Source organism: Streptomyces sp. sk2.1, from assembly GCF_008120935.1.
In the GTDB taxonomy this organism is placed as follows: Bacteria; Actinomycetota; Actinomycetes; order Streptomycetales; family Streptomycetaceae; genus Streptomyces.
Map to the genome: position 1 here is coordinate 2,696 of NZ_RDBO01000040.1, position 47,735 is coordinate 50,430.

Genomic DNA, 47,735 nt, shown 5'->3' on the forward strand with positions numbered 1-47,735 from the left:
CCGCAGGACGAGCCGCCGCCGCAGGAGGAACCGCCGCCGCACGAGGAGCCACCTCCGCTCCCGCAGGACGAACTCCCGTTGTTGCCGCCGGCCCACCAGCTGTCCCCGCCCGAACGGCGCCGCCCGTCGCGCCCCCGCGCACCCGGCCGGACCGCCGCCCTCGGCTTCTTCCTCCCCTTCACCACGATCGAGACGACCGTCCCGACCAGAGCGATCACGATGACTATTTCGACGAATTCCTTCACCGACCTCACGCCTTTCTTCCCCCGAAGCGAGGTCCCCCCGCTTCCGCACGCTCGCGCGCGTTCTTCGCTTCCTGCGTGACCGGGGGATTCCCCCGCCCCCGAACGGCCAAAGCAGACTTGAGCAACTCCAGAGCTTGCGCGCAGGATGGCCGCCATGACACAGGGACGACCGCTGCTCAACCGCCGCCTCGCGGAGTTCGGTACGACGATCTTCGCGGAGATGTCGGCGCTCGCCGTACGGACCGGTTCCATCAACCTCGGCCAGGGCTTCCCCGACACCGACGGCCCGGAGGAGGTCCGGGAGGCCGCGGTCCGGGCCCTGCGCGACGGGCGCGGCAACCAGTACCCGCCCGGCCCCGGCGTCCCCGAGCTGCGCACCGCGATCGCCGACCACCAGCAGCGGCGCTACGGCCTGGTCCACGACCCGGACACCGAGGTCCTGGTCACCGCCGGTGCCACCGAGGCCATCGCCGCCTCCCTGCTGGCCCTGCTGGAACCCGGGGACGAGGTCATCGCCCTGGAGCCGTACTACGACTCGTACGCCGCCTGCATCGCCATGGCGGGCGCCGTCCGCGTCCCCGTGACCCTGCGCCCCGAGCCGTCCACCCGCACCTACCGGCTCGACCTCGACGAGCTGCGCGCCGCCGTCACCCCCCGCACCCGGCTGATCCTGCTCAACACCCCGCACAACCCCACCGGCACCGTCCTCACCCGCGAGGAACTCGGCACGATCGCCGCACTCGCCATCGAGCGCGACCTCCTCGTCGTCACCGACGAGGTCTACGAACACCTGGTCTTCGAGGGCGAACACCTCCCGCTCGCCTCGTTCCCCGGCATGCGCGAGCGCACCGTCACCATCGGCTCGGCCGGCAAGACCTATTCGTTCACCGGCTGGAAGGTCGGCTGGATCACCGCGAGCCCCGAGCTGGTGAGTGCGGTCCGTTCGGCGAAGCAGTTCCTGACGTACGTGTCGGCCGGCCCGTTCCAGTACGCGGTCGCCGAGGCCCTGCGCCTGCCCGACAGCTACTACGACGCGCTGCGCGCCGAGTTGCGCGCCGGGCGGGACCTGCTGAGCGACGGGCTCACCGAGGCGGGCTTCGAGGTGTACCGCCCGGCCGGGACGTACTTCGTCACCACCGACATCCGCCCGCTCGGCGAGAGCGACGGCTTCGCCTTCTGCCGGGCGCTGCCCGAGCGCTGCGGGGTCGTCGCCATCCCGAACGCGGTCTTCTACGACCACCGGGAGCAGGGCGCGCCGTTCGTGCGGTTCGCCTTCTGCAAGCGGAAGGGTGTGCTGGAAGAGGCGGTGGACCGCCTCAAGCAGCTGTAGCGGCCCCACGACGTACGAGGCCCGCCCCCGGGATTCACCGCGGGGCGGGCCTCCTCGTCACCGGCCGCGCACGGCGGCCCGGCGGGACCGGATCACAAGGGGTCGCACTTGGTGTCGCGGTAGCCCCGCCAGTCGTGGCGGCTGACGCACGCGCCTTCCAGCATGTTGTCGCCGTACTTGTAGGTGTACGTCGCGCCGGTGTCGCAGCCGTTTTCGTCCGCGTCCGTGCGATGCACATGTGTTTCCCTCGTCCCAGGGCTGTGGAGGGCCGGTCGGCGGGTTCCCCCGTACAGCCTTCGGTTTCCCCCGGTACCGCCGGCCGACCGTGACCGGGTGCGGGGTGCCGAAGGGTTCCGCCCCCGCGCCGATCACGGGTCCCACCCTGCGGGGCGGACCGTGTACCGACCTTGCAGAGACCTGGAATCCCCTGGTCGGGAGCGGGTTTCCGAGCACCGGGAAGAGATCCGGGAACGCGAGGAGCCCGGCCGGGCGGTGGTCGCGGGGACCGCCGTCCGGGCCGGGCTCTCGTGGGCCGGTTCGGGCTCAGGCGTCGGGAGCGGCCTGCTCCGTGCCGTCCGCCTTCTCCTCGGCCGGCGCCAGACCGAGCCGGTCCTTGAGCCACTTGTCGAACTCGATCGAGGCGCGCACCCAGCTGACCGTCGACGAGACGAAGTGCTCCAGGCTGACGCCCGTACCGATGAGCATCTGCGCCTCGCCGATCAGGCGGACCGAGACCTCGGTGTCCTCGGCGCCCTCCTCGGGCTCGTGGGTGTGCGTGTAGACCTTGGGCCACAGGGTGCGGCGGTTCCAGTCGTCGATCGCGTCGAGCAGGACCGGGCGCTGGTCCGCGGCGTGCGGGAAGTCGTAGAACGTACGGACCGAGAAGACCTGCTGCTCGTCCTCGCCGCGGAACATGAAGTACGTGCGGAAGTCCTCCCACGGCGCCGCGAGGTCGCCCTCGTCGTCGACGACGTACTTCAGCTCCATCTGGTCCAGGAGCTGCTTGACGAGGTCCTGGTCGGGGACGACGGGGCCCTCCGGTCCTGCGGCCTGCGGTTCGGGCTGGCCCCCGAAATTAGGAATCGAGGACGGATCGATAGACATCGCTGGGTACTCCTGTGGATCGCTCGCGGTTTCCTGCCGACGACCCTAGCCGCGTTTCGCCGCCAGGGGGGTCCAGGGTCTGCCTATGCCTTCCATGCCTTTCGGGGAATCATCTGCGCATCGCTCGCCCGCGCCCGTGACCAGGCGGCGGCGGCAAGGACCGCGCAGAGCACCCCGAGGAGTCCGGCCGCGCCGATGGTGTTCGCCGACGAGCCGGTCAGCTCCGTCGCGACACCCCCGAGGGCGACGCCGACCCCCTGCATGGCGGTCACCCCCGACCTGGCCAGCCCCAGCGCCTGGCCGCGCTGGTCGACCGGTGTCAGGAGGACGAAGGTGGCCCCGGCGGTGATCTGGTAGGCGGAGCACACCCCGGCCACCATCAGCAGGAACATGGCCGCGCCGACGCCGGGATCGAGCCAGTAGGCGACCAGCGGCAGATTCGCACCGATCGCCAGCGGCCCGAGCAGCCGACGCCGCGACTCGTCGCCGACCCGCCCCAGCAGGGCCGCCCCCAGCACCATTCCCGCCGGATGCGAGGCGAGCAGGAGTCCCACCGAGTACGCGCCGCCGCCGGCCTCCTCCGCGAACGGGGCGGCCAGCCCCTCCGGCAGGACGACGAACCCCGCGAGCCACCCCAGCGCGATCAGCGACCGGAGCCTGCGGTCCGCCCAGATCAGCCCCGCCGCGCCCCCGACCTGTGCGCCGAGCCGCTTCCTGCGGGCATCCGCACTCGCCGCGGGACGGGCCTTCACGCCGAACCTGACCAGCATCGCCGAGAGGAGGAAGGTCAACGCGTTCACGCCCAGCGAGAGGTTGCTGCCCAGCCACGCGGCCAGCAGACCTCCGCCGGCGAAGCCGACCAGCTGTCCGGTCTGGTGGGTGATCTGCATGACCCGCTGGCCGCGTTCGTACCGCTCGGCGCCGAGCACGGTGGGCAGCAGCGCGCCCTGGGCGGCGCCGAAGGGCGCCTCGGCCAGCTGCGCCAGCACCAGCAGCCCCGCGAGCAGCGGCAGGGGCATCCCGGGCAGAGCCATCAGCCCGACCAGCACCATCCGCACGAGGTCGCAGCTGATCATGACCGTACGCCGGGGGAACCGGTCCGCCAGGCCGGACAGGAGCACCCCGGACAGCAGCGCGGGCAAGGTCGTCAGCGCATACGTCGCCGCGGTCCACCCTGGCGAGTCGGTGCGCTCGAACACGAGCAACGACAGGGCCACGCGCGCCAGCTGATCACCCAGGATCGACTGGGCATAAGCAGCCCAAAGAGTACGGAATTCGCCAAGGTGAAAGAGATTGTCAGATCTGGGTTTTTTGGGACCCGAATTTATCTCATCGCCCATCCGCTCGTTCATGCGGGCACGCTACCGACTGCCGAATTCGGCCCCCAAGCGTGCCTGCGAGCAGGCCATGACGGACGCCGCGAGGTGTCCTGATTATTCGCACGACACCGGGTGGAAGCCGCCCGCGCCCGAACAGAAGTCCCTTATCAGGGGCCGGGGATGCGGCGGGGAACGGGGGCGGGCCGGGAGATCCCACCCATCGGRGCGGAGCAAGGCGTTTGGCTCAATATCGCTGTTGGGCAATGGATCACCGATGACGGTGAACGTTTTCGTCTTTCTCCCGACATCACCTCAATTCCTCGCCTCCTGCCCGACAGGGAAGTGGCGGCGGACCCACGGAGGACTGACGGCGCGAACGACGGGGCCCCGGCCCGGGAACCGTGCGGTCCTCGGGCCGGGGCCCCGTCATCGGCGGGCCGGGCGCCCTCCTACGCGGTCGCGCCCGACGCCCCGCCCGAGGTCGCGGGCCCGACGAGCAGGTCGTCCCCGACCCGGTCCACCCGGACGGTGTCCCCGTCCCTGACCTCGCCCGCGAGGATCTCCTTCGCCAGCCGGTCGCCGATGGACGTCTGGATGAGGCGGCGCAGCGGCCGTGCCCCGTACGCCGGGTCGTTGCCCTCCTCGGCCAGCCAGGCCAGGGCCTCGGGCGTGACGTCGAGGGTGAGCCGGCGGTCGGCCAGCCGCTTGGCGAGCCGGTCGATCTGGAGCCGTGCGATGTGCGCCAGCTCGTCGCCGGACAGCGCGGAGAAGACCACCAGGTCGTCGAGCCGGTTGAGGAACTCCGGCTTGAACGAGCCCCGCACGACCTCCAGGACCTGCGCCTTCTTCTCCTCGGGCTTGGTCAGGGGGTCGACCAGGAACTGGCTGCCGAGGTTGGAGGTCAGGATCAGGATGGTGTTGCGGAAGTCCACCGTCCGGCCCTGTCCGTCGGTGAGCCGGCCGTCGTCGAGGACCTGGAGCAGGATGTCGAAGACCTCGGGGTGGGCCTTCTCGACCTCGTCCAGCAGCACGACGCTGTACGGGCGTCGGCGGACCGCCTCGGTGAGCTGGCCGCCCTCCTCGTAGCCGACGTACCCGGGCGGGGCGCCGACGAGCCGCGCCACGCTGTGCTTCTCGCCGTACTCGCTCATGTCGATGCGGACCATGGCCCGCTCGTCGTCGAACAGGAAGTCGGCGAGCGCCTTCGCCAGCTCCGTCTTGCCGACCCCGGTCGGGCCGAGGAAGAGGAACGATCCGGTGGGCCGGTCGGGGTCGGCGATCCCGGCACGGGTGCGGCGCACCGCGTCCGAAACCGCCCGCACCGCCTCCGCCTGTCCGATGAGCCGCCTGCCGAGTTCGTCCTCCATGCGCAGCAGCTTCTGGGTCTCGCCCTCCAGCAGGCGTCCGGCCGGGATGCCGGTCCAGGAGCCGACGACGTCGGCGATGTCGTCCGGGCCGACCTCCTCCTTGACCATGGTGTCCTTCGCGGCCTCCTGCTCGGCCTCGGACGCCTCCGCGAGCTCCCGCTCCAGGCCGGGGATCTCCCCGTAGAGCAGCTTGGACGCGGTGTCGAAGTCGCCGTCGCGCTGGGCGCGCTCGGCCTGGCCGTGCAGCCCGTCGAGGCGTTCCTTCAGCTCACCGACGCGGTTGAGGCCCTGCTTCTCCTTCTCCCAGCGGGCGTTGAGGCCGCGCAGTTCCTCCTCCTTGTCGGCGAGGTCGCGGCGGAGCCGCTCCAGGCGCTCCCTGGAGCCCGGGTCGGTCTCGTTCTTGAGCGCCAGCTCCTCCATGTGGAGGCGGTCGACGGCGCGCTGGAGCTCGTCGATCTCGACGGGCGAGGAGTCGATCTCCATGCGCAGCCGGGACGCCGCCTCGTCGACCAGGTCGATGGCCTTGTCGGGCAGGAAGCGGGAGGTGATGTAGCGGTCGGACAGGGTCGCGGCGGCCACCAGCGCGGAGTCCGCGATGGAGACCTTGTGGTGCGCCTCGTACCGGCCCTTGAGCCCGCGCAGGATCGCGATGGTGTCCTCGACGCTCGGCTCGGCCACCAGCACCTGCTGGAAACGGCGCTCCAGGGCGGGGTCCTTCTCGATGCGCTCGCGGTACTCGTCGAGCGTCGTCGCACCGACCATGCGCAGCTCGCCGCGGGCCAGCATCGGCTTGAGCATGTTGCCGGCGTCCATGGCGGAGTCGCCCCCGGCGCCCGCGCCCACGACGGTGTGCAGCTCGTCGATGAAGGTGATGATCTGCCCGTCGCTCTCCTTGATCTCGGAGAGGACGGTCTTCAGCCGCTCCTCGAACTCGCCGCGGTACTTGGCGCCCGCGACCATCGCGCCGAGGTCGAGCGAGACGAGCCGCTTGTTCTTCAGGGACTCGGGGACGTCGCCCTTGACGATGCGCTGGGCGAGTCCCTCGACGACGGCGGTCTTGCCGACGCCGGGCTCACCGATGAGCACCGGGTTGTTCTTGGTGCGGCGGGACAGGACCTGGACGACCCGGCGGATCTCCTGGTCGCGGCCGATGACCGGGTCGAGCTTGCCCTCGCGCGCGGCCGCCGTGAAGTCCGTGCCGAACTTCTCCAGCGCCTTGTACTGGCCCTCCGGGTCGGGTGTGGTCACCCGGCGTCCTCCCCTGCTCTTCTCGAATGCGTCCAGCAGCCTCTTCGCACTGGCGCCCTGCCCACCGAGGATCTCACCGGCGCGACCGCCCTCGGCGGCGATGCCGATCAGCAGGTGCTCGGTGGAGAGGTAGTCGTCGCCGAGCTCCTTCGCGCGCCGCGCGGCGTCCGCGATGACGGCGAGCAGCTCGCGGTTGGGCTGCGGCGGGGCGACCGTCGAGCCCGTGACGCTGGGCTCCGCGCCCAGGAGTCGTTCGGCCTCGGTGCGTACGACGATCTGGTCGGCCTCGACGGCGGCGAGCAGATCGGTGATGTTCTCGTTGTCCTCGCCCGCGAGCAGCGCGAGCAGCAGGTGCCCGGGGGTCAGATCGGGGTGCCCGTCCTTCACGGCCCTGTTGGTGGCCGCGTTGATGGCGTCCCGGCTCTTGTTGGTCAGCTCGGCGTCCACGTGCGCTTTCTCCTCCTTGCGGTGACTGCCCTCTCCACAACACTGACTTAGTCAACGTGCACAAAGTTGAGTCTACCCCACTCAAGACAATGTTGAGTCCACTCCGCTCAACTTGCCGCACCCTCCCGTGCCGCACGCCCGCCCCGCACGCGCTCCGGCCCGACATGTCGAGTGAACCGGCCGCCCCGCCCCTCCGCCACCGCAGCGAAGACCGCCACCCGAACCGGGCGGGGCGGGCCCCGGACAGGGCCGGAACAGGCCGGAACGGGTCTGGACGGGTCTGGACGGGGTCGGAACGGGGGTGGGGCCGGTGCCGTGAGCGCACTGCCTACGCTGTCCCCATGGCAGTCGACGTGACGAACCCCGGCCCCGAATACCTCGCCTTCTGGCGCGCGCGGCACGTGTGCACCCTGACCACGCCCCGCCCCGACGGCACTCCGCACGTGGTGCCGGTGGGCGTGACGTACGACCCGGAGACCCGGCTGGCGCGGGTCATCACCGGCAGGAACACCCGCAAGGCCGCCAACGTCCTGGCCGCCGGCCCGGAGGGGGCACGGGTCGCCGTCTGCCAGATCGACGGGCGCCACTGGGCGACGCTGGAGGGGCGTGCGACGGTGCGCACGGAACCGGAGGCGGTGGCCGACGCCGTACGCCGCTACACGGAACGCTACGGGCGCACGCCGCGGCCGAACCCGGACCGGATCGTCATAGAGATCGCCGTGGACCGGGCGCTCGGCAGGGCCTGACCGTCCGGCCGGCCGACCCGGGACGCCCCGGGGGGAACCGGCCGGGAAAAGCACAACGGCGCCATCGTGTTCAGGTCACGATGGCGCCGTTGTGTGGGGGAGTGACTGAGCGACATGGAACGACGGGGGATCGCTCAGGCACTGCGGGGGGTGGCGGAAATAGTCTCTGGCTCGAACAGCTGGTGGTCCCGCCGGTCGAGGTTGACGAAGATCATGTCGTACCGGATCGCGCAGCGAACGGGCTGCGGAGCTCCACGCGGCTTGCGGAGGCACCGGTAGGCGCGTACTTCGTCGTCTTCTTCACGTGCAACAACGATGGGGTCGCCGAACAGAGTGACCATCAGCGAGTCGCCACGGCGGGGAAGGGCGGTGACGAGATCGATGAAATGCCAGCCTGATCGGTAGGCCGTAGCCATCTCACGCCGGAAGGTCCGGTCGTCCGGCGGGATGGTCATGCGCTTGTGCGGGCCGTGGCGGAGCCGGTACCGGTGGGCGAGACCCAGCCGATGTCGGCGGGCGAGACCCAGCCGATGTCACCCTCGGCCGAAGCCTGGACGACCCACCCGATGTCGGACGACTTGGCGGGCGCGACCGGCCAACCGATGTCACCGGTGGCCCCGGCCTGAACGCTCCAGCCGATGTCACCACCGGCGACAGCATCCTCGCTCCAGCCAATGTCGCCGCCGCCCAGCAGCCCGACACCCAGGGCCGCGACGAATGAGACGGCAAGCGCCGAGCGAAGCATTCGCTTATACATAGTCGGCTTCGTCCTCACTTGTGGATTCTTCTCCCCCGCACCTAAGACGATGTCCCACCTGGGCACGCGAACACCACTGCGTAGATGCATCATGTTCCTGCATGTGCAAGAACCTGGGGGGTGACGATATGACCATAAGCGACACAAATCCGACACATTCTCATGGGATCACGGAGCTGTGTGAGGCAGGAGGACGTCTTTACGCCAGCGCATTGCGCATGGGACGCATCGCCCGCATCGAGGTGGAACCGGCGCCCTGCCTGATGGAGTTCGCGCTGCTGCATCCCGACCCCGACGACCCGGCCTGGCTCCGGCCCGTTCCGCCGTCCACCGCCCTCGCGCAACATCTGCACCCCATCGAGCGCGAGATCCTGGAACGCCGCCGGCACTCGGTCGAGCTGACGGAATCGTTCGAACCGTTCATGGACATCAGCACGCTGGGGCCGCCGACCACGCACGCCATCACCGTGCTGGAGGGCGTGAACCGGATCAACGCCGCCCTCGATCTCGCCACCGCAGAGTGCCGCACCGAAGTGCTCACCGTCCAGCCCGGTGGAGGCCGCAGCGAGGACCGTCTCAGCAAGTCGCTGGAGCGCGGCCTGTCCGTCGTCCACCGCGGCATCGGCATCCGCACCCTCTACCAGCACACCGCGCGCCACAGCCCCAGCACGCTCGCGTACGCGGAACGCATGGCCGACGACAACATGGAGATACGCACCCTCGAAGAGCTCATCGGCCGTCTGATCGTGTTCGACCGGACCGTAGCCTTCATCCCGGCCAGCGACGACGACCAGGTCGCCCTGGAACTCCGTCATCCCGGGCTGGTCGAGTACCTGGCCAACGTGTTCGAGCAGCTGTGGACCAGAGCGGCTCCCCTGCGCGAGGAGGTCAAGTACGAGCCGACCTCCCTGGGCATCAGCGGGGTGCAGCGCTCCATCGCCCAACTCCTCGTGGAGGGGCACGTGGACGACTCCATCGCCCGCCGCCTCGGCATGAACGTCCGCACCTGCCGGGCCCACGTCGCCAAACTCGCCGCCGCCCTCGGCAGCAACAGCCGGGCCCAGCTCGGCTATCTGATAGCCCGGTCGGGAATCCTGGAGGAAGAGGGACAGGGCTGACCGGGCCGCGCCCGCGGCCCGGCGGAGAACGCCCGGGACGACGGACCGGARCGGGCGACGGGAAAGGCCGCCCCGCGGGCCCGCACGCCGCCCGCTGCGGCCCCGGCGGCCCCGCGGGCCCCGGTGTCGCCCGATCCGGCCCTGTGCGCCCGCCGGTCGCCCGCTTCCCGCGCCTCCCGCCCCGGGAGGCGGCGGTTCCCGCCCGACGCGTCCCACGGGCCCCTCACGCCCTCTTCGCGCCCCCGCCCCACTCCGTCAGCAGCCTCTCGCGCTCGGCGCGCCCGGGGGTGCCGTCCCGGTGGTCGCGCCCCCAGGCGAACAGGGCGGCGGGGGTGGCCCGGCCGTCGGCGAAGGCTTCGAGGAGGGCGCTCGACAGGTCGAACTCCTCGGCGCCGTAGGAGAGGGCGGCCGAGAAGGCGGTCAACTCCACCTTCCCCTCCGGTGTTTCGAAGTGCACGAACATCGCGGGGCCGTCGTCGACCCCGCCGAACGCCGATGTGGTCACGATGTCCAGAAGGATTCCGGCCGTCTTTCCCACCGTGGAACGCACGGGTGCGGCAAGGACCTCGATGTCCCGGACGTCCTCCCACGCCCACTGGCCGCTCTGCTCCTCGCCGATCCCCGTCAGCCCCTCCTCGGTGACCAGGACACCGGCGTTGGGCTCGTTCGGCGGGGCACCTATGTGGACCGTCGATCCGGTGATCCAGAAGAGGCCGACCATGGACATGCGTGACTCCCGACTCTGCCGCCGGTCGGCCCGGACCCGGCACCGGTGGCGGTGGCAATGGCAATGGCGGTAGCGGTGGCGGTGGTGGACGAAACGGGGCGCCGACGGCCCCCTGCCCATTGTGGCGAGGCCCGATCGGATCAGTGATCCGATTTCGGCCGAACATCCCGACAACACGCACCGGCCGCCCGTACCACCGCCGGGACCACTCCGGAGGGGCCGGAAACGCCGAAGGGGCGGGAAACGCCGGAGGGGCCGGAAACGTCGAAGGGGCGGGAAACGAACCGTGGTTCGTTCCCCGCCCCTCCGGCGGTCGGGACCGGCCCGGCGCCCGGCGTGCGGCGCCGCCCGGTCCCCCGGTTCAGTCCTTGGACCGCTTCGGCCGCCAGACCACCAGTGCGCTGGTCTGCTGCACGTCCTGGTACGGCACCAGGTCGCGCCGGTACGAGGCGTGCACCTGCGCCTCGCGCTGCTGCATCGCCTGCGCCGCGCCGTCCACGGCCGCCGAGAGCTCGGCGACGCGCTGCTGGAGCGCGGCGACCTGGTTCTCCAGCTCGATGATGCGCTTGATGCCGGCGAGGTTGATGCCCTCGTCCTGCGACAACTGCTGCACGGTGCGCAGCAGCTCGATGTCACGGGCCGAGTAGCGCCTGCCGCGCCCGGCCGTGCGGTCCGGCGAGACCAGGCCGAGCCGGTCGTACTGGCGCAGTGTCTGCGGATGGAGACCTGAGAGCTGGGCCGCGATCGAGATCACGTACACCGGTGTCTCATCGGTCAGTTCGTACGGATTGCGTCGTCGGCCGTCCACCTCAAGCTCCCTTCGCCGCCTGGAACAGTGCCGCCCGCGGGTCGTGGCCCGCGGTCGCCTTGCGGTAGGCCTCCAGGGCTTCCCTGGCCTCGTCGCCGAGGTCCTTGGGCACCGCCACCTCGACGGTGACCAGCAGGTCGCCCCGGGTGCCGTCCTTGCGCACGGCGCCCTTGCCCCGGGCACGCATCGTGCGCCCGTTGGGCGTGCCGGCCGGCAGCTTCAGCGTGACCGGGGGCCCGCCGAGCGTGGGGACCTTCACCTCGCCGCCGAGTGCCGCCTCCGTGAAGTCGACGGGCACGGTGACCGTGAGGTTGTCGTCCCTGCGGCCGAAGACCGGGTGGGCGTCGACGTGGACGACCACGTACAGGTCGCCGGCCGGGCCGCCCCGCTCGCCCGGTCCGCCCTTGCCGCGCAGCCGGATCCGCTGGCCGTCCGAGACGCCCGCCGGAATCCTGACCTGCATGGTCCGGGAGGACTTCGCCCGCCCGCTGCCCTTGCAGACGTCGCAGGGGTCCTGGGCGATCAGGCCCCGGCCCTTGCAGTCCACGCAGGGGTCGGTGAGCGAGAAGCCGCCGCCGGTGCCGCGCGACACCTGGCCGGTCCCGAGACAGGTCTGGCAGACCCTGGGGGTGCCGTTCTTGTCGCCGGTGCCGGAACACGCCTTGCAGGGTGCCTGGCTGGACATCCGCAGCGGGACCGTGGCTCCCTCGACCGCCTCCATGAAGCTGAGCGTCACCTCGGACTCGATGTCCTGGCCGCGCCGCGGCTGGACCCTCGTCCCCGTACCGCCCCGGTTGAACAGACCGCCGAAGACATCGCCCAGGCCGCCGCCGCCGAAGCCGCCGCCGCCCTGACCCCCGCCCTGGGCACCCCCGAAGAGATCGCCCAGGTCGAAGTTGAAGTTGCCCCCGGCGCCCCCGGGCCCGGCCCTGAAGCCACCGTTGCCGAAGAGGGCGCGCGCCTCGTCGTACTCCTTGCGCTTCTTGGCGTCGCCGAGGATGTCGTTCGCCTCGGAGATCTCCTTGAAGCGCTCCTCCGCCTTGTCGTCGCCCTTGTTGGCGTCCGGGTGGAACTCGCGGGCGAGCTTGCGGTACGCCTTCTTGATCTCGGCGTCGGTGGCGTCCTTGGGGACGCCGAGGACCTTGTAGTAGTCCTTCTCGACGAAGTCCTTCGTGCTCATCGACGTCCCTCCTTCCGGACGATCGGCCGTGCGGCCGGCCCGTGGGCCTTCCGCACGGCCGGGCGGTGGGCCGCGAGGTGGTCAGACGGTTTGTCAGACCTCCTCGGTGCCACCGCTCTCCTCGTCGGTTGCCTTCTCTTCCTTGGCCGCGGCCGGGGTAGCGCCCGGCTGCGGTTCGGCCACCGCCACCCGCGCGGGGCGGATGGTGCGCTCGCCGATCCGATACCCCGGCTGCAGGATCGCCACGCAGGTCGTCTCCGTGACGTCCGGCGCGTACGAGTGCATCAGGGCCTCGTGGATCGTCGGGTCGAAGGGCTCGCCCTCCTTGCCGAACTGCTGCAGACCCAGCTTGGCGACGACCGTCTCCAAGGACTCGGCCACCGACTTGAACCCGCCCACGAGCTCGCCGTGGTCCCTGGCCCGGCCGACGTCGTCGAGCACGGGCAGGAGCTCGGACAGGAGACCCGCGACTGCGATCTCCTTGACCGTGGTCCGGTCCCGCTCGACGCGACGGCGGTAGTTCTGGTACTCGGCCTGGAGCCGCTGGAGGTCGCCGGTGCGCTCGTTGAGCGCGCTGCGCGCCTGGTCCAGCTGGGCCGTCAGGCCGACGTTCTGTGCTGCGTCCCCGGCCGGGGACGCCTCCTTCTCCGAGGAGGAGGGGGCGTCCTTCGGCTCAGCTCCGTCAGGGGTGGCGTCGGAGGGGACGTCGGGCTTCTCCTCGAAGCCCGGAGTCTCCTCGGTCACACCGCACCGCCCTTGGTGTCCTTCTCGTCGTCCACGATCTCGGCGTCGACGACGTCGTCATCGGCCTTGGCCTGCTGGGCACCCGCCTGCGGGGCGTCCTGCGGGGCACCGTCGGCCTGGGCGTTGGCGTACATCGCCTGGCCGAGCTTCTGGGAGACGGCCGCGACCTTCTCCGTGGCGGTACGGATCTCGGCGGTGTCCTCGCCCTTGAGCTTCTCCTTCAGCTCGGTGAGCGCGGTCTCCACCTCCGTCTTCACGTCGCCGGGGACCTTGTCCTCGTTGTCCTTGAGGAACTTCTCCGTCTGGTAGACGAGCTGCTCGCCCTGGTTGCGGGACTCGGCGGCCTCGCGGCGGGCGTGGTCCTCCTCCGCGTACTTCTCGGCCTCCTCGCGCATCCGGTTGACCTCGTCCTTCGGCAGCGAGGAGCCGCCGGTGACGGTCATCTTCTGCTCCTTGCCGGTGCCGAGGTCCTTGGCCGCGACGTGCATGATGCCGTTGGCGTCGATGTCGAAGGCGACCTCGATCTGCGGGACGCCGCGCGGGGCCGGCGGCAGACCGGTCAGCTCGAACATGCCGAGCTTCTTGTTGTACGCCGCGATCTCGCGCTCGCCCTGGTAGACCTGGATCTGCACGGACGGCTGGTTGTCCTCGGCCGTCGTGAAGATCTCGGACCGCTTGGTCGGGATCGTGGTGTTGCGCTCGATGAGCTTGGTCATGATGCCGCCCTTGGTCTCGATGCCGAGGGACAGCGGGGTGACGTCGAGCAGCAGGACGTCCTTGACCTCGCCCTTGAGGACACCGGCCTGGAGCGAGGCGCCGATGGCGACGACCTCGTCCGGGTTCACGCCCTTGTTGGCCTCCTGGCCACCGGTCAGCTCCTTGACGAGCTCGGCGACGGCCGGCATGCGGGTCGAACCACCGACGAGAACGACGTGGTCGATCTCGGAGAGCTGGATGCCCGCGTCCTTGACGACGTTGTGGAACGGGGTCTTGCACCGCTCCAGCAGGTCCGCGGTCAGCTGCTGGAACTGCGAGCGCGTGAGCTTCTCGTCCAGGTGCAGCGGGCCCTCGGCGGAGGCGGTGATGTAGGGCAGGTTGATCGTGGTCTCGGTCGAGGACGAGAGCTCGATCTTCGCCTTCTCGGCGGCCTCGCGCAGACGCTGGAGGGCCATCTTGTCCTTGGACAGGTCCACGCCGTGCCCGTTGGCGAACTGCTTCACCAGGTAGTCGACGACGCGCTGGTCCCAGTCGTCACCACCGAGGTGGTTGTCACCGTTGGTGGCCTTCACCTCGACGACGCCGTCACCGATCTCCAGGAGCGACACGTCGAAGGTGCCGCCACCGAGGTCGAAGACGAGGATCGTCTGGTCGTCCTTGTCGAGCCCGTACGCCAGCGCGGCGGCGGTCGGCTCGTTGACGATGCGCAGGACGTTCAGGCCCGCGATCTCGCCGGCCTCCTTGGTGGCCTGACGCTCGGAGTCGTTGAAGTACGCGGGGACGGTGATGACCGCGTCGGTCACCTTCTCGCCCAGGTACGACTCGGCGTCCCGCTTCAGCTTCTGCAGGATGAAGGCGCTCATCTGCTGCGGGTTGAAGTTCTTGCCGTCGAGCTCGATCTTCCAGTCCGTGCCCATGTGGCGCTTGACCGAACGGATCGTCCTGTCGACGTTGGTGACCGCCTGGCGCTTGGCGACCTCTCCGACGAGAACCTCGCCGTTCTTCGCGAAGGCGACGACGGACGGCGTGGTCCTGGCGCCCTCTGCGTTGGTGATGACGGTGGGCTCGCCGCCTTCGAGAACGCTGACGACGGAGTTAGTCGTGCCCAGGTCGATGCCGACCGCACGTGCCATTTCAGTTCCTCCAGCTTGACTACTTGAGTGGATCTGACTCAAGGATGCACGACCCCCGCCACACTGTCAACAGACCTGAGCCGAGTCGACTCAACTATCGTGCACGCGCCTCACGCCACCCATGCACTTCCACTTCCACGCCCCTCGCCCGCATGCCCACCCCCTCACAGCGGCATATACGGGGCGATCACGGACGACACTCCCCCATCCCCCGGGCGGCGCAACCCCTTCCCATCATCGCCTCATGGGATCGTTCTGTCACAAAATGCTGTGAGCCACGCAAAACCGGCAATCGATCCGCCGTGACCCCCGCCCCCGGCAGGGCCGTGATCCCAGGCAGGTGCGAACGATGCAGACGCAGAGGCAACCGCGGAGACGGCGGCGGACGACCCCCCGGCACCCGGCCCGGACAGGGCCGGGGCCCGGGCAGGGAACAGGAACCGGCGCACGGACCGGGACGGAAACAAGAACAAGGACAAGAACAGGGCCGGAAGCACGGCTCCGGCCCGGACGGTGGGAGCGCCCCTCGGCCAAGCGCGTACTGGACCTGCTCCTCGGCTCGGCCCTGCTGCTCCTGACCTCGCCCCTGCTCGCCGCGGGCGCCCTCGCGCTCGCGGTCCGCCGGCCCCCGGGCGGCGTGCTGGACCGCTCGCCCCGCACCGGCCTCGGCGGCCGCGTCTTCGTCCTGCGCTCGCTGCGCACCCGGCGGCTGCGGCTGGACGCGCTCTCCCGGCTGCCGCACGTCGTACGGGGCGACCTCTCCCTGGTCGGTCCCGAACCCCTGCCCCCGTACGAGGGGAGCGGGTCCCCCGTACAGGGCGGAACCTGCACCCCGGGCACCGCCGCCTCCCCCGTCGCGAGACACTGGCGGTTGGAACTGAAACCGGGCCTCACCGGCCTGGCGCAGGTGCGCTCCCGCTCCGGAATGCCCTGGGACGAGCCGGACCTGCTCGACCAGCACTACGCCGAGCATCACCACGTGGGAATGGACCTGGCCATCCTGGTGAGGGCCGCCCACGCCCCGCTGCACCGGACGGTCCACGCACTGACCCGGCGCGGCAAGGCACGCCTGAGCGACACAGATCACCGCCGGTGCGGCTACAGCCCACCGGAAGAAGTGGATAGTGTCAGCACGGACTGATTAAGTTACTGCTTAGTAAGACCTGATAATTGCCAGTACTCGCTCATTGACACTGGATTCCACCCTCGCAGGCCCGAGGAGCCCCCAAATGCAACTCGCCGCGATCATCGTGTCGCTGGTTCTGATCGTGGTAGGCGTGGCCCTGTTCCTCCGCGCCCTCCTGCAGATCTTCAACTTCATGCGGCTCGGCCAGAACGTGCCCGCGGGCACCCGCACGGACGAGCCCGCACAGCGCACCGTCACCGTGGTCAGGGAGTTCCTCGGCCACACCCGGATGAACAGCTGGGGCATCGTCGGTGTCGCGCACTGGTTCGTGGCGGTGGGCTTCTTCTCCCTGCTGCTGACGATCGTCAACGCCATCGGCCAGCTCTTCAAGGCCGACTGGATCCTGCCGATCATCGGCGACTGGGCGCCTTACAACGTCTTCGTCGAGTTCATCGGCACGATGACCGTGCTCGGCATCCTGACCCTGATCGTCATCCGCCAGCTGGCCCATCCGCGCAAGCCGGGCCGCAAGTCCCGCTTCGCCGGGTCCAACTTCGGCCAGGCGTACTTCGTCGAGGCCGTCATCCTCATCGTCGGCGTCTGCATCTTCATGCTGCACGCCCTCGAAGGCGCCCAGCACCACGTCGACAGCTACGAGGCCTCGTTCTTCATCTCGTACCCGGTCGTCAGCTGGCTGGGGGACATGGACGTCTCCACCCTCCAGAACCTCACCTACTTCTTCGCCGGCCTGAAGATCGCGACCTCCTTCATCTGGATGATCACGGTCGCCCTGAAGCAGGACATGGGTGTCGCCTGGCACCGCTTCCTGGCCTTCCCGAACATCTGGTTCAAGCGGAACGCCGACGGCGGGACGGCGCTCGGCGCGCTGCTGCCGATGACGTCGGGCGGCAAGGAGATCGACTGGGAGGACCCGGCCGAGGACGCCGTCTTCGGCGTCCCACAGATCGAGCAGTTCTCCTGGAAGGGCATCCTCGACTTCTCCACCTGCACCGAGTGCGGCCGCTGCCAGTCGCAGTGCCCCGCCTGGAACACCGGCAAGCCGCTCTCCCCCAAGCTCCTGATCATGTCGCTGCGCGACCACGCGCACGCCAAGGCCCCGTACCTGCTGGCCGGCGGCGGCAAGACCATGGAGGGCGAGGAGAAGGCCACCGCGGAGCAGCTCAAGGACGTCCCCGCGGCCGCGCTGGCCGAGGCCGAGCGTCCGCTGATCGGCACCGTCGAGGAGAACGGCGTCATCGACCCGGACGTCCTGTGGTCCTGCACCACCTGCGGCGCCTGCGTCGAGCAGTGCCCGGTCGACATCGAGCACATCGACCACATCGTCGACATGCGCCGCTACCAGGTGATGATCGAGTCCGCGTTCCCGTCCGAGGCGGGCACGATGCTCAAGAACCTGGAGAAGAAGGGCAACCCCTGGGGCCTCGCCAAGAAGCAGCGCGTGGAGTGGACCAAGGAGGTCGACTTCGAGGTCCCGATCGTCGGCAAGGACGTCGAGGACCTCACCGAGGTCGACTACCTGTACTGGGTCGGCTGCGCCGGCGCCCTGGAGGACCGGGCCAAGAAGACCACCAAGGCCTTCGCGGAGCTCCTGCACATCGCGGGCGTCAAGTTCGCGATCATGGGCGGCGACGAGAAGTGCACCGGTGACTCGGCCCGCCGCCTCGGCAACGAGCCGCTGTTCCAGCAGCTCGGCCAGGAGAACGTCGCGATGCTGAACATGGCGTTCGGCGAGGACGACGACGAGCCGGAGACGAAGAAGCCGAAGTCGGCCAAGAAGATCGTCGCGACCTGCCCGCACTGCTTCAACACCATCGCCAACGAGTACCCGCAGCTCGGCGGCGAGTTCGAGGTCATCCACCACACCCAGCTGCTCCAGCACCTCATCGACGAGGGCAAGCTGATCCCGGTGACCCCGGTCGAGGGCCTGATCACGTACCACGACCCCTGCTACCTGGGCCGTCACAACAAGATCTACAGCCCGCCGCGCGAGATCATGGACAAGGTCCCCGGCCTGCGCCAGCAGGAGATGCACCGCCACAAGGAACGCGGCTTCTGCTGCGGCGCCGGCGGCGCCCGGATGTGGATGGAGGAGCGGATCGGCAAGCGCATCAACAACGAGCGCGTCGACGAGGCCCTCTCCCTCAACCCCGACATCGTCTCCACCGCCTGCCCGTTCTGCCTCGTCATGCTGACCGACTCGGTCAACGGCAAGAAGAACGACGGCAAGGCCAAGGAGTCGATCCAGGTCGTCGACGTCTCGCAGCTCCTGCTGGACTCGGTCAAGACCCCGATCGACCCGGCCGGGGAGGCCGAGTCGGAGGACGCGCCGGAGCCCGAACCGGCGAAGTGACCTGACAGCGGTACGCGGAAGCGGCCGGCCCGCCACTGAGCGGACCGGCCGCTTCCGCGTTCCGGCAACCCCCGCCGGGACGCCCGGGGTTCCCCCTAAGGGATGTCACAGCTCGGCCGCAATGGCGGGCAGGGGCCCCAGGCCCTCTGACCGCACCCGCGCGGACCAGGTACGTTCGACGAGTGGCTGGATTCAGGATCGGACGCGGCCGGGACAACCGCACCCCGCAGCAAGGGCAACAACAACCGCGGCAGCAGCCGTACGGCACACAGGCACCGCCGCCGTACGGGCAGCAGCCCTGGCCCCCGGCGGGAGGCAACGCAGCCCCGCCCCCGTACAACAACGGCGCCCCGGGCAACGGCGGCTACGGCAACCACGGGAACGGCTACCCCGGCGCCCCCCAGCCCGGTCACGGCCAGGGCGGCCACGGGGAGCCGGAGTACTTCGGCGACCCGTACAACTCGCCCCAGCACCCCCACGGTTCCCCCCGGCAGGGCGACCCGTTCGCCGCCGACGCCCCCGGTCACACCCGGGCGTTCAGCATCGGCGAGGACCCCTACAACTACAACGACGGCGACACCTACCGCGCCGGCCAGGCACCCGCCCAGCCCACGGGCCCGCGGCTGCCCTGGAAGGAACTGCTCTCCGGGATCGTGCTGCGCCCGGGGCCGACGTTCCTGCAGATGCGCGACTACCCCGTCTGGGGCCCGGCGCTGATCGTCACGTTCCTGTACGGCCTGCTCGCCCTCTTCGGCTTCGACCAGGCCCGGGACGACGCGATCAACGCGACGATCTCCACGGCGGTGCCCTACGTCGTCCTCACGGGCGTCGGCTTCGTCATCGGTGGCCTGGTCCTGGGCGCGGTCACCCACACGCTCGCCCGCCAGCTCGGCGGCGACGGCGCCTGGCAGCCGACCGTGGGCCTGTCCATGCTGATCATGTCGATCACGGACGCGCCCCGCCTGATCTTCGCGCTCTTCCTCGGCGGCGAGAACTCCCTGGTCCAGATCCTCGGCTGGGTCACCTGGCTGGCCTCGGCCGCGCTGTTCACCACGATGGTGAGCAAGTCGCACGACCTGCCGTGGCCGAAGGCGCTGGGCGCGTCCGCGATCCAGCTGATCGCCCTGGTCTCGATCATCAAGCTCGGCACGCTCTGACGCACACGGCCACCACCGCACCGCACGGAATTCCGCCGCACCGGCACCGAAGAGGCCCCCGACACGAAATGTGCCGGGGGCCCTGGCTTCCCCACCGATGCTTTCCTTCGGATCCCCGCCGGCTCAGGCGTCGAGAACCTGCCCGCTGCGCCGCACGACGGGCTTCTCCACGCTCCACGGGAAATTGATCCAGCGGTCGGTCTTCTTCCACACGTATTCGCACTTCACGAGCGAATGCGACTTCTCGTAGATGACCGCGCTGCGCACCTCGGCGACATGATCGATGCAGAAGTCGTGCACGAGCTTCAGCGTCTTCCCGGTGTCGGCGACGTCGTCGGCGATCAGGACCTTCTTGTCCGAGAAGTCGATCGCGTTCGGAACGGGCGCCAGCATGACCGGCATTTCCAGGGTGGTGCCCACGCCGGTGTAGAACTCGACGTTCACCAGATGAATGTTCTTGCAGTCCAGCGCGTAGGCGAGCCCGCCGGCGACGAACACCCCGCCGCGGGCGATGCTCAGCACGACATCGGGCTCGAACCCGTCGTCCGCGATGGTCTGCGCCAGCTCCCGCACGGCACGGCCGAACCCCTCGTAGGTCAGGTTCTCCCGCACGTCGTCCACGTCATTGCTGCTGGTCATGGGGCATCACACCTGGGTCCGATGGAAATTCGTGAACGACCGCGACGCGGTCGGCCCGCGCTGGCCCTGGTACCGCGACCCGTACCGCTCGGAACCGTACGGGAACTCCGCGGGCGAGCTCAGCCGGAACATGCACAGCTGGCCGATCTTCATCCCCGGCCACAGCTTTATCGGCAGCGTGGCGAGATTCGAGAGCTCCAGGGTCACGTGCCCGGAGAAACCGGGGTCGATGAACCCCGCGGTCGAATGCGTCACCAGCCCGAGCCGCCCCAGCGAGCTCTTTCCCTCCAGCCGCGACGCGAGATCGTCGGGCAGCGAGATGACCTCGTACGTCGAGGCGAGCACGAACTCACCGGGATGCAGAATGAACGCCTCGTCCCCGTCCGGCTCGACCATGCGGGTCAGATCGGCCTGCTCGACGGCCGGGTCGATGTGGGGATAGCGGTGGTTCTCGAACACCCGGAAGTAGCGGTCGAGCCGCACATCGATGCTGGAGGGCTGCACCATCGACGCGTCGAATGGATCAATGCGAACACGTCCGGCGTCGATCTCGGCCCGGATGTCCTTGTCTGAGAGAAGCACGTCCCGAGGATACGCAAAACGCGCGGGCCCTCCCCACCCAGGGACCGCCCGCGCGCCTGCCACCCGCTCCTACTGCCGCTCGAACACCACGGGCACGGCATGCCGCAACCGCGCACAGCGCGGACAGCGAATGAGCCGCCCGGGCCCGATCCGCCCGGCCCCGAGCTGCTGCATCGGGAACGAGGAGGTAGTGAAAACGTGCCCTTCGGCACAGCGGACGACGGTGCGCTCCATGGAGTCCATCAAGTCCCTTCCCCAACAAACCTTGGACGAGACCGCCACATTAGGGGATGAACGGGACGCCGCTCCACGCGGCACTCCGACCCCCACGCTACGCCCTCAACTCCCGCCCGCAGAACCCGCGTCCACCCCTCCCCACAACGAAAAGGCCCCACGGCTCAAACGCCGGGGACCTGGCATGGGGTACAGTATCGAACGATACGAGCCGCTCGGTCGGCACGCTTCGCGGGTGTAGTTTAATGGTAGAACATGAGCTTCCCAAGCTCAGAGCGCGAGTTCGATTCTCGTCACCCGCTCTTGAGGGAGAGCCCAGGTCAACGACCCGGGCTCTCTCTGTTGTCTAGACCCCTCTAAGCGTCACGCACCACCTCTGCGCCGCCTGCCTCTTTCTGTTGCTGCTCGCGTGCTCTTTCCCGGGCGGTCCGCACCGTCCGGTCCAGCCCGTCGGCGCCCTGGTACGCCTTGTCGGCCCAGCACTTGAGGCCGGTCTCGGTGAGTGCTTCGACGGCCTCGCGCATGCAGCGGTATGGGGTCGCGATGCCGATACCGAACCCGGCGGCGAGCCGGGCGCAGGTGTCACCGCGTCGCAGATGGGCCGGGGCGAGGAGAGCCTGACGGTCGGCGGTGAAGCGCCGCCACCGGGGCCCGATCTCCCCTCGCCGGACAGCAAGTCGTCCGGTCGGGCACCGCAGGGTGCGACTGGACAGGCCGATCGAATGGGGCCTCCCCCGCTCGAGCGAAGCCGAGAGCTCGGGGAAGGGTGGACAAGCACGCGAAGCTCCTGGTGGCTGCGAGCGATCTCGGTCGAGAACCCGTCCACCACGAGCTTCGTCGTTCCGCAGATCCGTCCAGCACGCGGCCGGCACCATCAGGTCGGAAAAGGCTCAGTACCGCCGCCCGATCCCGGGCAAGCGCCATCCGCCCCGACGCCCCCGCACCCACCGCCCTCTACCGCGCCATGGTCCGCCTCACCCGCTCCGGCGGTTGGCGTCCCCGTCCGGTGGGGCCGCGGGGTGGGAGAGCGCGGCGAGGAGGATCTCGGCGGCCTGGGTGACGTTGCCGGAATGGACGGCACGGGCCATGGCCGTGCGGGCGGCCTCGGGCGTCGTGTCCGGCGGAACGACCATGAGGGAAAAATGGTCGTTGTCGCCTCGGGTGATCAGGATGGTGTCATCACCGACGGGGAACGAGTCGAGGTGTACGACCCGCTCGTCGACGACCAGGCGGGTCGGGATGCCGTTCCAGGCGGAGGCGTCCAGGCCGACCCTGGTGATGGGCCCGAGGTGCTCGGTCAGGGCGGTGACCAGCGGCGGGATCTCCCGCTTGACGTCACGCGAGCGCGGCCACCACGCGCCGTCGAGGAGGCTCTGCCGGGATCCTGTCGTCTCCAGCCGGAGCAGCGCGGTGCCCGGTCCGACGGCCCGGTGGACCTCGTCCGGCAGGAGGCGCGGAGGCGTGGGGGGAATGCCTGCGTCGGTCATGGTCGGTCTGCCCGTCCACGGGTGGTGCCGCCCGGGCCGGTACCACGGCGGACGCCGGGTCGGCGGACGGGGCGACGGCCCCGTTCTTCCACCGTACTCCGGGAGGTCGCGCGGACGCGGCGCTCCCTGCTCCGGAACCGATCGACACCGGCGTCGGACGTACGGTGGATGTACCGAGGTGTATCCGCCCCGCTCCGGCTCGTTCGCGGGCGGGCCTCCGGTGGGAAAGGACGGTGTCGTCTTGGACCGCAACGCGCCAGAAGCAGAAGCCCTGCCGCCGCCTGGGCACGCCGAGGTCCGCATCGTCTCCGCCACCCCGGACACCGCCCGCATGGTGGTCGATGTCCTCCGTCGCTGCTTCGCGGGAAGCGAGCAGCGCAGCTACCCCGCCCCCGGCGAAGGCACCCGTCTCCATCTCACCGTCGATACCGCCCACCCCGCCGAACCGGCCCGGTCCTGGCTGGCCACCAGCAGGCCCCCGAGCGGCACCGGGCCCCACTCCGAGGAGCCCTGAAAGCAGCGGAGCCGGCGAGTGTGCGTGGCGGCCCCTGCCGCCGCGGAGCATCCTGGAAGCCGCACCGCGATGCCGCCGGATCGGTCCATCGGCGACGACCGGCCCCGGTCGCCGCCCCGCCGCCCGCCTGGAGGCCCGGATGACCGTCGGACGGTACGAGAAGCGGAATCCCGACCGCTCGGAAAGCTTCGGCGAGATGCTGCTGGGCGGACTCCTGGACCACGCTCACGCACTGCCGCCCGACCGGGTGGGGCCGGCCCTCGTCGGAGCGGTCGCCCGGATCGGCGGCCGGGAGGTGCAGATCCTGCTCCAGGACTACGGGCAGGAGAGGCTGGTCCCCCTCGCCGGGGACGGGCTGAAGGACAGCGAGCCCCTGCTCATCGACGGTTCGGAGGCCGGCCGGTGCTTCCTCACCGCACACCCGGTCGAGGTGACGCTGGCCGACGGGGTGCGGGTCCACGTGCCGTTGTTGGACGGCGGCGACCAGGCCGGCGTCCTGGCCGTCACCCTGGACTCGGTCGACGACAACACCCGCCGCATCCTGCGCAGGCTCGCGGCCCTGGTCGCCGACACGATGCAGACCAAGAATGGCTACACCGACCTCTTCTTCCGCACCCGTCGCGACGAACCGATGAGCGTCGCCGCCGAGATCCAGTGGTCGCTCCTGCCGCCGCTCACCATGACGATGCCCCGCGTCGCGGTCGCCGGGGTCCTGGAACCCGCCTACGACGTGGCCGGCGACAGCTTCGACTACGCCTTGAACGGGGCCACCCTCCACCTCGCCATGATCGATGCCATGGGCCACGGCCTGGACGCGGCGACCATGGCGACTGTCGCCATCGGCGCGTACCGGCACGCCCGCCGGACCAGCGTCGGGCTGTCCGAGATCTACCTCTTCATGGACCGGGCCATCGCCGAGCAGTTCGCCCCCGACCACTTCGTCACCGCACAGATGCTGCGGCTGGACACCGACACCGGCCGCCTCCAGTGGGTCAACGCCGGACACCCCGCCCCCATGCTGATCCGCGCGCACCGCGTCGTGCGCCGCCTGGACAGCCCCACCACCCTCCCCGTCGGCTTCGGCGGAGCCCAGCCGCAGGTCAGCGAGGTGGCGCTCATGCCCGGGGACCGAATCCTCTGCTTCACCGACGGTCTGATCGAGGAACACGAGAGCGGGCAGGAGCAGTTCGGCGAGGGCCGGCTGATCGACTGGTTCCATCGACTGGACCAGGCCGACCGGGGCGTACGGGCCGTGGCACGCGACCTGTCCCACACGCTCAGACGGGCCCGCGGCGAGACAACCACCGACGACGCCACCCTCGTCCTCGTCGAGTGGCGTGGATGACGGAGGGTCCGTGCGTCCGGCCGCACGGCCCACCGGAAGAACCGGCCCGGCCCGACGCCCTCGTCCGCCCCCGGCGCGGAGTACGTTGAAGGTACCGGGAGCACGTCGTACGCCCGCCCTCACACGGACGTCGTTCCCGGCGATCGATACGCCGGGCCGCTCACGGGCGTCCCGGGGACAGGTCCCGGTCTCATGACCAGCACCACCGCTCCCACCCGCCGGGCGCGCCTGGCACTGACACCGCACACCTCCCTGGCCGGCCTGCTGGACGGCGCCTGGTGGCCGTACTCACGCGACCTCGCCACCGAGCTGCCGTCCCTGGTGGATGCGTTGCGGGACCGATGGGGACGCGTCACGCGCATCACCGCGAACCCCGCGCCCTGGCCCGTCGCCCCGCACAAGGTCCGCCTCGGCGAATACGCCGTGCAAATCGGCTGGTTCACCGGCCAGGACCCCGACACGATGATCCTGCTCTCGTACGGCCTCGGCCGCTGCGACCTGCTGGTGGTTCCCCCCGAGACCGAACCCGCCTCCGCCGCACGCCTGATGGCCGCCGCATCCACCCCCGGCAACCTCCACACCACTGGCACCCTCATGTCCGACGAGAGCACGATCGGCCGGCGCCTGCGGGAGGCCCGAGCCGGTGGGAACGCCCGGGAGACGGAAGGCCGGGCCTCCCCGCAGCCCCGTCCCGTCGTAGGCGCGCGCATGATCTACCTTCCGCAAAGCATGCGGAGGTGACGACTGCCGTCCCCGCACCTCGGGGGAACCTCAGTCCGAGATCTGCCTCTTCATGGACCGGGCCGTGGCCGAGCAGTTCGCGCCCGACCACTTCGTGACCGCGCAGATGATGCGGCTGGACACAAACACCGGCCGCCTCCAGTGGGTCAACGCTGGGCACCCCGCCCCATACTGATCCGCCGGCACCACGTCGTAGGCCGCCTGGACAGCCCCACGACCCTGGATCGAGGAACACGAGAGCGGACAGGAAGAGTTCGGCGAGGACCAGCTGATCGACTGGGTGAACCAACTGGAAAAGGCGGAACGGCAGGTCCGCGCGGCGGCACGGGATCTCTCCCACACCCTCAAGCGGGCACGCGGCAAAGCCACTTCGGACGACGCCACGCTCGTCCTAGTCGAGTGGCGAGGATGACGGAGGGACGTGTCACGCCAACTCCTGGCGGTGGGTCACCCGCTCGGGAAGCGTGGCGACGAGGATCTCGGCGGCCCCGGTGACGTTACCGGCGTCGACCGCACGGGCCATGGCGTCACGTGTTGCATCGGGTGTCGTGTCCGGGGGCACCACCAGGAGGGCGAAGTGGTCGTTGTCGCCACGGGTGATGAGGACGGTGTCGTCACCGACGGGGAAGGAGTCGAGGTGCACGGCCCGGTCGTCGACAACGACACGAGTCGGGACCTCCTCCCGGGCGTCCTTGTCCAGGCCGACCCGCGTGACGGGGCCGAGGTGCGTGGTGAGCGCCTGGATCAGGGCGGGCAGCTCGGCCGCGACTTCCCGGGAGCGGGGCCACCATGCGCCGTCGAGGACGCACTCCCGGGAGTGCGTCGTCCGCAGCCGGAGCAGGGCCGTGCCGGGATTCACCGCTCGGTGAACCCCGTCCGGAAGGAGCTTGGGAGGGGTCGGACTGTCGGATTCGGCCATGATGGTCCGCCCGCCTGCGCGGGGGCCGCCGACACCTCACGGCCGGCGAGATACCGCCGTGGTCACATGTACTCCGCATGCCGGTGGTCATGCCCGCGGCTGTCGGCCGGACGGCGTGCCCGGTGGGAAATCACCTGGTCAGAGCGGCTCGTCCGACCGCTGGGCGGAGTACGCTGACAGTACCGGGAGTATCTCGTACACCCGCTCCCACGCGGACGTCGTTTCCGGCGATCAAGACACTGGGCCGCCCTGCAGGACGGCCCGGAGACGGGTCCGCATCATGACCACGACCGTCGAACGCGGAGTGGCACGGGCACTTGTTCCCCCGCTCCCGACGCGGATTTCCCTGACTCCGAAGACCACCCTCGCCGGCCAGTTGGACGGTGCCTGGTGGCCCTACTCGCGGCACCTGCCCACCGAGCTTCCGTCCCTGGTCGAAGCACTTGAAGGGCGCTGGGGACGCATGACGCGCGCCATGGTGAATCCCACCCGCTGGCCCGTCGTCCCGCACAAGGTTCCCGTCACCGGGCACATCGTGCACGTGGGCTGGTTCACCGAACAGGATCCCGACAAGATGATCCTGCTCTCCTGCACCGCAGGCCGCTGCGATCTGCTGGTGGTCCCGCCCGAGACCGAGCCCGCCGCAGCCGCCCGGCTGATGAGCGCCGCCGCCGTCCCCGGCAGCGTCCTCACCGCCGGTGTGCTGATGTCTGACGAAGCCGCGACCGGCCGCCGTATGCGGGACGCCCGAAGCAGCCAGGAGGCTTGGGAGACCGATGGCGGGTCCGCCCTGCTGCCTCTCCGGCACCCGGTCGTTGGCGCGCGGATGATTCCCCTGCCGGGGAACACGCGGAGATGACGACATGGAGCCCCTGATCACGCTCGCGGCAGGCGCCCTCCTGATCGCGCTCGGCATGCTCCTGATCCACCGGCTCAACGCCCAGCACAACGCACGCATCGCGGTTTACCACTTCAGCGATCCCTTCCCGGCCATCAGCCGGCCCCCTGGCCACAGCCACGGCCACCACAGCTCGACAGGGCAGGCCTCCAGCCGCAGGCTCACGGACATCCGGCCCTGACCTCAGACCACTCCTCCGACCGAAGGCCGCGGGTGGGGCGCCCGACACCCGGGACAACCCACCCGCCGGCTCTCGCTTCGCCCCGAAGGGAACACACCGCCTTGTACCCCGTCGAGAACGAGCCCCTGCCGCAGACAGGACACGCCGAGATCCGGATCGTCGCCGCAACTCCCGAAGCCGCCCGCGCGGTCGCCGAAGCAATCCGCCGCTGCTTCGCCGGAACGGAACAGCGCAGCTACCCCGCTCCCGGAGGCGGCACTCGGCTCCACCTCACCGTGAACACCGAATCCGCCGCAGGACCTGCCCTCTCCTGGCTCACCAACAGCAGACCGTCCGCGCACACCGGCACCCACGGCAACGACCTCTGAGAAGCACCGGACCTTCTCATGCACGAAAGGACTCGATCATGGCGACCCTCCGCGAGCGGCAGATCTACCGCGAGCGGGTCCTGACCGCCCTCTACGAAGCCACCGAAGGCAACCGTCTCCTCGGAGTCCCTGGGCGGAAGCTGCGGAACGACCTGCGCATCCCGGAGGAAGACCTGGCCGCCGCCTGCACTTACCTCGCCGGCGAGGGCCTGATCACTGTCGACTGGGAACCGGGCAACACACCCGCGATGGTCTCCCTGACCCACCGGGGAATCCGCCGCATGGAGGCCGAAGAAGAAGGACGCGACTGAGCCGGACTGGCCAAGGGCCGAGCCGTCCACCGCTCAGCCCGGCACGTGCGGCCCCTTGCGCGCACACGAACGAGGGGGACGGGGCCTGCCCGATGGCCCGCTCTCCCCTCCCGGTCCGTCCGGCCCGCAGTCGTACAATTGAACGTGGATCGAGCACTCTCACGTGTGACGATCCGGAAGGGCGGCCCCGGCGGAGTGAATGCGCTGGGGCCGTTGCGACGACGGCCGCCATAAGGCCCACGCGCCCGACGCCATGTGGCCGCCTCACAGCCGGCGGATCGGTCCCCTCCGGGGCGAAGGCGTCTAGGAGCCCCGGGGCCAGGAGGCGGGCACGGTCCGGGACACCCCTCTCACGGAGGCCGGCCGACCTGGGCCCACATCGATGCGGACCCCCGCCGACCGCGTCCTGTGCGGCGGTCCCGTACGCGTAGACGTGGACGTCGGCAGCGGCGCAGAGTGTTCCGTTCAGATGGTTTCACCCTGCCGGACTGCAGCCCAGAACTGGTTCGTGCACTTCCGGCACGGACGGCCCTGACAATCGGAGCGGGCTTCTGCTACGAGGTCGCGCCGGGCTCAGTCCGTCCCTCGGCCCCCCAGCGCGTGCTGCCGGGTCAGCCGTGAAATGTCCTTCGCGGTGACGATCCCCACCAGATGGTGCCCGTCCACGACGAGAATGCGCATGCCAGTGCCCGGGCGGAGCTTGTCGAGAGCCTCACTCAGAAGATCACTCGGGGCGGCAACCGCGCACTGTGACAGCGGGATCGCCACCTCGCGCACGCGCAACGCCTCCTGGCGCGCTCCCGGTATCCGGGCAAGCTTGCGTATCTGAACGATCCCGCTGGGACGGCCTTCGAAATCGAACAGCGGCACGGCGGAATGGCGGGAGCTCACTGCCACCTCGTCGATGAAATGCCGGATGGTCAGCCAGTCGGCGCCGGTGGTCACCGGGCTGGACATGGCATCGGCGACCTTGATGCCCCGCAGCGCCGTGTGGATCACGGCGCGCTGCCGTTCGGCGCCGGCGACGACCGTGATGAAGAGACCGACGAAGACGAGCCACAGCCCGCCCGGCGGCCCGCGCAGGAAGGAGATCCAGCCGAAGGCCATCAGCAGCCCGCCCACGACCTGACCGCTTCGGGAGGCCGCCCGATCCGCACGTTCCCGGTCTCCGGTGCGCCACCACAACAGCGCCTGCACCACCCTTCCGCCGTCGAGCGGCGCAGCGGGAAGAAGATTGAATGCGCCCAGGAACAGGTTCGCCCACCCGAGCCACACCAGAACGGCGGCGGGCACCGCCCAGCCGGACATCGCGTGCAGCCCGATTCCCGCTCCGAGCGCGACGCTTCCGATGGCCAGGCTGGTGAGCGGCCCGCTGATCGCCACTGCGAAAGCCACCGCGGCCGTCGGCGGTCGCCCCATCCGGGTCATCCCGCCCAGCGCCCACAGCGTCACATCCTGTACCGCGATCTTCTTCCTGCGGGCAATCGCAGCGTGTGCCGTCTCGTGGAGCAGGAGGCTGCCCATGAGCAGCACAGCCCCCACTGCACTGGCGAAGGTGTAAACCGCATCCGAGCGCCCCGGAGTCCATGCGGGGAGGGTCTGGCGGCCAAGACCGTATGCGAACAGAACGACCAGCAGCGGCACGCTCCAGTGCATCCGCAGTGGTACCCCGACAACTTGTCCGACACGGACCGAGCCGTTCATCGTCGTCTCCCGCCGGCTCGGCACCCGGTCCACCGGACAGGACCTCGCGACCCGACTCCATGGACCGACCAGCACGGCACCTACCCACAATTGTCGCTCTCGGAATCTCCCGCAGTCGCCCAGGGCCCGGAACGGGCTTGCTGACCGGCGAACTGCCCGAAAAGCCCGCCCGCCCATTCCGGATCCGGGTACGTCAGCCGCCCCTCGTCCCCTCCGAACCCAGACGCACGGTTCCAGCCGATCCGACACACCCCGTGTGCCCCTACGTGCCATTCGTAGAAGAAAAGCGGTCACCACAGGGCACCGTCCGGCCATCGGCCAGCAACACACCTGTGCAGCGTTTCCGCTGCTCAGGAACATGTCTGGCGATCACGCGCTGGTTGATTCCCAAGCTCAGAGCGCGAGTTCGATTCTCGTCACCCGCTCCACTGCAAAGCCCCAGGTCACATGCCTGAGGCCCGTTTGCTGTCCATACCCCTTGGGGCCCGCGTGCCCTCGTGTGCCACAAGTGCCCTCGTGACGAGTCGGGTTGGTTCTGGACGCCACTCAAAATTCCGATTCGCTGCCGTCAGTCGCCCTCTGCTGTGAGGCCGACAGGCGGGGCGTCATCCGTGTGCCTCGCTTCGCAGTCGCCATCATGCGGACCTTCGCTGTGCGTGGCAGCGTGATCCGAGAGGAATCCGTACCCCCACGCATCAAGAGGAGCGCCGTCATGGCCGGTACGCAGGACAAGCATCAGGAGCCGGGCAAGGGCCGGAGCCGCGAGGCGCAGGAACACCATCGCCCCGGAGACCCCGCGCAGCCCCGACCGGGCAGGCAGGCACGTGAACAGGAACGGAAGTCCGGGCAGAAGGAGAGCTCGCGCCGCCGCGAGGACGACCTGCTGCGCGAAGAGGACCTGCACGACGAGGGGCTCTGACCAGGGCACCGCACGCCCGGAGCCCGGCCGGTACGCAACACTCCGGCCGGGCTCTGTCGCATCCCGCCCGACGCCAAGGAGACCGGGCCGCCCACCGCGGTGACGCCGCGCTCTCGGCTCGGCCGCCGTGAATTCGGGGGGCAGCCTTCCGCATCGGCGGCGCTGTCCTGAGGCACTCTCGACCGGACCGCGCCCGGCGACCTCGCCGCAGAGTTCCCGGCCCGCTTGTCCCTCACCCCGAAGGCCACGCTCGCCGGCCAGTTGGACGGGGCCTGGTGGCCCTGCTCCCGCGACCTCGAAGCCGAGCTCCCACCGCTCGCCACCGCCCTGGAGGACCCCTGGGGTCGCGTCACCCGCGTCACCGTGAATCCCATCCGCTGGCCCGTCGTACCGCACACGGTTGCCGTGGACGGGTGCGCGCTGCACGTGGGCTGGTTCACCGGTGGCACGCGACCTGTCCCACACGCTCAGACGGGCCCGCGGCAATGCCACCTCCGACGACGCCACGCTCGTCCTGGCCGAGTGGCGTGGATGACCCGCCGTCGTGCCACAACGTGCCAGTAGGGCCGGTACGCAGCGGTGAACAAGAGGGCGGAAGAGACGGCCAAGAACGGGCCGCTAGACATCATTCCCGCAGGTCAGAGCCCTTTGCCGACCCAAGTGCCAAGTGATTCCCAAGCTCAGAGCGCGAGTTCGATTCTCGTCACCCGCTCCACGGCTAAGGCCCAGGTCATTGACCCGGGCCTTTCTTGTTGTCCGGAGGGGGCTTGAGCAGAGGCGGCAGCTGATCTCGGGGCCGTTCTCAACGGGGAATGCGGGTGGGTGCGGGAGGGCGGCCCCTGCGGGCCGTTCTCCCGCGTCCGCGCCGGGCTGTCTCGTCAGGCCGTGCAGGCACCTGCGTCGACGTCCGCGAGCAGGGATGGCTCGGTGGGCTCCCAGGAGAGGAACTGCTGGACGCGGTCGTGGTGGAGGCGAAGAAGCTGCCGACGGAGCCGAAATGGGCTTCGGCGTCCTGGGGTGACGGAGGCGACCGGCAGGCCGAGGCCGCTGCCGGTCGACTCGCGATCGTCTTGGTGGTGGCGGCCTCCTCGGCGACGACGGGGAGGCGCGTCCCTGCGGGTGCCTGCTGCATGCCGAGGCGGGTGGGGCGGGCAGCATCGACGCGGTGCGCCACCGGCCGGGCGGCGGAGCCGTCGCCGATACGGCCGGAGGCTCCCTGCTCGTGGGCAGCCGCAGTGAGGAAGTGGACGTCCCCCGGTCGCCTGCCGCAGCGGGGCGAGATCGTCCAGGTCACCGCGGACGACGCGGGCGCCCTTGGCCGCGAGAGCCTGCTCGGGCCGGTCGGACCGGGCCGGTCGGATCGGGCCGGATCGGGCCGGATCGGGCCGGATCGGTGGTCCGGTGGTCCGGTGGCCCGCCGAGATGGGTTCGTCGACAACGGCGGATCCGACCGGTCGCTCCGGCGACAAATGCACGCGTGAGCTTGTCCTCCTGCGCGCTGGTGGTGGGTGTGCCCTGATCACGAGGCCGGCGCCGAGTCAGGTGATGTGAGGCCCCCCGGCTGCTGCGGGGCGGTCCGGTGGGCGCGGCGGGCGCCGGCGACGACCAGGGTTCCGGCCAGGAGCACGACGAGGGCCGCGGCGCGCAGCGCGGTGTTGGCGCCGTGGGTGAACGCTTCGGTGACGGCGGTGTGGTCGGCCGGGGCCAGTGTGAGCGCTTCCTGCACCGTACGCGGGAGCGGCGCGTGTCGGCTCAGGTCGGCGGGCAGGTGGTGCGTGAACCCGGCCGTGAGGATGGTGCCGACGACAGCCACCCCCAGAGCGCTGCCCAGTTCGCGGGTCGCGGACTGCAGACCTCCGGTGATGCCCGCCCTCTCCACGGGCAGGGCCGAAGCGATCTGAGCGGTCAGGCAGGGCGCGGCCAGCATGATGCCGAGCCCGATGACGAACAGACCGGCCGCGTACACGGGGTAGGCCATGGTCGAGGCGTACGAGAGGCCGAGCAGGCCGGCGCCGGTGAGCGCGAAGGCCGCGGAGAGTGTCGCGGGGATGCCGATGCGGCGGATGAGCCCGGGAACGTATCGGGTGCCCACCAGGAGCGGGACGGTCAGCGGGATGACCCCGAGCCCTGCCTGCAGGACGGAGAAGCCGCGCCCGTATTGCAGGAGTGAGGCGTTGACGTAGAAGAGCCCGAAGCTTCCGAAGAACGTGAGGGTCATGCCGAGGCTCGCGCTGCTGAGCGCCACGCTGCGGAACAGCCGCGGGTCGAGCATGGGATGGGGGACGCGCAGCTCGACACGCACCCAGCACAGGCTCAGCAGAACGCTGCAGGCGAAGGCGATGAGGACGACCGTGCTGTCCCAGCCCAGTTCGGGCCCTTCGATGATTCCGATCAGCAGTGCCACGAAGGCCGCCACGAACAACAGCGTGCCGGGCAGGTCGAGGGTGCGTTCGAGCCGAGCGCTGCGCGGCGCGGACCGTGCCACCCACGCCAGGCAGCAGGCCGCGATGAGGGCGACCGCCTCGAACAACGTGCGCCAGGAGCCCGTGCTCAGCACCGCGCCGCCTCCGACGTTGCCGACGACACCGCCGATACCGGTGGCCGCCGCCCAGACGGCCAGCGCGTGAGGGCGCCGCTCGGGGGCGGTGGCGTGCAGGAGGACGCCGACGCAGTTGGGCAGGACGCACGCGGCGCCGAGGCCCGTGATGGCGCGCCCGATCAGCATGATCGCCACGTTCGGCGCCATGGCCGACACAACGGCGCCGAACGCGAATACTCCGAGCCCCGCCATGAGGACGCCCTTGCGGCCGAGCTTGTCGCCGGCCGCACCGGCGGGGATGACCAGGCAGGCGAAGATCACGACATAGGCGTCGACGATCCACAGCAGGTTCGACGAGGTCGGTTTCAGTGAACTCGCGGCCAGCTGCGGCACTGCCAGGTTGATCGCCGCAACGAATCCGACGACCAGGGCAGTACACACGCTCACGCAGGCGAGTACCGGGCCGGACCGCCGCGCCGGGCGCGGGGCGCCCTCCGGTATGGGAGCCATTGCTCTCGATTCCTTCTGGGATTGCAGTACACGGAGCACGGCCGGACACCGCCCGGCAGGCCCTTCCCGGGACCGGGCGGGCGAAGGCCGGACATTCATTTACGAGTCACCGTGCACCGTAAAGGTAGCACATGCGAGACACCGTGCCTCGTATAGAGTGGCGGCATGGTGGATGGAAGTGGCCGCGGACGGCCCCGCAGCGAAAGCGCACGTGCCGCCGTGCTGCACGCCGTCGACGACCTTCTGGTCGAAGTCGGTTACGCGGCCCTGACCATGAAGGGCATCGCCGAGCGGGCGGGCGTGGGCCGTCAGACCGTGTACCGCTGGTGGTCGAACAAGGCGGAAGTCCTCTATGAGGCCAGCGCCATCGACGCCCGGCACGAACTGTCCGTGCCCGTCGGCGACGACCCCCGCGAGGACCTCAAGGCGTATCTCGACGCGCTCGTCACCTTCTTGTCCCGCTCCCACGCGGGCACCGCCTACCGCGCCCTCATGGGGGAAGCCCAGCACGACGCGGACGTCGCCGCGCTGCTCGCCTCCCGCGACATCCTCGGGGAAAGCGCGGCAGAGGTCGTGGAGGCGGCGCGGAAGTCGAGCGGCACCACCCTCTCGCTCGAACAGGCGACCGCGCTCCTGATCGGTCCGCCCTTCTTCCACATCCTGTCCGGGCGCAGTGCGGACGAGATCGACACCGAGCAGCTCGCGGAGCAGTTCGTGCGCACCCTGAACCATCCGGGGGCATGAGGCGCCCCAGCACCCCACACGTCCGAAACGGACGCAGCCGGTACGGAGCCCGGTTTCCACGTCACCCGCCAGGCGGCGATCTGCGGGCCGCACCGGCTGCGGCCGTGCCGCAACGCGCCGGCAGCGGTGGTGAAGAGCGGTCGGAACGGGTGCCGACACGACATTCGGGCCCGGCCGGCATCAGCCTGTTCCCACAGGCCAGGTGGCATATCTGCGCCTGAATTCCGAGTGATTACCGAGCTCGGAGCGCGAGTTCGGTTCTCGTCACCCGCTCTTGTCCGCGGCTTCTCCGGGCCGGCGGCGGGCCGACGCGGCTGTCCCGGTCCGGAACCGGCTGGGCGTTCACCCGTACACGGAGGAAGCCGTGCGTACGTGAACTGCCGCGAGTGCGGAGATCGTGATCGATTGCCGGACGACAATGTGTGTTTGGCCGTCGGGCGGAGCCGGCCCGAGGCATCCCGGTGGTTGTGGACCGGACTGCCGTCCCCGCCGCCTTCGCCCCGACCGTCGTCCCCGGTGCCACGACTCCCGGACGCCGTCGCTGCGGAATCCGACTCACGCACACGCAGAACGCCCGGCTGGAAAACTCCAGCCGGGCGTCTGACCGCACCGCCGACAACAGCCGCTTGACCAGCGGGTTGCTACGCCCTCTTGAAACCGTCACCGGAAGTGGGACTGTGCATCCGGCGTGGTCTCCAGGCCGCCGTCAGGTCAGATCGTCGGTGTGTCGTCGACGATCTCCTTGTGCGGCTCGACAATGAACTTCCAGCCCTCGCTGGGCTCCAGGAACCGCACGCGGGTCGGGTAGATGTCCAGGGCGCGACGATCGCGGTTCTGGCTGTTCGCGTTCTTCCGCGCCCGGGCCGGCTCCTCGTACAGGTCGACCTTGACGTCCGGCACCGCGACGACTTCCTCGCTCCAGCGCTGAACGACTCCCGCGCCGAACGCTTCCCGCGCGGCGGAGTAGAGCGACTCCAGTGATTCCTTGTTCCCGCTGGGCACGAAGAGGGCGAGGTTCAGGAGGACGCCGGCACTCTGGAGAACCTCGATCTCCTGCCCCGCCTTGTCAGCAATCCAGATCCCTGCCTCTTCGGCATTGTCCGGGAGGACGTGAACCTCCTCGCCGAAAACCGTCCTCGCGACGAAGGACCCTCCCTCGAAATTTTTGCCCGGCTCCGTGAGAAAAGCCGGAGCATAGCAGTCGAGAGGAAGGCCATCCGTCCCCGCCGAGACGAAGATTCCGTCCCGGGGACCCAACCCTGAAATCTCCTCGGCCGTAAGACGTCGAGCCGTAACCTTCTCGGTGTTCACGCCATTCCCCTTTTAATCGTGGCGCCCTGTGAATTCATTGAGACTCTACCACGAAAAGGATCACCCAATCCCCATTGCGCATGGCCTCGCATTCAAGGCAACAGCAGCCACCCCGCAAGCAGTTCCTCCCGGGAGAGCAGCGAACAACTCCCCCCTGCACCACCGAGGAAACGCAGCACTCACGGAGAAATACGGAGACGCCCGGGAGGCACCGTCCCGCTTCGGCACCGATTTCAGCAAAGACGCCGGTCACCGGGGTCGAGCCGGCCGGATATCCGACGAGAGGACCGCGCGGGCCAAGGGTCGCCCCGTACCCCCTGACGGATCGGCGCGGCGTCAAACACCGCGACCCCGCCAACCTGAACGAGTTCAGGCCAGTGGACTTCGAGGACACAACCATCGTACCCGTATACCGAGTTCTCCCCGACGGGCAGTACCGCCTGTACACCATGCCCGCCAACCCGATCTCCGGTCGGCATCCGCAGAGGAGATTTCACTGGGCGCACGTTTCAGGGATTTCACCGGATTGAACCTGGACCCTGAGCGAGGACATGAGGCGAATGGCGACCCGAAGCCCACTTTGTTGAGCTTCAGCGATTCCTACGCGGATTTGATCCGTACGGGATTCGAGGAGATCGTTTCAGACGACCCCTTCGGGCCGGCCGAATACGAGCGACTGACCGATATCGAATTCCCCGACGGGGGAACACCCCAAGCACACCTTCGCGACATACGCGATCATTTGTTCAATGACACGCCGGAGCAGCCGCTGCCGCCCGGTCGGCCGGGTGTGGAATTCGAAACCCTTTTCCGGATGAGGGCCGACACTGCGGCGAAGCGGAGGGGAACGGGCTCAAGGCGCCCGACATCAGCGACGAACGGGGCCGGCCCTCGCCGATGCAGTGCTCGGCCGGGTACCCGACCCGGTCCGCACCGCCTTGGGGAAGTACCTCGTGGCCAAGGACGTGGAGGACGTCGTTGCCGTCGTGCGCACCGGACTGGAGCGGCGAGAATGGCACATGGAGGCCCTGGAGACGGACCCGCTGTCCGCACGTCCGACCGTCACCGCGAACCGCTGTGGCCACGTCGTACTCGAAGAGCTCGGACGGCGCCATGCCCGCGGTTCCTTCGACCTGAGCGGGCTTCAGGCGCGACTGGGTGGAGTGGCCGACTGCTTGGCGGTGGAGAGCCTGCCCATGAGGGCGTTCCCGCAGTTCGGATGGCCGGCGATCCCACCGGGCAACACCGTTTCCCGGGCTCGGAGCGCGAGTTCGGCTCTCGTCACCAAGGTTTCGACCGAGCCGGACATCGGCTGAACGAAGATGGCCGAAGGCTCTGGTCTCCCCTGGCATGGAGTGGATATCGCCAGTCAGCACGGCACTCGGTGCGGTGATCGGAGTGGGTTCGACACTGCTCACCGATCGTTTCCGGTGGCGCAGGGAGCGGGCCGGGCAGAATCTCGACGTGCGGAGGCAGATGTACGCCGACTACACCGCCGCGCTGTCGCGGATACGAACCGCCCTCAACGAGTGCGCGCAGATGAACATCCCCCCCGGAGGAGCGCTCTCAAAGGGTGCGTGAGCTGTTCCTGGCGCCCGGGGCGTACGAGATCCGCCACCAGTTGGCCATCATCGCTCCGCGGGAAGTCGTGGATGCCGCGCGCTCCGCGTTCGTGGTGCTGAGGGATACGCGAGACCTGCTCGTGGAAGGGGCCACGGTCGACAGTCCGGCTTACGCAGACCTTGAGGACAGGTTCGACGCGGTGGTGATCGAGCTCCGCAACGTGATGCGCCGAGACCTCGGCGCAGTCGATTCGATCACGACACGATGAGGTGGTGGCGACCGCAGCGGCACGTGTCGTTCCCCGGCCTCGCCCCTTGGCGCCCGTGCGCCATGAGTCGACTGACAGGGCATCAGGTCGAGCAGGAAGCGTGACGCTCCGCCGGGACGGTGGGTCAGGATCGGGTGCACCAGGTCAGGGCCTCTTCGCGGGTGCGGAACATCTCCCAGGTCCGGGGGCGGCCCTCGCCGGCTTCGATGAAGGTCTCCTGGGCGGCGACAACGGTGCGGTGGCCCCGGTCGACGAGGTCGTTCAGGACCGCGGCCAGCCCCGCCGCCGGACCGGGCAGTACCCCGGTGACCGCCGTCAGGTCCACGATCATCCAGCCCGGTACGGGCGGCGTGACCTCCCGTACGGCGTGCACCAGTGCCTCGAACTCCGTGAACTCCAGGATTCCCTGGGCGGTCACCACGCCGATGGTCCGGCCGTCGTACTCGAAGCGCTCGGCGCCGGTCACGGTCGTGGCGCGCAGTCCCGGGCCGTGCATGATGTGGAGGCCGAGGCGCTCGGACATCTCGCCGAGGGCCGCCACGGCGCGGACCGGGTTGCCGGACCCGTCCAACGGCGGGCTGTGGACGGCGACGCCGAAGCGGGCGGGGCCGGCGGCGATGAGGCCGCCGGAGACACCGCTCTTGGCGGGCAGGCCGACGTCGAGGAGCCATTCGCCCGCGCCGTCGTACATGCCGCAGGTGGCCATGACGGCCAGGACACGGACCGCGTCGGGTTCGGCGACGGCCTGGACGCCGGTGACCGGGTTGCGGCCTCCGTTGGCCAGGGTCGCGGCCATCACCGCCAGGTCGACGACGGTGACGCGGACGGAGCACTGGCGGAAGTACGTGTCGGCGGTCTCCTCGGGGTCGGCCCGCAGCGAGCCGGCCGAGTGCATCAGATAGGCCAGGGCGCGGTTGCGGTCGCCCGTCGCGGCCTCGCTGGCATAGACGTCCTCGTCGACGTCGAGGGACCGGCCCGCGAACGCCGACAGGCAGGCGAGAATGCGCCGGAAGCGTTCGGCCGGGCCGTCGGCGCGGACCAGCGCGGTGGTGGCGATCGCTCCGGCGTTGATCATCGGGTTGGCGGGGCGTCCGGTGCCCGGCTCCAGGCTGATGGCGTTGAAGGGGTTGCCGCTGGGCTCCACGCCGACGCGGCGCCGCACCTCGTCGGGGCCGAGGTCGCTCAGCGCGAGGGCGTAGACGAAGGGCTTGGACACCGACTGGACGGTGAACGGGGTGTCCGTCTTCCCCGCCCGGTACGTGTGTCCGGCCATGCTGACCAGTGCGATGCCGAAGTCGTCCGGATCGGCCGTCGCCAGCTGGGGGATGTAGTCGGCGACCTGCCCGTCGCGCAGGCCGCTCAGTCGTCGGTGGACCTCGTTCAGGGAGTCCGTCACCGGATCCATCGCATCGGGCCTTCCTCGCGGGGGTCGAGGTCCAGCCTGCCCCGGGCCGGGCGGGTCCGTGCGGTGCGCCGCGCCCCCGTATCTGACACATCCCATTTTCGCGGCATCTGGGATGTGTCAGTCGCGGGGGCTCGTCAGTCGCGGGGTACGTGTCCGCCGCGGGGTACGCGTCCGCCGTGGTAGCCCAGTTCGAGGTAGCGGGTGCGGGTGTTCCAGGGGCCGAGGTCGGGGGTGTTGGTCAGGACGTCGTGCCAGGGCCGGATGTCGGGGGCGGAGGCGGCGTCGGAGGCGGCGTCACCCACGATCGCCTTGCCGGAGGCGGATGGTGGGGTGCCGGGGGATTCGGTCCGGAGCCGGACTCCGGACCGGGCCTCGGACTCGGGGACCGTCTCCCACCGGCCCATCGAGAACATGCCGGCGATCTGGTTCACGGCGACGAAGCCGTACACGCCGTCCCCGGAGTCGTCGGGGTCCAGTCGCTCGATGAGGGCGCGCCGCAGTATGTGCCCGTCCGGCGGCCGCACTTCGGGCCGGATGCGGTACACGAGCCGCTCCAGCCTGATCGAACCGATGCGCGGCAGCCCTGTCCGGCCGAGCGGGACGACCAGGTGCTTGCCGCCCTTCCAGGTCAGCGTCCGGTTGCGGCCCAGGTAGCCGGGCTCGCTGAAGAGCGTGACGTGGAGGTGTTCCCTGCGGTCGGGGCGGCGGTTGTGCAGCAGGCCCGCGCCGGTGGCGGCGCCCGCGGCGGCCAGGCCCGCCAGGAGGATTCTTCCGGTTCTGCGCTTCGTCACGACGTCGCACTCCGTTCCCGGGGGGACAAGTACCTGAGCCGGGACGGAGCCCGGCGCCCGTGCGGGCGGGCCCGGCGGCTCACCGCACGGGGAAACCGAAGGAGTACCCCTCCTGCCGCAGCCAGGGCAGGACCTCGCGCAGGGCGTCCAGGGTCTGGGAGCGGTCCCCGCCCGCGTCGTGGAAGAGGACGGTCGGCCCGTTGGCGATCTCGCGCTTGACGGTGGCGACCATGGTGTCCGCGCCGGGGCGCTCGAAGTCCCTGCTGTCGACGTTCCAGCCCAGCGGACGCATGCCCCGGGACGCGGCGAGCTTCCGGCTGTACGGGGTGAAGGCACCGCCCGGGGCCCGGTAGTACTGCGGCCGGACGCCCCCGGACGCCTTGATGATCATGCGTTCGGCGTCCAGGATCTGCTTGGCCTGGTACTCCTCGGACTTGGTGTCCATGGTGGTGTCGTGGGAGACCGTGTGGTTGCACAGCCGGTGCCCGGCCGCCACGACCTTCTTGACCAGGTCCGGGTACGCCTGGGCCTGCGTGCCCACCATGCAGAACGTGGCCTTCACGTCGTTGTCCTTCAGGAGCTGCAGCACCTGCGGCGTCCAGTTCGGGTCCGGGCCGTCGTCGATGGTGATGTTGACGCCCCGGGGGCCGCGCTCGGAGGCGTGCGCGATGTCCGCCGCCACCTTCTTGACCTGCTCCTGGGACCGCCCGTCCGACGCCGAGGCGCCCGCCTGCGGCTGCCGGACTCCGGTGGTGTCGGCCTGCGCGGTCCACACCGAGGTGGCGGCGGCCAGCGCCGTGACCCCCAGCGCCGCCGCGAGGAGTCGGCTGTGCCAGCCCTTTCCCTTGTGCTTCGCCACGTCCGCCCGCCCCTTTGTCGTTTCCGCCGATGCCCTGCCCTGCCCTGCCCCCATCAAGACATACGAACGCCCGTGCGGGATGCCTCTGTTACAGATCGCGGAAGAATCCGCAGAGGACCGGCGACAAACGCAGAAGTCCCGCGACGATTCCGGGGGCGCGACGGCTCGTCCGGGGATGTGGCGGCCTCCCCGGGAGCGGCGATACGGGGCGCTCGACCGGGCAGGAACGGCGTGGTTCAGCCGCGGCTCGGCCGGGTGAACACCCGGCGACGGGCGCGCAGGGTCTCCAGGACCGCCCCGAGGGCGAACGACTGGACCAGGGCGGAGAAGACGACTCCGGCGGTCATGAACCAGACCGGCGACGCGTCGTTCCAGAGAACCTGACCGACCGCCACCGTCACCAGGGAGGTGGGGGCGGTGAGAAGGAACGGCCACACCCCCACGATTCCGGGGTCCGAGAGCAGCGCGGCAGCCATCTCGAACACGATGGACGCGCCGACGATTCCCAGGTAGACGGCTGAAGCGGGGTTGGCGACGGCCAAGCGGTACAAGGCACGAACGTTCATTGACTCCCCCTGGTGTTGTGGTGCTCCCATGCTCCTGGCGGATCATGAACCGGTCGTGAGTATCCGTACCCAAATTCGATTCGCGCCCGGCCTGATCGGTTCGGCCGGGGCGGGGTGGTCCGGGGCGGGGCGGTCCGGGTCAGGTCAGGTCAGGTCAGGTCAGGTCAGACGGTCATGGGGCCGGAGCCCGGCTCCCTGCTCCGGCTCCCGGCTCCCGTAAGTTCGGGCGAGTACCCCCACGACGGCGGTCATGGCACGGCGGAGTTCGGCCGGTGCGACGACCTCGACGTCCCCGCCGAGCCTCAGCAGTTCGCCGCAGGCGTGCTCGGTTCCCTCGATCGGGATGACCGCCTCGACCCAGCCGTCGTCGCCGACCGCGGTCGCGGTGGAGTCCACCGCCCGCACCACCTCCGGGGGAACGTTGTCGGGGAGGCGCCGGCGCCCCCGGGGTGACAGGCGGACGGTGGCGGTGCCGGTGTAGCGGCGGGCCCGGAAGTCGTCGAGGTAGGCGGCCCAGTGGGCACCCAGGTCGAAGTCCCGCGGCCGGTCGAACCGTTCGTCGGTCGGCGCGGCGTCGAGGACCTGGGCGACGCGGTAGGTCGCGGTCCTCTTCCCGGTGACGGTCCCTTCCCCGGTCGCGGCTCTCTCCCCGGTGGCGCTCCCCTCCCCGGTGGCGGCCACGAGGTACCAGGTACCGGACTTGAGGACCAGGCCGTAGGGGTGGAGGCGGCGGTTCACCTCCTGCGGGGCGCGCCAGCGGCGGTAACGCACGTCCACCGCGCGCCGGGTGAGCACCGCGTCGACGAACAGGGGCAGGTGCGGCGTCCGTTCGGGTTCCCGGTACCAGCCGGGGGCGTCCAGGTGGAACACCGCCTCGGCCCGTTCCGCCTCCTCGCGCAGTCCCGCCGGCAGGGCGGCGAGAAGCTTCAGCCGGGCCGCCGACGTCTCGGCCGTGAGCCCCAGGTCGGCGGCGGGTCCGGGCAGTCCGGCGAGGAACAGCGCCCGCGCCTCGCCCTCGTTCAGCCCGGTGAGGCGGGTGCGGTAGCCGTCGAGCAGCCGGTAGCCGCCCCCGCGGCCCGGCTCCGCGTAGACCGGCACCCCCGCGGACTGCAGGCGTGCCACGTCGCGGTAGGCGGTACGCACCGACACGTCCAGCTCTTCGGCGATCTCCCGGGCGGACATACGGACCCGCGATTGCAACAGCAGCAGCACCGAGAGCAGTCGACCGGCAGGCATGCACGCATTCTTCTCCGAATCCCGGAAAGTCGGAAAGTCCAGGAGCCGGAAGCCCGGGAGCCGGAGAGTCCGGGAGCCCAGGAAAGCGGGAGCCGGAAAGTCGGGAAGTCGAACGCCGAAAGCGCCGGAAACACTGACAGCACCTGTCACGTGGTCCCCCTACCGTCGATCTCCGTACCGGCTCCGGACGAACGGGCCGGGAACCCTCTGCGGAGAACGCCGAACAGGAGCCCTGCCGTGCCACCGAACACCGAAACCGCCGTTTCGCCCGCCGTGATCGAGCTTCGCCAGTACACGTTGCGCCCCGGTCGGCGCGACGAACTCGTCGAGCTGTTCGACCGCGAGTTCGTCGAGTCCCAGGAAGCCGTGGGGATGAGCCTGCTCGGCCAGTTCCGGGACCTCGACGATCCGGACCGCTTCGTCTGGTTGCGCGGGTTCCCGGACATGGCGGCCCGCCACCGCGCGCTCACGGACTTCTACGGCGGGCCCGTCTGGGCCGAGCACGGTCCGCGGGCGAACGACACCATGGTCGACTCCGACGACGTGCTCCTCCTGCGTCCCGCGTCGGTCCGGGACGTCCTCCCCGGCTCCCCCGCCGGACGGCCCCCGGTCGGCGCTCCGGCACCCGGGCGGTTCGTGTCCGCCACCGTGTGGTCCTTCCCGCCCGGACGGCAGGACGGCATCGCGCTGGTCCGGGACGGTCTCCTCCCCGTGCTCCGGGAGACGGGACCGGCGCCGATCACCCTCCTGACCAGCGAGCACGCGCACAACACGTTCACCCGGCTGCCGGTCCGCACCGGGGAGAACGTCGCCGTGCTCCTCACTCCGTACCCCGACGGGAGCGCGCACCGCCGGCACCTCGCCGAGGTGCGGGCCCATCCCCTCGTACGGGACGAGATCCTGCCGGGTGTCGAGCGGGAGCAGACGGCGGCGCCCCGGGTGCTACGGCTCGGACCCACCGGCCGCTCGCTGATCTGACACCGGGCGGCTCCGGGCGACTCCGGGGGCGCCGGGACGACGGGGCGACGAGGATGTGGGGTGCCGGGGCGACGGGGCGACGGGGCGAGGCCGGGGCCGTCCGGCGGATCGCGGCGGCGCCGTAGCCTCCGGAGCATGCACAACAGCCTGACGGATCACGCCCGCTGCCTCTACGGGGACGAGTACCGCCCCACGCCGGAATGCGGTCTCGAACATCGGGAGCACTACTTCATCGAGGAGCTGACGTTCGCCGACGCGGACTCGATCCTCGCCCTGCTGCACGAGCTCTGCCCGAACCTGGTCGACGGCCACCTGCCGGTCTGGGTCCGGAACCTGGCCTACCGGCTGGTGCTCCTCCAGCGGCCGGACGAACCGGCGTTGATGCGGGAGGCGGCCGAACACCTGTGGCTGCACGGCCCCGACTGGGACGGCCTCGCGGCGGACCTGACCGAACGGGCCGACGCCCTGGACACACGCTGATCAGGGCGCCGGCCGGTGGGCGGTGAAGCGGACGGTACGGGTCAGGCGTTGGTGGTGCGGGAGTCGGTTTCGTCCAGGAAGGCCAGCATGCGGGCGTTGACCAGGTCGGGGTGGTCGATCTGGGGGCCGTGGCCGGTGGCGGCGATGATCTCGGCCCGGGCGCCGGGCATCAGGCGCGGGACGCGTTCCAGTTGGCGCCGGGGGTGGAGCAGCAGGCTGCGCCTGCCCATGACCAGGTGGAACGGCGTCCGGATGGTGGCCAGTTCCTCGTCGGTCAGGGGGAGGGGGGAGGGGCGTCGGATGCGGAAGGCCCGTACGCCGGAGCGGATCATCTCGCGCAGTTCCGGCACGACGAGGACCGGCTGTTCCAGCCAGGCCGCCAGTCGGGGGCGCAGGGCCTTGGGGGCGGAGGTGGCGAAGAGACTGGCGAAGATCCAGACGAAGAAGCGCAGGCCGACCTTCTCCAGGCCGCCCGGGTCGAGGGCGGTGACGGAGGCGATCCTTCCGGGGCGCAGGTGGGCCTGGTTGATGACGAGCCAGCCGCCGTAGGAGGAGCCGACGAGGTGGACCCGGTCCAGGCCGAGGGCGTCGAGGGCCTCGTCCATCCACTGCGCGGCGCGCTCCGGCTGCCACATGGGTTCCCGGTGCACGCTGCGGCCGGGGTCGCCGGGGGTGTCGAGGGCGTAGACGGGGCGTTCGGCGCCGAGTGCCCGGGTGTTGGGGTACCACTGCGCGGAGCAGCCGCCGGACCCGTGGATCAGGACGACCGGGGTACGGGCCTCGACGGCCGGGTCGGTGGAGCCGTAGCGGTAGACGTGCGTGGTGCCGAAGGAGGTCTCGACGTCCGTCTCCGAGCGGGCCGGCGCGCCGAGCGCGTAGACGGCGTCGCAGGCGGCGAAGTACCGGTCGCGCAGGGCGTCGTTGACGTAGCGGCCGATGTCGCGGCGGGCGCGGGTGGTGTTCTCGGGCATGGCGGCACCTCCGTTGAGGACCCGTTGGGGAACCGCCGGGAACCAGTCCCTCGCGGTAGTGATACGACCGTACCATCATGTTGATACGGCGGTACCATGAAGGCGCCCTGCGGACCCGAGGACACTGCGGGCGCCCTGGCGTCCGGGATGAACGAGACGTACGGGCGTGTACGGGCACAGGCGGGCACGAGCGATGGGTGGAGACACGAGAACATGCCGAAGCGCGTGGACCACGAGGAGCGGCGGCGCCAGATCACCGAGGCGCTCGTCCGGGTCGCCGGGCGGCGTGGGCTGCACGCGGTCGGCATGCGGGACGTCGCGGCCGAGGCCGGCGTCTCGCTGCGGCTCGTGCAGTACTACTTCGGGACCAAGGAGAAGCTGCTGCTGCACGGGCTCCAGCAGCTGACCGACCGGTTCACCGCGCGGGTGGGCGAACGGCTCCGGGCCTGCGGCGCGGACCCCGGCCCGCGCGCGACCGCCGAGGCGCTGCTCCTGGCCTCCCTCCCGACCGACGAGGAGAGCCGGACCTTCCACCTCCTCTACAGCGCGTACGCGATCCTGTCCGTGACCGACGAGGCACTGGCCGCCCAGCCCTTCATCGACAACCCCGACGCCGCCGAGGACGCCCTGACCGGTCTGCTGCAACGGGCCCGGGACGCGGGGCTGACCGCCCGGGACATGAACCCGCGCGTCGAGGCCGTCGGCCTGCTCGCCATGTCGGCGGGCATGGGCATCAGCATCCTCGTGGGCCAGCGGCAGCCGGAATCGGCCACCGAGGTGCTGCGCCACCACCTGGATCGCATCTTCACGCCCCCGGAGGCATGAGCAGGGGGTTGTGCCCTGCTCGCGTCCTCCTACTTGCCCCCGTTGACGACCGCCCGGCGCACCGCGCCCTGTGCCACTCCCCACTTCTTGAGGATCTTGGCGTACTCGCCGTTCGCGATGAGGCGGTCGAGGGCGTCCCGTACGGCGTCGCGCAGGTCCGTTTCGGACTTGGCGACCGCGATGCCGCAGGGAGCGGGGTCGAGTTGGTCCCCGACGAGTTCGAGGGTGCCGCCGCCCGAGCGGGTCGCGACGGCGTGGGCGAGTACGGGGAAGTCGGCGAGGCCGACCGCGGAGCGGCCCGCCCTCACGTCCTCGCAGAGTTCGTTCACCGTGTCGAATTCCCGGACCTTCGGGTTCCCGCGGCCCGGCTCGCCCACGTAGTCCCGGGCCAGTCCGCCGCGCTCGACGGCGACCGTTCTGCCGGACAGGTCGTCGGGGCCCCCGACGCCTTCCGGGTTGCCCTTGCGGACGAGGAGGCCGAGGCCGATGTCGAAGTAGTCGATCATGTCGACGCCGCGCCCGGTCCCGGTGCCGCCCGTCCGTCCCTGCTGGCGGTCCCTGGTGTCGGTCATCGCGGACATGACCAGGTCGAACCGTCCCGCGTCCAGACCGGTCAGCAGGGAGTCGAAGTTGGTGCTCTCGAACTCGAACCGCACGCCCAGTTCACGGCCGAGGGCCTTGCCGAGATCGATGTCCATCCCGACGGTCCTGCCGCCGGTGTCGAGGTACTCCATGGGCGCGTAGGTGGGGTCCGAGCCGACGGTGATGACGCCCTTGTCGCGTATCCCCTTCGGCAGGACGGCCACCCGGGACTTCCCGCCGGAGTTCCCGCCGGACCGCGAACCGCCCGTGGAGCCGCCGAAGCCGTCCGGCCACAGCGTCCAGCCCAGCGCCCCGCCGCCCGCCACGACCCCGGCCCCGGCCAGCGCGGCGAGCACACGGCGCCGACTCGGCGACGGAGACGGGACCGGAGTCGGATTCGGATGCGGAGTCGCGGGTCCCTTCGTCACGAAAGCGGTGGGCACGGCGTCGGCCGGCACCACAGCGGTGGGCACGGCGTCGGCGGGCCCGGAGCGGTCGGCGGGGTTCGGGGAACCCGCGGGGCCGGAAGGGAGCAGTTCGGTCGGGCCCGTCGGGCCGGGCGGCGGTACGGGCGGCAGCGGCGGGGAGAAGTCCATGGGCCGTGCGCCCCCGCCCCGCGCCCCGGCCGGGCGGACCTCCCCGGCCGGGCCGGTCCGTCCGGACAACAGGTGGTCCAGCTCCCCGGCCAGCTCGCGCAGCCGTACGGAGACGGGTTCCGGCAGCCAGTCGGCGTACGGGCCCGGGGTGCCGGCCCGGTTCATCAGGACGGGCAGCGCGGGCCGCTGCCCCGGCTCCCTCGCCAGGCAGTCCGCCGCCAGTTCCCGCAGCCCGTCCGGCAGGCCGTCGAGCCGCGGCTCCTCGTGCACGGTGCGGTACATGAGGATCTGCGGATCGGCGCTCCCGTACGGGCCGCCGCCCGTCGCCGCGAACACGATCACCCCGCCGAGCGCGAACACGTCCGCCGCGCCCGTGACCTCGGGCCCCGACATGACGAGTTGCTCGGGCGCCATGTAGCCGGGGGTGCCGAGCGCGGTGCCCGTCGCCGTCAGGGCCGTCTCCGCTGCCGAGTACGCGATGCCGAAGTCGATGACGCGCGGGCCCTCGGCCGTGAGCAGGATGTTCGACGGCTTGAGGTCGCGGTGGACCAGGCCCTGCGCGTGCACCGCCGCCAGGGCGTGCAGCAGGCCCGCCGTCAGCAGTCGCGCCGCGGGGCCGGGCAGCGGCCCGTCGTCGCGCACGGCGTCGGTCAGGGAGACGCCCGGCACGTAGTCGGTCGCCATCCAGGGCACGTCGTCGTGCGGCGCGGCGTCGACGACGGGGGTCACGAACGGCCCGCTCACCCGCCGGGCGGCGGCCACCTCGCGGGCGAAGCGCGTCCGGAACCCCGGGTCGTCGGCCAGTTCGGAGCGCGCGGTCTTCACCGCCACGGCCCGCCCGTCCGCCGAGTGGCCGAGATAGACCCGTCCCATGCCGCCGCCCCCGAGCAGCCCGACGATCCGGAACGGGCCGATCTGCCGCGGATCGTGCTTCGACAGCGGTCGCACCGGGTCCCCCTACTCACGACGGCGATTGAATACGGCAGTATTCCGCACCCCTCCGCGCCACCACCCCACCGCACCCC

General features: G+C 70.4%; 47 protein-coding genes, 1 tRNA gene and 2 pseudogenes. 23 read left to right on the forward strand and 27 right to left on the reverse strand.

Features of this window, described 5'->3' with window-relative positions; translation table 11 throughout:
* Positions 1-254: hypothetical protein (locus EAO76_RS45390; protein ID WP_222872162.1), on the reverse strand; the 254-nt coding region annotated here is incomplete at its 3' end.
* A gap of 145 nt (positions 255-399) precedes the next feature.
* Between EAO76_RS45390 and EAO76_RS14415 the strand changes: the two genes are divergently transcribed.
* A complete protein-coding gene (locus EAO76_RS14415) occupies positions 400-1,575 on the forward strand; it encodes a pyridoxal phosphate-dependent aminotransferase (protein ID WP_148836347.1) in 1,176 nt (391 codons plus the stop codon).
* Positions 1,576-1,667: 92 nt separating this feature from the next.
* Here the strand turns inward: EAO76_RS14415 and EAO76_RS44535 are convergent, their stop codons facing one another.
* The 4 genes from EAO76_RS44535 to clpB form a co-directional block, all read right to left on the reverse strand.
* Positions 1,668-1,811 carry a hypothetical protein gene (locus tag EAO76_RS44535; RefSeq protein ID WP_187438617.1) on the reverse strand — a complete coding sequence of 48 codons (144 nt, stop codon included), beginning with the start codon at positions 1,809-1,811 and terminating at the stop codon, positions 1,668-1,670.
* A 307-nt stretch (positions 1,812-2,118) separates the two neighbouring features.
* Positions 2,119-2,679, reverse strand: a complete 561-nt coding sequence (locus EAO76_RS14420) for a YbjN domain-containing protein (RefSeq protein WP_148836348.1) — start codon at positions 2,677-2,679, stop codon at positions 2,119-2,121.
* Positions 2,680-2,762: 83 nt separating this feature from the next.
* Positions 2,763-4,031, reverse strand: coding sequence for an MFS transporter (locus EAO76_RS14425; RefSeq protein ID WP_148836349.1), 1,269 nt, complete (start codon positions 4,029-4,031; stop codon positions 2,763-2,765).
* A 416-nt stretch (positions 4,032-4,447) separates the two neighbouring features.
* Positions 4,448-7,060 (reverse strand): ATP-dependent chaperone ClpB, encoded by a 2,613-nt coding sequence (gene clpB, locus EAO76_RS14430; RefSeq protein WP_148836350.1) that lies wholly within the window; start codon positions 7,058-7,060, stop codon positions 4,448-4,450.
* A gap of 341 nt (positions 7,061-7,401) precedes the next feature.
* On the opposite strand from clpB, the gene EAO76_RS14435 reads away from it, so the two are divergent.
* Positions 7,402-7,806, forward strand: coding sequence for a pyridoxamine 5'-phosphate oxidase family protein (locus tag EAO76_RS14435; RefSeq protein WP_148836351.1), 405 nt, complete (start codon positions 7,402-7,404; stop codon positions 7,804-7,806).
* Positions 7,807-7,940: 134 nt separating this feature from the next.
* Here EAO76_RS14435 and EAO76_RS14440 read toward each other — a convergent pair whose 3' ends face one another.
* Together EAO76_RS14440 and EAO76_RS14445 are read right to left on the reverse strand one after the other, a co-directional pair.
* Positions 7,941-8,261, reverse strand: a complete 321-nt coding sequence (locus EAO76_RS14440) for a (2Fe-2S)-binding protein (protein WP_148836352.1) — start codon at positions 8,259-8,261, stop codon at positions 7,941-7,943.
* Positions 8,258-8,551: a hypothetical protein gene (locus tag EAO76_RS14445; protein WP_187438618.1), complete on the reverse strand. Its 294-nt coding sequence runs from the start codon at positions 8,549-8,551 to the stop codon at positions 8,258-8,260. Before EAO76_RS14445 ends, EAO76_RS14440 begins: the two co-directional genes overlap by 4 nt.
* A gap of 113 nt (positions 8,552-8,664) precedes the next feature.
* On the opposite strand from EAO76_RS14445, the gene EAO76_RS14450 reads away from it, so the two are divergent.
* The gene (locus EAO76_RS14450) at positions 8,665-9,681 is read left to right on the forward strand and encodes a helix-turn-helix transcriptional regulator (protein ID WP_376038744.1); all 1,017 of its coding nucleotides are present in this window, start codon (positions 8,665-8,667) and stop codon (positions 9,679-9,681) included.
* Positions 9,682-9,904: 223 nt separating this feature from the next.
* On the opposite strand, the gene EAO76_RS14455 is transcribed toward EAO76_RS14450, so the two are convergent.
* The 5 genes from EAO76_RS14455 to dnaK form a co-directional block, all read right to left on the reverse strand.
* Complete coding sequence (locus EAO76_RS14455) at positions 9,905-10,408, reverse strand: hypothetical protein (RefSeq protein ID WP_148836354.1); 504 nt, start codon at positions 10,406-10,408, stop codon at positions 9,905-9,907.
* Between the two features lie 361 nt (positions 10,409-10,769).
* Positions 10,770-11,216, reverse strand: a complete 447-nt coding sequence (locus EAO76_RS14460) for a heat shock protein transcriptional repressor HspR (RefSeq protein ID WP_148836355.1) — start codon at positions 11,214-11,216, stop codon at positions 10,770-10,772.
* 1 nt (position 11,217) lies between these two features.
* Positions 11,218-12,396, reverse strand: a complete 1,179-nt coding sequence (dnaJ, locus tag EAO76_RS14465; protein WP_148836356.1) for a molecular chaperone DnaJ — start codon at positions 12,394-12,396, stop codon at positions 11,218-11,220.
* Between the two features lie 93 nt (positions 12,397-12,489).
* On the reverse strand, positions 12,490-13,140 hold the full coding sequence (gene grpE / locus EAO76_RS14470) for a nucleotide exchange factor GrpE (RefSeq protein WP_148836357.1): 651 nt from the start codon (positions 13,138-13,140) through the stop codon (positions 12,490-12,492).
* Entirely contained in the window at positions 13,137-14,990 is a 1,854-nt protein-coding gene (gene dnaK / locus EAO76_RS14475; protein WP_148836358.1) for a molecular chaperone DnaK, read from the reverse strand. The genes grpE and dnaK overlap by 4 nt, the downstream gene beginning before the upstream one ends.
* Before the next feature lie 349 nt (positions 14,991-15,339).
* Between dnaK and EAO76_RS14480 the strand changes: the two genes are divergently transcribed.
* The 3 genes from EAO76_RS14480 (at position 15,340) to EAO76_RS14490 (ending at position 19,644) form a co-directional block, all read left to right on the forward strand.
* Entirely contained in the window at positions 15,340-16,131 is a 792-nt protein-coding gene (locus tag EAO76_RS14480) for a sugar transferase (RefSeq protein WP_148836359.1), read from the forward strand.
* An 88-nt stretch (positions 16,132-16,219) separates the two neighbouring features.
* Complete coding sequence (locus EAO76_RS14485; RefSeq protein ID WP_148836360.1) at positions 16,220-18,487, forward strand: (Fe-S)-binding protein; 2,268 nt, start codon at positions 16,220-16,222, stop codon at positions 18,485-18,487.
* A 182-nt stretch (positions 18,488-18,669) separates the two neighbouring features.
* Positions 18,670-19,644, forward strand: a complete 975-nt coding sequence (locus tag EAO76_RS14490; protein WP_148836361.1) for a Yip1 family protein — start codon at positions 18,670-18,672, stop codon at positions 19,642-19,644.
* Positions 19,645-19,767: 123 nt separating this feature from the next.
* Here the strand turns inward: EAO76_RS14490 and EAO76_RS14495 are convergent, their stop codons facing one another.
* Positions 19,768-20,283, reverse strand: coding sequence for a phosphoribosyltransferase (locus EAO76_RS14495; protein WP_187438620.1), 516 nt, complete (start codon positions 20,281-20,283; stop codon positions 19,768-19,770).
* A gap of 6 nt (positions 20,284-20,289) precedes the next feature.
* Positions 20,290-20,865, reverse strand: coding sequence for a dCTP deaminase (gene dcd / locus EAO76_RS14500; RefSeq protein WP_148836362.1), 576 nt, complete (start codon positions 20,863-20,865; stop codon positions 20,290-20,292).
* Positions 20,866-21,330: 465 nt separating this feature from the next.
* Here dcd and EAO76_RS14505 point away from each other — a divergent pair.
* Positions 21,331-21,401, forward strand: a tRNA-Gly gene (locus tag EAO76_RS14505).
* Positions 21,402-21,455: 54 nt separating this feature from the next.
* Here the strand turns inward: EAO76_RS14505 and EAO76_RS44540 are convergent.
* Together EAO76_RS44540 and EAO76_RS14515 are read right to left on the reverse strand one after the other, a co-directional pair.
* Positions 21,456-21,623 carry a hypothetical protein gene (locus EAO76_RS44540; RefSeq protein ID WP_187438621.1) on the reverse strand — a complete coding sequence of 56 codons (168 nt, stop codon included), beginning with the start codon at positions 21,621-21,623 and terminating at the stop codon, positions 21,456-21,458.
* A 450-nt stretch (positions 21,624-22,073) separates the two neighbouring features.
* A complete protein-coding gene (locus EAO76_RS14515) occupies positions 22,074-22,586 on the reverse strand; it encodes a DUF5994 family protein (protein ID WP_148836363.1) in 513 nt (170 codons plus the stop codon).
* A gap of 241 nt (positions 22,587-22,827) precedes the next feature.
* Between EAO76_RS14515 and EAO76_RS14520 the strand changes: the two genes are divergently transcribed.
* The 4 genes and pseudogenes from EAO76_RS14520 to EAO76_RS14535 all read left to right on the forward strand — a co-directional run.
* The gene (locus EAO76_RS14520) at positions 22,828-23,100 is read left to right on the forward strand and encodes a hypothetical protein (RefSeq protein WP_148836364.1); all 273 of its coding nucleotides are present in this window, start codon (positions 22,828-22,830) and stop codon (positions 23,098-23,100) included.
* A gap of 139 nt (positions 23,101-23,239) precedes the next feature.
* Complete coding sequence (locus tag EAO76_RS14525) at positions 23,240-24,445, forward strand: PP2C family protein-serine/threonine phosphatase (protein WP_148836365.1); 1,206 nt, start codon at positions 23,240-23,242, stop codon at positions 24,443-24,445.
* A 192-nt stretch (positions 24,446-24,637) separates the two neighbouring features.
* A complete protein-coding gene (locus EAO76_RS14530; protein WP_148836366.1) occupies positions 24,638-25,186 on the forward strand; it encodes a DUF5994 family protein in 549 nt (182 codons plus the stop codon).
* 34 nt (positions 25,187-25,220) lie between these two features.
* Positions 25,221-25,598, forward strand: a pseudogene (locus tag EAO76_RS14535) (PP2C family protein-serine/threonine phosphatase); the annotation flags it as partial.
* 12 nt (positions 25,599-25,610) lie between these two features.
* Here the strand turns inward: EAO76_RS14535 and EAO76_RS14540 are convergent.
* Positions 25,611-26,105 (reverse strand): DUF5994 family protein, encoded by a 495-nt coding sequence (locus EAO76_RS14540; RefSeq protein ID WP_148836367.1) that lies wholly within the window; start codon positions 26,103-26,105, stop codon positions 25,611-25,613.
* 280 nt (positions 26,106-26,385) lie between these two features.
* Between EAO76_RS14540 and EAO76_RS14545 the strand changes: the two genes are divergently transcribed.
* From EAO76_RS14545 to EAO76_RS14560, 4 genes are all read left to right on the forward strand, one after another.
* Entirely contained in the window at positions 26,386-26,964 is a 579-nt protein-coding gene (locus EAO76_RS14545) for a DUF5994 family protein (protein ID WP_148836368.1), read from the forward strand.
* 4 nt (positions 26,965-26,968) lie between these two features.
* Positions 26,969-27,184, forward strand: coding sequence for a hypothetical protein (locus tag EAO76_RS14550; RefSeq protein WP_148836369.1), 216 nt, complete (start codon positions 26,969-26,971; stop codon positions 27,182-27,184).
* A 101-nt stretch (positions 27,185-27,285) separates the two neighbouring features.
* On the forward strand, positions 27,286-27,552 hold the full coding sequence (locus tag EAO76_RS14555) for a hypothetical protein (protein WP_148836370.1): 267 nt from the start codon (positions 27,286-27,288) through the stop codon (positions 27,550-27,552).
* Positions 27,553-27,590: 38 nt separating this feature from the next.
* Complete coding sequence (locus tag EAO76_RS14560) at positions 27,591-27,863, forward strand: hypothetical protein (RefSeq protein ID WP_148836371.1); 273 nt, start codon at positions 27,591-27,593, stop codon at positions 27,861-27,863.
* A gap of 573 nt (positions 27,864-28,436) precedes the next feature.
* On the opposite strand, the gene EAO76_RS14565 is transcribed toward EAO76_RS14560, so the two are convergent.
* Positions 28,437-29,567 (reverse strand): site-2 protease family protein, encoded by a 1,131-nt coding sequence (locus EAO76_RS14565; RefSeq protein WP_148836372.1) that lies wholly within the window; start codon positions 29,565-29,567, stop codon positions 28,437-28,439.
* A gap of 712 nt (positions 29,568-30,279) precedes the next feature.
* Here EAO76_RS14565 and EAO76_RS14570 point away from each other — a divergent pair.
* Both EAO76_RS14570 and EAO76_RS46190 read left to right on the forward strand, forming a co-directional pair.
* On the forward strand, positions 30,280-30,486 hold the full coding sequence (locus tag EAO76_RS14570) for a hypothetical protein (protein WP_262375468.1): 207 nt from the start codon (positions 30,280-30,282) through the stop codon (positions 30,484-30,486).
* A gap of 225 nt (positions 30,487-30,711) precedes the next feature.
* A pseudogene (locus EAO76_RS46190) lies at positions 30,712-30,927 on the forward strand (DUF5994 family protein); the annotation flags it as partial.
* Positions 30,928-32,005: 1,078 nt separating this feature from the next.
* On the opposite strand, the gene EAO76_RS14585 reads toward EAO76_RS46190, so the two are convergent.
* Entirely contained in the window at positions 32,006-33,535 is a 1,530-nt protein-coding gene (locus EAO76_RS14585; protein WP_148836374.1) for an MFS transporter, read from the reverse strand.
* Between the two features lie 165 nt (positions 33,536-33,700).
* Here EAO76_RS14585 and EAO76_RS14590 point away from each other — a divergent pair, with 165 nt between their 5' ends.
* Entirely contained in the window at positions 33,701-34,279 is a 579-nt protein-coding gene (locus tag EAO76_RS14590; RefSeq protein WP_148836375.1) for a TetR/AcrR family transcriptional regulator, read from the forward strand.
* A gap of 711 nt (positions 34,280-34,990) precedes the next feature.
* Here EAO76_RS14590 and EAO76_RS14595 read toward each other — a convergent pair.
* Positions 34,991-35,590, reverse strand: coding sequence for a hypothetical protein (locus tag EAO76_RS14595; protein WP_148836376.1), 600 nt, complete (start codon positions 35,588-35,590; stop codon positions 34,991-34,993).
* Positions 35,591-36,543: 953 nt separating this feature from the next.
* On the opposite strand from EAO76_RS14595, the gene EAO76_RS14610 reads away from it, so the two are divergent.
* Together EAO76_RS14610 and EAO76_RS46195 are read left to right on the forward strand one after the other, a co-directional pair.
* On the forward strand, positions 36,544-36,906 hold the full coding sequence (locus EAO76_RS14610) for a hypothetical protein (protein ID WP_148836377.1): 363 nt from the start codon (positions 36,544-36,546) through the stop codon (positions 36,904-36,906).
* Positions 36,907-37,163: 257 nt separating this feature from the next.
* Positions 37,164-37,421, forward strand: a complete 258-nt coding sequence (locus tag EAO76_RS46195; RefSeq protein WP_262375469.1) for a hypothetical protein — start codon at positions 37,164-37,166, stop codon at positions 37,419-37,421.
* A 124-nt stretch (positions 37,422-37,545) separates the two neighbouring features.
* Here the strand turns inward: EAO76_RS46195 and glsA are convergent, their stop codons facing one another.
* The 5 genes from glsA to EAO76_RS14640 all read right to left on the reverse strand — a co-directional run bounded on the left by glsA (position 37,546) and on the right by EAO76_RS14640 (position 42,278).
* Positions 37,546-38,826: a glutaminase A gene (glsA, locus tag EAO76_RS14620; RefSeq protein WP_148836378.1), complete on the reverse strand. Its 1,281-nt coding sequence runs from the start codon at positions 38,824-38,826 to the stop codon at positions 37,546-37,548.
* Positions 38,827-38,960: 134 nt separating this feature from the next.
* Positions 38,961-39,617 (reverse strand): hypothetical protein, encoded by a 657-nt coding sequence (locus EAO76_RS14625; protein ID WP_148836379.1) that lies wholly within the window; start codon positions 39,615-39,617, stop codon positions 38,961-38,963.
* Between the two features lie 79 nt (positions 39,618-39,696).
* Positions 39,697-40,476: a polysaccharide deacetylase family protein gene (locus EAO76_RS14630; protein WP_148836380.1), complete on the reverse strand. Its 780-nt coding sequence runs from the start codon at positions 40,474-40,476 to the stop codon at positions 39,697-39,699.
* A gap of 236 nt (positions 40,477-40,712) precedes the next feature.
* On the reverse strand, positions 40,713-41,042 hold the full coding sequence (locus EAO76_RS14635; protein ID WP_148836381.1) for an SCO4225 family membrane protein: 330 nt from the start codon (positions 41,040-41,042) through the stop codon (positions 40,713-40,715).
* Between the two features lie 159 nt (positions 41,043-41,201).
* Positions 41,202-42,278 (reverse strand): YafY family protein, encoded by a 1,077-nt coding sequence (locus tag EAO76_RS14640; RefSeq protein ID WP_148836382.1) that lies wholly within the window; start codon positions 42,276-42,278, stop codon positions 41,202-41,204.
* A gap of 237 nt (positions 42,279-42,515) precedes the next feature.
* Here EAO76_RS14640 and EAO76_RS14645 point away from each other — a divergent pair, with 237 nt between their 5' ends.
* Positions 42,516-43,256, forward strand: a complete 741-nt coding sequence (locus EAO76_RS14645) for an NIPSNAP family protein (RefSeq protein ID WP_148836383.1) — start codon at positions 42,516-42,518, stop codon at positions 43,254-43,256.
* 135 nt (positions 43,257-43,391) lie between these two features.
* Complete coding sequence (locus tag EAO76_RS14650) at positions 43,392-43,736, forward strand: hypothetical protein (RefSeq protein ID WP_148836384.1); 345 nt, start codon at positions 43,392-43,394, stop codon at positions 43,734-43,736.
* Positions 43,737-43,777: 41 nt separating this feature from the next.
* Here EAO76_RS14650 and EAO76_RS14655 read toward each other — a convergent pair whose 3' ends face one another.
* Entirely contained in the window at positions 43,778-44,707 is a 930-nt protein-coding gene (locus tag EAO76_RS14655; protein WP_148836385.1) for an alpha/beta fold hydrolase, read from the reverse strand.
* Positions 44,708-44,920: 213 nt separating this feature from the next.
* Here EAO76_RS14655 and EAO76_RS14660 point away from each other — a divergent pair, with 213 nt between their 5' ends.
* Positions 44,921-45,532 carry a TetR/AcrR family transcriptional regulator gene (locus EAO76_RS14660; protein WP_148836386.1) on the forward strand — a complete coding sequence of 204 codons (612 nt, stop codon included), beginning with the start codon at positions 44,921-44,923 and terminating at the stop codon, positions 45,530-45,532.
* A 29-nt stretch (positions 45,533-45,561) separates the two neighbouring features.
* Here EAO76_RS14660 and EAO76_RS14665 read toward each other — a convergent pair whose 3' ends face one another.
* Positions 45,562-47,658 carry a bifunctional serine/threonine-protein kinase/transporter substrate-binding domain-containing protein gene (locus EAO76_RS14665; protein ID WP_148836387.1) on the reverse strand — a complete coding sequence of 699 codons (2,097 nt, stop codon included), beginning with the start codon at positions 47,656-47,658 and terminating at the stop codon, positions 45,562-45,564.
* Positions 47,659-47,735 lie beyond the last annotated feature (77 nt).

Bases quoted from the DNA above. Each gene is read 5' to 3' on its own strand.
- EAO76_RS14440 (WP_148836352.1), bottom strand. From the start codon at position 8,261: ATGACCATCCCGCCGGACGACCGGACCTTCCGGCGTGAGATGGCTACG.
- EAO76_RS14525 (WP_148836365.1), top strand. From the start codon at position 23,240: ATGACCGTCGGACGGTACGAGAAGCGGAATCCCGACCGCTCGGAAAGC.
- EAO76_RS14560 (WP_148836371.1), top strand. From the start codon at position 27,591: ATGGCGACCCTCCGCGAGCGGCAGATCTACCGCGAGCGGGTCCTGACC.
- EAO76_RS14650 (WP_148836384.1), top strand. From the start codon at position 43,392: ATGCACAACAGCCTGACGGATCACGCCCGCTGCCTCTACGGGGACGAG.
- EAO76_RS14455 (WP_148836354.1), bottom strand. From the start codon at position 10,408: ATGTCCATGGTCGGCCTCTTCTGGATCACCGGATCGACGGTCCACATA.
- EAO76_RS14550 (WP_148836369.1), top strand. From the start codon at position 26,969: ATGGAGCCCCTGATCACGCTCGCGGCAGGCGCCCTCCTGATCGCGCTC.
- EAO76_RS14485 (WP_148836360.1), top strand. From the start codon at position 16,220: ATGCAACTCGCCGCGATCATCGTGTCGCTGGTTCTGATCGTGGTAGGC.
- EAO76_RS14530 (WP_148836366.1), top strand. From the start codon at position 24,638: ATGACCAGCACCACCGCTCCCACCCGCCGGGCGCGCCTGGCACTGACA.
- EAO76_RS14640 (WP_148836382.1), bottom strand. From the start codon at position 42,278: ATGCCTGCCGGTCGACTGCTCTCGGTGCTGCTGCTGTTGCAATCGCGG.
- dnaK (WP_148836358.1), bottom strand. From the start codon at position 14,990: ATGGCACGTGCGGTCGGCATCGACCTGGGCACGACTAACTCCGTCGTC.
- EAO76_RS14660 (WP_148836386.1), top strand. From the start codon at position 44,921: ATGCCGAAGCGCGTGGACCACGAGGAGCGGCGGCGCCAGATCACCGAG.
- EAO76_RS44540 (WP_187438621.1), bottom strand. From the start codon at position 21,623: ATGCGCGAGGCCGTCGAAGCACTCACCGAGACCGGCCTCAAGTGCTGG.
- EAO76_RS14545 (WP_148836368.1), top strand. From the start codon at position 26,386: ATGACCACGACCGTCGAACGCGGAGTGGCACGGGCACTTGTTCCCCCG.
- EAO76_RS14425 (WP_148836349.1), bottom strand. From the start codon at position 4,031: ATGAACGAGCGGATGGGCGATGAGATAAATTCGGGTCCCAAAAAACCC.
- EAO76_RS14635 (WP_148836381.1), bottom strand. From the start codon at position 41,042: ATGAACGTTCGTGCCTTGTACCGCTTGGCCGTCGCCAACCCCGCTTCA.
- EAO76_RS14445 (WP_187438618.1), bottom strand. From the start codon at position 8,551: ATGCTTCGCTCGGCGCTTGCCGTCTCATTCGTCGCGGCCCTGGGTGTC.
- EAO76_RS14590 (WP_148836375.1), top strand. From the start codon at position 33,701: ATGGTGGATGGAAGTGGCCGCGGACGGCCCCGCAGCGAAAGCGCACGT.
- dnaJ (WP_148836356.1), bottom strand. From the start codon at position 12,396: ATGAGCACGAAGGACTTCGTCGAGAAGGACTACTACAAGGTCCTCGGC.
- EAO76_RS14570 (WP_262375468.1), top strand. From the start codon at position 30,280: ATGGCCGGTACGCAGGACAAGCATCAGGAGCCGGGCAAGGGCCGGAGC.
- EAO76_RS14480 (WP_148836359.1), top strand. From the start codon at position 15,340: ATGCAGACGCAGAGGCAACCGCGGAGACGGCGGCGGACGACCCCCCGG.
- EAO76_RS14565 (WP_148836372.1), bottom strand. From the start codon at position 29,567: ATGAACGGCTCGGTCCGTGTCGGACAAGTTGTCGGGGTACCACTGCGG.
- EAO76_RS14495 (WP_187438620.1), bottom strand. From the start codon at position 20,283: ATGACCAGCAGCAATGACGTGGACGACGTGCGGGAGAACCTGACCTAC.
- EAO76_RS14415 (WP_148836347.1), top strand. From the start codon at position 400: ATGACACAGGGACGACCGCTGCTCAACCGCCGCCTCGCGGAGTTCGGT.
- EAO76_RS14435 (WP_148836351.1), top strand. From the start codon at position 7,402: ATGGCAGTCGACGTGACGAACCCCGGCCCCGAATACCTCGCCTTCTGG.
- EAO76_RS14585 (WP_148836374.1), bottom strand. From the start codon at position 33,535: ATGGCTCCCATACCGGAGGGCGCCCCGCGCCCGGCGCGGCGGTCCGGC.
- glsA (WP_148836378.1), bottom strand. From the start codon at position 38,826: ATGGATCCGGTGACGGACTCCCTGAACGAGGTCCACCGACGACTGAGC.
- EAO76_RS14515 (WP_148836363.1), bottom strand. From the start codon at position 22,586: ATGACCGACGCAGGCATTCCCCCCACGCCTCCGCGCCTCCTGCCGGAC.
- EAO76_RS14655 (WP_148836385.1), bottom strand. From the start codon at position 44,707: ATGCCCGAGAACACCACCCGCGCCCGCCGCGACATCGGCCGCTACGTC.
- EAO76_RS14450 (WP_376038744.1), top strand. From the start codon at position 8,665: ATGTGCAAGAACCTGGGGGGTGACGATATGACCATAAGCGACACAAAT.
- EAO76_RS14420 (WP_148836348.1), bottom strand. From the start codon at position 2,679: ATGTCTATCGATCCGTCCTCGATTCCTAATTTCGGGGGCCAGCCCGAA.
- EAO76_RS14540 (WP_148836367.1), bottom strand. From the start codon at position 26,105: ATGGCCGAATCCGACAGTCCGACCCCTCCCAAGCTCCTTCCGGACGGG.